The organism is Curtobacterium sp. AC273 (assembly GCF_979253735.1).
In genome coordinates, this window is the sequence record NZ_CEEDDU010000003.1 from 1 (window position 1) to 56897 (window position 56897).

General features: G+C 71.1%; 47 protein-coding genes and 23 pseudogenes (1 of these 70 running past the window's edge). 8 read left to right on the forward strand and 62 right to left on the reverse strand.

The window, feature by feature from the left end; all coding sequences use genetic code 11:
- Nucleotides 1-84: 84 nt before the first annotated feature.
- Nucleotides 85-216 carry an NAD(P)-dependent oxidoreductase gene (locus tag ACZ8AI_RS04585; protein WP_464856891.1) on the reverse strand — a complete coding sequence of 44 codons (132 nt, stop codon included), beginning with the start codon at nt 214-216 and terminating at the stop codon, nt 85-87.
- Entirely contained in the window at nt 216-863 is a 648-nt protein-coding gene (locus ACZ8AI_RS04590; RefSeq protein ID WP_464856893.1) for an NAD-binding protein, read from the reverse strand. The genes ACZ8AI_RS04585 and ACZ8AI_RS04590 overlap by 1 nt, the downstream gene beginning before the upstream one ends.
- 206 nt (nt 864-1069) lie before the next feature.
- On the opposite strand from ACZ8AI_RS04590, the gene ACZ8AI_RS04595 reads away from it, so the two are divergent.
- Together ACZ8AI_RS04595 and ACZ8AI_RS04600 are read left to right on the forward strand one after the other, a co-directional pair.
- The gene (locus ACZ8AI_RS04595; protein WP_464856895.1) at nt 1070-1297 is read left to right on the forward strand and encodes a hypothetical protein; all 228 of its coding nucleotides are present in this window, start codon (nt 1070-1072) and stop codon (nt 1295-1297) included.
- 23 nt (nt 1298-1320) lie between these two features.
- Nucleotides 1321-1611: a hypothetical protein gene (locus tag ACZ8AI_RS04600; protein ID WP_464856897.1), complete on the forward strand. Its 291-nt coding sequence runs from the start codon at nt 1321-1323 to the stop codon at nt 1609-1611.
- 320 nt (nt 1612-1931) lie between these two features.
- On the opposite strand, the gene ACZ8AI_RS04605 is transcribed toward ACZ8AI_RS04600, so the two are convergent.
- The 18 genes and pseudogenes from ACZ8AI_RS04605 to ACZ8AI_RS04690 all read right to left on the reverse strand — a co-directional run bounded on the left by ACZ8AI_RS04605 (nt 1932) and on the right by ACZ8AI_RS04690 (nt 12695).
- Nucleotides 1932-2651 carry an ATP-binding cassette domain-containing protein gene (locus ACZ8AI_RS04605; RefSeq protein ID WP_464857187.1) on the reverse strand — a complete coding sequence of 240 codons (720 nt, stop codon included), beginning with the start codon at nt 2649-2651 and terminating at the stop codon, nt 1932-1934.
- A 442-nt stretch (nt 2652-3093) separates the two neighbouring features.
- A pseudogene (locus tag ACZ8AI_RS04610) lies at nt 3094-3297 on the reverse strand (glutathione ABC transporter ATP-binding protein); the annotation flags it as partial.
- A 49-nt stretch (nt 3298-3346) separates the two neighbouring features.
- Entirely contained in the window at nt 3347-3508 is a 162-nt protein-coding gene (locus ACZ8AI_RS04615) for an ATP-binding cassette domain-containing protein (RefSeq protein WP_464856899.1), read from the reverse strand.
- Nucleotides 3509-3635: 127 nt separating this feature from the next.
- Nucleotides 3636-4629, reverse strand: a pseudogene (locus ACZ8AI_RS04620) (ABC transporter permease).
- Nucleotides 4630-4644: 15 nt separating this feature from the next.
- Nucleotides 4645-5658 (reverse strand): annotated as a pseudogene (locus ACZ8AI_RS04625) (ABC transporter permease); the annotation flags it as partial.
- Between the two features lie 289 nt (nt 5659-5947).
- Nucleotides 5948-6313 carry a hypothetical protein gene (locus ACZ8AI_RS04630; RefSeq protein ID WP_464856901.1) on the reverse strand — a complete coding sequence of 122 codons (366 nt, stop codon included), beginning with the start codon at nt 6311-6313 and terminating at the stop codon, nt 5948-5950.
- The gene (locus ACZ8AI_RS04635) at nt 6310-6972 is read right to left on the reverse strand and encodes an ABC transporter substrate-binding protein (protein WP_464856903.1); all 663 of its coding nucleotides are present in this window, start codon (nt 6970-6972) and stop codon (nt 6310-6312) included. Before ACZ8AI_RS04635 ends, ACZ8AI_RS04630 begins: the two co-directional genes overlap by 4 nt.
- A gap of 102 nt (nt 6973-7074) precedes the next feature.
- Nucleotides 7075-7398, reverse strand: coding sequence for a hypothetical protein (locus tag ACZ8AI_RS04640; RefSeq protein WP_464856905.1), 324 nt, complete (start codon nt 7396-7398; stop codon nt 7075-7077).
- A gap of 875 nt (nt 7399-8273) precedes the next feature.
- Nucleotides 8274-8693 carry a hypothetical protein gene (locus ACZ8AI_RS04645; protein WP_464856907.1) on the reverse strand — a complete coding sequence of 140 codons (420 nt, stop codon included), beginning with the start codon at nt 8691-8693 and terminating at the stop codon, nt 8274-8276.
- A 7-nt stretch (nt 8694-8700) separates the two neighbouring features.
- Nucleotides 8701-8940 carry a hypothetical protein gene (locus tag ACZ8AI_RS04650; protein WP_464856909.1) on the reverse strand — a complete coding sequence of 80 codons (240 nt, stop codon included), beginning with the start codon at nt 8938-8940 and terminating at the stop codon, nt 8701-8703.
- A 115-nt stretch (nt 8941-9055) separates the two neighbouring features.
- Complete coding sequence (locus ACZ8AI_RS04655; RefSeq protein ID WP_464856911.1) at nt 9056-9388, reverse strand: toprim domain-containing protein; 333 nt, start codon at nt 9386-9388, stop codon at nt 9056-9058.
- On the reverse strand, nt 9388-9537 hold the full coding sequence (locus tag ACZ8AI_RS04660) for a hypothetical protein (protein WP_464857189.1): 150 nt from the start codon (nt 9535-9537) through the stop codon (nt 9388-9390). Before ACZ8AI_RS04660 ends, ACZ8AI_RS04655 begins: the two co-directional genes overlap by 1 nt.
- Nucleotides 9513-9758, reverse strand: a pseudogene (locus ACZ8AI_RS04665) (hypothetical protein); the annotation flags it as partial. The pseudogene ACZ8AI_RS04665 and the gene ACZ8AI_RS04660, both read right to left, overlap by 25 nt.
- 85 nt (nt 9759-9843) lie before the next feature.
- The gene (locus tag ACZ8AI_RS04670; protein WP_464856913.1) at nt 9844-10119 is read right to left on the reverse strand and encodes a CHC2 zinc finger domain-containing protein; all 276 of its coding nucleotides are present in this window, start codon (nt 10117-10119) and stop codon (nt 9844-9846) included.
- Between the two features lie 574 nt (nt 10120-10693).
- On the reverse strand, nt 10694-11320 hold the full coding sequence (locus tag ACZ8AI_RS04675) for a hypothetical protein (protein ID WP_464856915.1): 627 nt from the start codon (nt 11318-11320) through the stop codon (nt 10694-10696).
- A 36-nt stretch (nt 11321-11356) separates the two neighbouring features.
- Nucleotides 11357-11524 carry a hypothetical protein gene (locus ACZ8AI_RS04680; RefSeq protein WP_464856917.1) on the reverse strand — a complete coding sequence of 56 codons (168 nt, stop codon included), beginning with the start codon at nt 11522-11524 and terminating at the stop codon, nt 11357-11359.
- A 98-nt stretch (nt 11525-11622) separates the two neighbouring features.
- Nucleotides 11623-12243: a tRNA-dihydrouridine synthase gene (locus tag ACZ8AI_RS04685; RefSeq protein WP_464856919.1), complete on the reverse strand. Its 621-nt coding sequence runs from the start codon at nt 12241-12243 to the stop codon at nt 11623-11625.
- A complete protein-coding gene (locus ACZ8AI_RS04690; protein ID WP_464856921.1) occupies nt 12240-12695 on the reverse strand; it encodes a tRNA-dihydrouridine synthase in 456 nt (151 codons plus the stop codon). Before ACZ8AI_RS04690 ends, ACZ8AI_RS04685 begins: the two co-directional genes overlap by 4 nt.
- Before the next feature lie 45 nt (nt 12696-12740).
- On the opposite strand from ACZ8AI_RS04690, the pseudogene ACZ8AI_RS04695 reads away from it, so the two are divergent.
- Nucleotides 12741-13221, forward strand: a pseudogene (locus ACZ8AI_RS04695) (aminoacyl-tRNA deacylase).
- Here the strand turns inward: ACZ8AI_RS04695 and ACZ8AI_RS04700 are convergent.
- The 24 genes and pseudogenes from ACZ8AI_RS04700 to hrcA all read right to left on the reverse strand — a co-directional run bounded on the left by ACZ8AI_RS04700 (nt 13218) and on the right by hrcA (nt 34776).
- On the reverse strand, nt 13218-13421 hold the full coding sequence (locus ACZ8AI_RS04700) for a hypothetical protein (protein ID WP_464856923.1): 204 nt from the start codon (nt 13419-13421) through the stop codon (nt 13218-13220). The pseudogene ACZ8AI_RS04695 and the gene ACZ8AI_RS04700 overlap by 4 nt on opposite strands.
- Nucleotides 13418-14164, reverse strand: a pseudogene (locus tag ACZ8AI_RS04705) (DsbA family oxidoreductase). The gene ACZ8AI_RS04700 and the pseudogene ACZ8AI_RS04705 overlap by 4 nt, the downstream one beginning before the upstream one ends.
- A gap of 159 nt (nt 14165-14323) precedes the next feature.
- A pseudogene (locus ACZ8AI_RS04710) lies at nt 14324-15714 on the reverse strand (glycine--tRNA ligase).
- 108 nt (nt 15715-15822) lie between these two features.
- Nucleotides 15823-16628, reverse strand: a pseudogene (locus ACZ8AI_RS04715) (isoprenyl transferase).
- Nucleotides 16625-17329, reverse strand: a complete 705-nt coding sequence (recO, locus tag ACZ8AI_RS04720; protein ID WP_464857191.1) for a DNA repair protein RecO — start codon at nt 17327-17329, stop codon at nt 16625-16627. Before recO (ACZ8AI_RS04720) ends, ACZ8AI_RS04715 begins: the two are co-directional and overlap by 4 nt.
- A pseudogene (gene recO / locus ACZ8AI_RS04725) lies at nt 17315-17706 on the reverse strand (DNA repair protein RecO); the annotation flags it as partial. The pseudogene recO (ACZ8AI_RS04725) and the gene recO (ACZ8AI_RS04720), both read right to left, overlap by 15 nt.
- A gap of 196 nt (nt 17707-17902) precedes the next feature.
- Nucleotides 17903-19674 (reverse strand): annotated as a pseudogene (leuA, locus tag ACZ8AI_RS04730) (2-isopropylmalate synthase).
- A 348-nt stretch (nt 19675-20022) separates the two neighbouring features.
- A complete protein-coding gene (locus tag ACZ8AI_RS04735) occupies nt 20023-20442 on the reverse strand; it encodes an Ig-like domain-containing protein (RefSeq protein ID WP_464856925.1) in 420 nt (139 codons plus the stop codon).
- 247 nt (nt 20443-20689) lie between these two features.
- Complete coding sequence (locus ACZ8AI_RS04740; protein ID WP_464856927.1) at nt 20690-20851, reverse strand: hypothetical protein; 162 nt, start codon at nt 20849-20851, stop codon at nt 20690-20692.
- A gap of 198 nt (nt 20852-21049) precedes the next feature.
- Nucleotides 21050-23092, reverse strand: coding sequence for an Ig-like domain-containing protein (locus tag ACZ8AI_RS04745; protein ID WP_464856929.1), 2043 nt, complete (start codon nt 23090-23092; stop codon nt 21050-21052).
- Between the two features lie 132 nt (nt 23093-23224).
- Complete coding sequence (locus ACZ8AI_RS04750; protein WP_464856931.1) at nt 23225-24622, reverse strand: ABC transporter permease; 1398 nt, start codon at nt 24620-24622, stop codon at nt 23225-23227.
- Nucleotides 24619-25368: pseudogene (locus ACZ8AI_RS04755) on the reverse strand (ABC transporter ATP-binding protein). Before ACZ8AI_RS04755 ends, ACZ8AI_RS04750 begins: the two are co-directional and overlap by 4 nt.
- Before the next feature lie 108 nt (nt 25369-25476).
- Complete coding sequence (locus ACZ8AI_RS04760; protein WP_071293008.1) at nt 25477-26151, reverse strand: response regulator; 675 nt, start codon at nt 26149-26151, stop codon at nt 25477-25479.
- 520 nt (nt 26152-26671) lie between these two features.
- Nucleotides 26672-27247, reverse strand: coding sequence for a histidine kinase (locus ACZ8AI_RS04765; protein ID WP_464857194.1), 576 nt, complete (start codon nt 27245-27247; stop codon nt 26672-26674).
- Complete coding sequence (locus ACZ8AI_RS04770) at nt 27238-27417, reverse strand: hypothetical protein (RefSeq protein WP_464856933.1); 180 nt, start codon at nt 27415-27417, stop codon at nt 27238-27240. Before ACZ8AI_RS04770 ends, ACZ8AI_RS04765 begins: the two co-directional genes overlap by 10 nt.
- A gap of 88 nt (nt 27418-27505) precedes the next feature.
- Nucleotides 27506-28440, reverse strand: a pseudogene (era, locus tag ACZ8AI_RS04775) (GTPase Era).
- A gap of 168 nt (nt 28441-28608) precedes the next feature.
- Nucleotides 28609-28887: pseudogene (locus tag ACZ8AI_RS04780) on the reverse strand (transporter associated domain-containing protein); the annotation flags it as partial.
- 107 nt (nt 28888-28994) lie between these two features.
- Nucleotides 28995-29759: pseudogene (locus tag ACZ8AI_RS04785) on the reverse strand (CNNM domain-containing protein); the annotation flags it as partial.
- A gap of 4 nt (nt 29760-29763) precedes the next feature.
- A complete protein-coding gene (ybeY, locus tag ACZ8AI_RS04790) occupies nt 29764-30225 on the reverse strand; it encodes an rRNA maturation RNase YbeY (protein WP_022907665.1) in 462 nt (153 codons plus the stop codon).
- Nucleotides 30222-31285 (reverse strand): annotated as a pseudogene (locus tag ACZ8AI_RS04795) (PhoH family protein). Before ACZ8AI_RS04795 ends, ybeY begins: the two are co-directional and overlap by 4 nt.
- Nucleotides 31286-31352: 67 nt before the next feature.
- Nucleotides 31353-31707, reverse strand: a pseudogene (locus ACZ8AI_RS04800) (histidine triad nucleotide-binding protein).
- A gap of 384 nt (nt 31708-32091) precedes the next feature.
- Nucleotides 32092-32511, reverse strand: a pseudogene (locus tag ACZ8AI_RS04805) (RsmE family RNA methyltransferase); the annotation flags it as partial.
- A pseudogene (dnaJ, locus tag ACZ8AI_RS04810) lies at nt 32511-33625 on the reverse strand (molecular chaperone DnaJ). The pseudogenes dnaJ and ACZ8AI_RS04805, both read right to left, overlap by 1 nt.
- 131 nt (nt 33626-33756) lie before the next feature.
- Nucleotides 33757-34776 (reverse strand): heat-inducible transcriptional repressor HrcA, encoded by a 1020-nt coding sequence (gene hrcA, locus ACZ8AI_RS04815; protein WP_464856936.1) that lies wholly within the window; start codon nt 34774-34776, stop codon nt 33757-33759.
- A gap of 107 nt (nt 34777-34883) precedes the next feature.
- Between hrcA and ACZ8AI_RS04820 the strand changes: the two genes are divergently transcribed.
- On the forward strand, nt 34884-35351 hold the full coding sequence (locus ACZ8AI_RS04820; RefSeq protein ID WP_254786141.1) for a DUF4870 domain-containing protein: 468 nt from the start codon (nt 34884-34886) through the stop codon (nt 35349-35351).
- 13 nt (nt 35352-35364) lie between these two features.
- Here the strand turns inward: ACZ8AI_RS04820 and hemW are convergent.
- A pseudogene (gene hemW / locus ACZ8AI_RS04825) lies at nt 35365-36583 on the reverse strand (radical SAM family heme chaperone HemW).
- On the opposite strand from hemW, the gene ACZ8AI_RS04830 reads away from it, so the two are divergent.
- Nucleotides 36582-37313 carry an HAD family hydrolase gene (locus ACZ8AI_RS04830; protein ID WP_464856938.1) on the forward strand — a complete coding sequence of 244 codons (732 nt, stop codon included), beginning with the start codon at nt 36582-36584 and terminating at the stop codon, nt 37311-37313. The pseudogene hemW and the gene ACZ8AI_RS04830 overlap by 2 nt on opposite strands.
- Before the next feature lie 19 nt (nt 37314-37332).
- On the opposite strand, the gene ACZ8AI_RS04835 is transcribed toward ACZ8AI_RS04830, so the two are convergent.
- Entirely contained in the window at nt 37333-37980 is a 648-nt protein-coding gene (locus ACZ8AI_RS04835; protein WP_071293019.1) for a DUF1990 family protein, read from the reverse strand.
- A 321-nt stretch (nt 37981-38301) separates the two neighbouring features.
- Between ACZ8AI_RS04835 and ACZ8AI_RS04840 the strand changes: the two genes are divergently transcribed.
- Entirely contained in the window at nt 38302-38616 is a 315-nt protein-coding gene (locus ACZ8AI_RS04840) for a hypothetical protein (protein WP_464856940.1), read from the forward strand.
- A 69-nt stretch (nt 38617-38685) separates the two neighbouring features.
- On the opposite strand, the gene lepA is transcribed toward ACZ8AI_RS04840, so the two are convergent.
- Entirely contained in the window at nt 38686-40533 is a 1848-nt protein-coding gene (gene lepA / locus ACZ8AI_RS04845; RefSeq protein WP_464856942.1) for a translation elongation factor 4, read from the reverse strand.
- Nucleotides 40534-40691: 158 nt separating this feature from the next.
- Nucleotides 40692-41936 (reverse strand): pyridoxal phosphate-dependent aminotransferase, encoded by a 1245-nt coding sequence (locus ACZ8AI_RS04850; RefSeq protein WP_464856944.1) that lies wholly within the window; start codon nt 41934-41936, stop codon nt 40692-40694.
- A 192-nt stretch (nt 41937-42128) separates the two neighbouring features.
- Here ACZ8AI_RS04850 and rpsT point away from each other — a divergent pair, with 192 nt between their 5' ends.
- Nucleotides 42129-42389 carry a 30S ribosomal protein S20 gene (gene rpsT, locus ACZ8AI_RS04855; RefSeq protein WP_071293023.1) on the forward strand — a complete coding sequence of 87 codons (261 nt, stop codon included), beginning with the start codon at nt 42129-42131 and terminating at the stop codon, nt 42387-42389.
- A gap of 667 nt (nt 42390-43056) precedes the next feature.
- On the opposite strand, the gene holA is transcribed toward rpsT, so the two are convergent.
- From holA to ACZ8AI_RS04870, 3 genes are all read right to left on the reverse strand, one after another.
- Nucleotides 43057-44076 (reverse strand): DNA polymerase III subunit delta, encoded by a 1020-nt coding sequence (gene holA, locus ACZ8AI_RS04860; protein WP_464856948.1) that lies wholly within the window; start codon nt 44074-44076, stop codon nt 43057-43059.
- Nucleotides 44077-44362: 286 nt separating this feature from the next.
- Nucleotides 44363-45067: an MBL fold metallo-hydrolase gene (locus ACZ8AI_RS04865; protein WP_464856950.1), complete on the reverse strand. Its 705-nt coding sequence runs from the start codon at nt 45065-45067 to the stop codon at nt 44363-44365.
- 169 nt (nt 45068-45236) lie between these two features.
- The gene (locus tag ACZ8AI_RS04870; RefSeq protein ID WP_464857196.1) at nt 45237-46196 is read right to left on the reverse strand and encodes a ComEC/Rec2 family competence protein; all 960 of its coding nucleotides are present in this window, start codon (nt 46194-46196) and stop codon (nt 45237-45239) included.
- Here ACZ8AI_RS04870 and ACZ8AI_RS04875 point away from each other — a divergent pair.
- The gene (locus ACZ8AI_RS04875; protein ID WP_464857216.1) at nt 46176-46580 is read left to right on the forward strand and encodes a hypothetical protein; all 405 of its coding nucleotides are present in this window, start codon (nt 46176-46178) and stop codon (nt 46578-46580) included. The two genes, ACZ8AI_RS04870 and ACZ8AI_RS04875, sit on opposite strands and share 21 nt — an antisense overlap.
- On the opposite strand, the gene ACZ8AI_RS04880 is transcribed toward ACZ8AI_RS04875, so the two are convergent.
- From ACZ8AI_RS04880 to ACZ8AI_RS04930, 11 genes and pseudogenes are all read right to left on the reverse strand, one after another.
- Nucleotides 46525-46662, reverse strand: coding sequence for a ComEA family DNA-binding protein (locus tag ACZ8AI_RS04880; RefSeq protein WP_464857198.1), 138 nt, complete (start codon nt 46660-46662; stop codon nt 46525-46527). The genes ACZ8AI_RS04875 and ACZ8AI_RS04880 overlap by 56 nt on opposite strands.
- Nucleotides 46663-46880: 218 nt before the next feature.
- A pseudogene (locus ACZ8AI_RS04885) lies at nt 46881-47105 on the reverse strand (SLBB domain-containing protein); the annotation flags it as partial.
- 288 nt (nt 47106-47393) lie between these two features.
- Nucleotides 47394-49926: pseudogene (gene leuS / locus ACZ8AI_RS04890) on the reverse strand (leucine--tRNA ligase); the annotation flags it as partial.
- A 73-nt stretch (nt 49927-49999) separates the two neighbouring features.
- Nucleotides 50000-50854, reverse strand: a complete 855-nt coding sequence (locus ACZ8AI_RS04895) for an ATP-binding cassette domain-containing protein (protein ID WP_464857200.1) — start codon at nt 50852-50854, stop codon at nt 50000-50002.
- A complete protein-coding gene (locus tag ACZ8AI_RS04900; protein ID WP_464856952.1) occupies nt 50784-51155 on the reverse strand; it encodes a hypothetical protein in 372 nt (123 codons plus the stop codon). Before ACZ8AI_RS04900 ends, ACZ8AI_RS04895 begins: the two co-directional genes overlap by 71 nt.
- Nucleotides 51152-51550 (reverse strand): hypothetical protein, encoded by a 399-nt coding sequence (locus ACZ8AI_RS04905; protein WP_464856954.1) that lies wholly within the window; start codon nt 51548-51550, stop codon nt 51152-51154. Before ACZ8AI_RS04905 ends, ACZ8AI_RS04900 begins: the two co-directional genes overlap by 4 nt.
- Nucleotides 51517-52809 carry an ABC transporter transmembrane domain-containing protein gene (locus tag ACZ8AI_RS04910; protein WP_464856956.1) on the reverse strand — a complete coding sequence of 431 codons (1293 nt, stop codon included), beginning with the start codon at nt 52807-52809 and terminating at the stop codon, nt 51517-51519. Before ACZ8AI_RS04910 ends, ACZ8AI_RS04905 begins: the two co-directional genes overlap by 34 nt.
- Before the next feature lie 53 nt (nt 52810-52862).
- A complete protein-coding gene (locus ACZ8AI_RS04915) occupies nt 52863-53342 on the reverse strand; it encodes a hypothetical protein (RefSeq protein WP_464856958.1) in 480 nt (159 codons plus the stop codon).
- Nucleotides 53339-54352 (reverse strand): annotated as a pseudogene (gene cydB / locus ACZ8AI_RS04920) (cytochrome d ubiquinol oxidase subunit II). The gene ACZ8AI_RS04915 and the pseudogene cydB overlap by 4 nt, the downstream one beginning before the upstream one ends.
- Nucleotide 54353: 1 nt before the next feature.
- Nucleotides 54354-55767: pseudogene (locus ACZ8AI_RS04925) on the reverse strand (cytochrome ubiquinol oxidase subunit I).
- A 102-nt stretch (nt 55768-55869) separates the two neighbouring features.
- Nucleotides 55870-56897 carry the 3' portion of an ABC transporter substrate-binding protein gene (locus tag ACZ8AI_RS04930; protein WP_464856960.1) on the reverse strand. The gene runs 91 nt beyond the window's last position, so only the last 1028 of its 1119 coding nucleotides appear in the window; its start codon lies off the right edge, out of view; it ends in the stop codon at nt 55870-55872.

A 56897-nucleotide genomic window follows, 5' to 3' on the forward strand; every position in this document is an offset into this window, starting at 1 on the left:
CGCTGGTTCGGTTACCCCTCAGATGCAGGTGTTTAACCGTTTTCGCATTTATCGTGAAACGCTTTCGCGTTTTCGTGCGCCGCTTCAAACCAGCGCATCCGTGTCGACAAACCCACCGCGGGCGATGTTCACCAGGCGCGCCGATGGCTTCATGAGCGCGAACTGGCGCGGACCGAACAGCTTGGCGGTGCCGGAGGTCATCGCCGCGGCGATCATCACGACGTCGGCGTCCGGCAGGACCTCGTCGAGCTGGTCCGTCGCACCGTCCGGTCCGCGCCCTCGACCGGGGGACGCCGAGCGACGGCCACCGTGACGGAGACCTCGAACGGCGCGAGCAGCCGGATGTACTCGAGTGCGATGCCGCCGGCGCCGATCACGACGACGTTCCGGCCGTAGAGCGAGACGCCCTCGGGCTCGGTCGCCCACGAGCGGGCGCGGGCACGCTTCTGCAACACCCGCAGTGTGCCGAGGGTCAGCGCGGGCGTGCTCGGCGACGGGCTCGGCGTACGCACCGCTTGGCGGAGGTGAACAGCACGCGGTCGCCGTGCGCCGCGATGAGGTCGGCGAAGGCGTCGACCCCGGCGAACGGCAGCTGCACCCAGCCGACGCCCGGCGTCGTGTCGAGGGCCTCCGCGAGGGCCGGATGGGTCGCGAGGTCGAGCCGAGCCGCAGATGTCCGCGTCCAGCGGGGCGACGGTCCCCCCGGCGTCGGTGACGGCCTGCACGTGCAGCTCCGCCGCGGTGGGCAGGATCGCCACCGGTCCGGCGGTCGGCGGGGCGATCGGCAGCGCCGCCCCGGCATCGGTCACGACGGCACGGTGCCCACGGGCACCCGCACCGTTCCCCACGACGGACGTGCTCACGCGTTCTCCTGACCGGTCGGTTCGGGGGCCGGTCCCGCGGGACACCGGGCGGCGGGGCGCCGATGAAGCGGCGCGGAGCGGCAGCGACCGCGGGGCGGCGCTTCACCGGACGTGCCGCGGTGGCGGCGAGCGTCTTCACGTAGGGGTCGACGGGGTTGTCGAGTACCTCGTCCAGGGTGCCGAGGCCGACGAGTCGGCTCTCGGCCATGATCGCGACCCGGTCGGCGAGGGCGCGGGCCTCGCGGAGGTCGCTCGACACGACGACGGCGGAGGAGCTTGGCAGTTCCGCTGCAGGGTCGCAGTGCCTCGAGCACCGCTGCCGGACGAGCGTCGACGCCGCGAGCGGGTTCGTCGGCGACCAGGAGCTGCGGCTCGAGCACGAGCGCCCGGGCCAGGGCGACGCGCTGTCGCTGCCGCTGGAGAATACGTGTTGAGGCGCATCACCCCCGAGCGGCAGGTGCACGGCGTCGACCAGGCGCGCGACGATGAGCCCGGCTTCCTTCCGGTCGAACCGGCAGTCGCGGGCGTAGATCAGTTCGGCGATCGCTTCGCCGACGGTGAGGTCGGGGCTGAGCCGGTCCGCGCCGTCCTGCGGCAGGTACCGATGCGGCCGGTGAGCCGCTCGGCCTTCGCGACGTCGGCCGCAGGCTCCGGGTCGCACCTGCCCGAGCACGGTCAGTTCGCCCCCGACGATGTGGCGGCGGTGGGCGCCCTCGCCCCCTCGCCGGCGACCCCGAGCTGTCCATGACGGCAGCGGCAGGCGTCGACTTGCCGGACCCGGACTCGCCGAGCACGGCGAGGATCTCCTGGCGGGCCGTCAGGCTCACGCCGTCGACGGCCCGGATCGCGTCCGTCCCCCGTCCGCTCCGGTACTCGATCGACACGTCGTCTGCGACGACCGCCCGGTCCGTTCACCGCGATCATGGGTCCCCTTCCGCGCCGCCCCCTGGCGCGGGTTCGCGACGGACCGGTGGGAACCCGTCCGTCGTGCGTGGTGCGGTGGAGGTGACCGCCTGGAGGCGCGGCGCGTCGACGGCCTGGCGCACCTCCAGAGATGGTCGCGTCGGGTCAGGACCCGGCGTTCTCCAGTTCGACCAGCGTACGCCGTCGCTCCGCCTGTTCCGCCGGGTCCGGGACCGGCAGGGAGGCCAGGAGCCGCTGCGTGTAGGGGTGCTGCGGTGCGCCGAGGACCTCGGCCGTGGTGCCGTCTCCACCAGGTCGCCGCGGTACAGCACGGCGATCGGTCGGAGAGCGCGCCCACGACGGCGAGGTCGTGGCTGATGAACAGCGACGCGAACCCGAGGTCCTGCTGGAGCTCGAGGAACAGTTCGAGCACCCGCCGCGCCTGCACGGACACGTCGAGCGCGCTCGTCGGTTCGTCGGCGATGAGGGCTTCGGACGGAGCGCCATCGAGCGCGCGAGCGAGGCGCGCTGTCGCTGGCCGCCGGAGAGTTCGTGCAGGTAGCGGTCGCCGTACGCCGCGGGCGGCTGCACCATCTCGAGCAGCTCGCCGACGCGCTTGCGGGCCGCGCGGGCTGGACGACTCGTGCGACCAGCGGCTCCGCGACGCACTCCGCGATGGTGAGCAGCGGGTTGAACGAGGTCGCCGGGTCCTGGAAGACCGAACCCGATGTCCTTGCGGTGCCGCTTGAAGTCGCGCTCCTTGTAGCCGAGCATCTCGGTGCCGAGCACCTCGAGGGAGCCCCCGGTGATCCGGGTGAGTCCGGCGATCGCGCGGCCGATGGTGGTCTTGCCCGGCCGGACTCCCCACCAGACCGAGGACCTCACCGGGGCGGATGGCGAGGTCGACGCCCTTCACGGCCTTGAACGCGTGCGCACCGAGGCGGCCCGGGTACTCGATCTCGAGGCCGGTCGCCCGGACGAGCAGTTCGACGTCCTCGGTGATCGCGGCGCGCCGGGCGGTGCCGGTCGAGGCCTCGAGCCGGGGCACGGCGGCGAGCAGGCGCTTCGTGTAGTCGGCCTGCGGCGCGAACAGCTGCGCGACCGGGGCCTCTTCGACGACCTCGCCCTGGTACATCACGGCGACGCGGTCGGCCAGGTCGGCGACCACGCCCATGTTGTGCGTGATGATCACGATCGCGGCGCCGAACTCGTCGCGGCAGCGGCGGAGCAGGTCGAGGATCTCCGCCTGCACCGTCACGTCGAGGGCCGTGGTCGGCTCGTCGGCGATGACGCTCGGCTCGAGCGCGAGGGCGCTCGCATTGACCACGCGCTGCTTCTGCCCACCGGAGAACTGGTGCAGGTAGTGGTCGACGCGGGTCTCGGGGTCGGGGATGCCGACACGACGGGTGATGATCGCCTTCGCGCGGGCTTCCTTTCGGGAGACGCCGCCGTGCGCCCGGAGGCCCTCGGCGATCTGCCACCCGACCGTGAAGACCGGGTTGAGGGCGGTGCTCGGTTCCTGGAACACCATGTGGCTCCTGCCGTGCCGCGCTGCTGCGGAGCTTCTGCGCGCCGATCGGCTAGCACGTCCGTGCCGTCGAGGTAGACGGCACCCCCGAGCGTCGCGGTCTCCGGCATGAGCCGGAGCTGCTCCGGGCCGTGACCTGGGACTTGCCGGAACCGGACTCGCCGACCAGGGCGAGGACCTCGCCCGGCCGGACGTCGAGGCTGACGCCCTTCACCGCGTCGACGGCGCCGCCGTCGGTCGCGAAGGTGACGGTCAGGTCGTCGACGACGGCGACCGGTTCGGTGGTGGTGTCGCCTGCCTGGAGGCGCGCGTGGTGGCGCCCGGCTGGCCGGTTGCGTCCGTCATGCGGTCGCCCCTTCCGTGCTGCTGGCCTGCTTGCGGGACACCAGCTGCTTCAAGCGCCGGCGAGCACGCAGACGCGGGTCCGAGATGTCGTTGAGGCTCTCGCCGATGAACGTGACACCGAGGACGAGCACCACGATCGCGACACCCGCAGTAGTACCGGTCCACCAGACACCGGACGCGACGTCGGACAGCGCGCGGCTGAGGTCGTATCCCACTCCGCACCGCTGGTCGGGCCGATGCCGAAGCCCAGGAAGCCGAGGCCCGCGAGGGTCAGGATCGCGGTCGCTCGCGTTGAGCGTCAGGATCAGCGGCAGGAGCGCGTCGAGTTCCGGCAGGACGTGGCGCGTCATGATCCGCCACGGGTTCGTGCCGAGCACGCGGGCGGACTCGACGAACGCCTCGTTCTTCAGGCGCACGGCCTCGGCACGGACGACCCGGAAGTACTGCGGGACGTACACGACCGTGATCGAGATCGCCGCGGCGATGATGCCGCCGGCGTAGCTCGAGTTGCCGCCCGAGATGACGATCGAGACGACGATCGCGAGGAGCAGCGACGGGAACGCGTAGATCGCGTCCGCGACCACGACGAGGACCCGGTCGAGCCAGCCGCCGAGGTAGCCGGACACCATGCCGAGCAGGACGCCGACGATGATCGACACGACGACGGCCACGATGACCGAGGACCGCGGTGCGGGCGCCGTAGACGACGCGGCTGAACACGTCGAAGCCACCGACCGTGGTGCCCCAGATGTGGGTCGCGCTCGGCTCGCCGGTGCGCGGGAAGCTGACGCCGTCCGCGCCCTGGAGCTGGCCGAAGCCGTACGGGGCGATGAGCGGCGCTGCCACCGCGACGATGATGTAGAGGGCGCAGATGACCACGCCGGTGATGAGCATGGCGCGCTGCCAGCCGGTGCTCCGGCGCAGCTGGACCACGACGGGCAGCCGCTTCCAGAGCGGCTCGTGGCGGTCGACGAGGGAGGTGTCAGCCATCTCTAGAACCTCACTCGGGTCGATGAGGGCGGCGACGACGTCGACGACGAAGTTCGTCACCGCGACGATGACCGCGAGCATCGCGACGATGCCCTGGACCGCGACGAAGTCGCGGGCCGACAGGTACTGGTTGAGCTCGAAGCCGAGCCCGCGCCACCCGAAGGTGGTCTCGGTGAGCACCGACCCACCCAGCAGCATGGCGATCTGCAGCCCCATCACGGTGATGATCGGGACCAGCGCCGGACGGAAGGCGTGCGTCCGGACGAGCCGCGCCTCCCGGACGCCGCGCGAGCGGGCCGCGTCCACGTACTCGGAACCGAGCGAACCGATCATGTTGGCGCGCACCAGCCGCAGGAAGATGCCGGCGGTGAGCAGACCGAGCGTCAGCGCGGGCAGCACCGCGTGCGCGAGCACGTCGGTGATGATCTCGGCGTTGCCGGTGCGGAGCGCGTCGATGATGTAGATGCCCGTCGCACCGGGGATCCGGTCGAGGACGAGCTCCACCTCGGGTGGACGCACGGTCGCCCAGCGGGAGCCAGCCGAGCCACACCGAGAAGACGAGCTTGAGCAGCAGACCGCCGAAGAACACCGGCGTCGCGTACGTCAGGATCGCGAGCGCCCGGAACAGCACGTCCGGCCACTTGTCGCGCACGTAGCGCGCGGCGAGCATGCCGAGCGGGATGCCGAGCACGAGGGCGACGATGAGCGCGTAGAACACGAGCTCGGCGGTCGCGCCGCCGTACGTGACGATGATCTCGGTGATCGGGCGGTTGTCCGTCGAGGTCGTGCCGAAGTCGCCGCGGAGGATGTTGCCGGTACTCGAGTACTGCACGAACACGGGACGGTCGTACCCGGCCGCGTGCAGGCGTTCCTGGCTGGTCCGGGGTGAGCCGGCCGCCGACCGACGCCGTGATCGGGTTCCCGATGACGCGCATCAGGAAGGCGAGCGTCACCAGGATGAAGACGGTCGGGAAGATGAGGGAGGAATAAGGCGAAGACGTACCGGCCGAGTCCGCCGCCGCTGCTCTTGGCACTGCGTTGTACTGTGGCTTGGTCGGATCGGCGCGATTCACGTCCTGCGTCGCCTCAGGGGTGCTGAGGTCACGGTGTGGGGTGCCTTTCGAGAGGACGTGGCCAGGGGGCGTTCTTCGTGAGAACGCCCTGGCTCCTCCGTTCGGTGTGTGGTGCTGCTGACTACTTCGAGAGCGTGGCGTACCGGAACTTGAACGAGGCGTCGAGCTTCAGGCCCTTGACGTCCTTGTTCGCGGCCGCGACCGACTTGCCCTGCAGGAGCGGCAGGGTCGAGATCTGCTCGGCCTCACGCTGCTGGGCCTGCTCGATGAAGATCAGCGCGCTTGTCGAAGGTCCGACTCCGCCTGCTCCTTGGCGATGAAGTCCTGGATGACCGCGTCGTCGTAGTGGTTCTGCACGAAGTTCTCCTTCGTGAAGAACGGCGACAGGTAGTTGTCGGCGTCGAGAAGTCCGGGAACCAGCCGAGCTGGTACTCGGAGTAGGCGTCCTTCGTGCGCTCCTGGGCGTAGGTCGTGTAGACCGTCGACTGGATGTTCACGGTGAACAGGCCCGACTTCTCGAGCTGCGTCTTCAGCAGTGCGTACTCGTCGGCCAGCGCCGAACCGTAGTGGTCCGGGGCGTACTGGATGTTGAGCTCGATCTTGCCCGTCACGCCGGCGTCGGCGGTCTTCTTCGCCTTGTCGAGGTCCGGGGCGCCGTCACCGTCGCCGTAGAGCGACTTGAACGGCGTCGCGGCACCATTGAGCCGTCCAGCACCATCGAGTACAGCGGCGTGAAGGTGTCGTTGTAGACCTCCTTCGCGAGTGCGTCACGGTCGACGACGTCCGCGACCACCTGGCGCACCGCGAGGGCCTTCGCCGTGTCGGCGTCGGACTTGCCGGTGCCGGCCGGCTGCATCTTGAAGTTGAAGACGACGTAGCGGATCTCGCCGCCGGGGCCGTCCGTCACGTTCAGGGAGTCGTCCTTGCGGAGGTCGATGTCCGTCGGCGTCAGCGAGCGGTACGCCACGTCGACGTCGCCCTTCTGCACGGCGAGCTTGAGGTCGGTCATCGCCGTTACGCCCAGTAATTCATAGTCGCATAGATCCCGGTCTTCGCCTTGCCGAGGAGCCCGTCGTGCTTCTTGTTCACCTTGGATGAGCTGGTTCTCCTTGTACGAGGTGATCTCGTACTGCCCGGCGAACGCCTTGCCCTTGACGATGTCGTCGGCGCTGGGCTTGTCGGCGCTGAAGACGTCCTCGTCGACGATCGGACCGGCGGGGCTCGAGAGCACCTGCAGCCAGGTCTGGTCGGCGTGGTCGAGGTTGAACACGACGGTGAGGGTGATGGTCGGCGTGTCGTGCTCTTGAGGTTGGCGAGCAACGACTGCGGGCCGTTCTCGTTGTTGATCTTGAGCTCGCGCTCGAACGAGGCTTCACGTCGCTCGGCGGCAGGCAGGTTCCGTTCGCGAGCTCAGGCCCTTCTTGAGCGTCACCGTGTAGGTGGTGTCGTTCGTGAACTCGCCCTTGGTCGCGATGTCCGGCTTGACGTCCGGACTGCCGACGGGGGTGTTCATCGGGAACGGGAACACCTGGTTCTGCACGGCGAAGGAGCCGTTGTCGTACGAGCCGGCCAGGTCGGCGACCGCGACCTTGTCCGTCGTCCCGATGCTCAGGCCGTTCAGGTCGGTGTCGCTCACGCTGCCGCCCGCGCAGCCGGTGAACACCAACGCCGTCGCTGCTGCCCCGGCGCCGAGCACGATGCCGCGCTGGCTAACATGTGCTTCTTGAACACGGATGCCATGTTCGATGCCTCTCTCGGTGGTGAATGCAAGGGCCCCGGCCGAGTGAGGATCGTCTGTGTGCCCGGCCAAGAACGCTCATTGCTACCACCCTGTCACGGAATGCAACAAACCCGGCGCGATTTGTTTACACCGCTGTAATGCACGAGTGCGTCGTGTGGCGCATCATCGTGCGGTTCGGCGGCGCGTCGCGCACGATTGTTGCGTGGTGCAACCTGGGTGGCCCCTGGGGCGTGGGCCGGGGCCGCCGGCCGCAGGCGCGGCCAGGCGGAGCAGGCCGGGCAGGGCGCGGGTCGGGCACGGACACGTGCGGGCGTGCGCGCGGGTGGGGGCGCGGGCGCGGGCGGGTTCGGGCGTGCGGGGGCGGGCACGTGCAGGCGTGCGGGCGCAGGTCCGGGCGCGGGCACGGGCACGTGCAGGCGTGCAGACGCAGGGCGCGGGGCGCGGGCGCAGTGCAGATCGCACTTCGACAGGGTTCGGCACCGGCGATCGGCGCCGAGAACTGCGATCTCGGCAGCGCTGAGCGCGCCCGAGCAGGCCCAGTCCGTCACGCTCGGCGCCCTCCGGCAGGCGCCCGACGGCGTGTTCCGCCCACTCGACGCCGTGCCGATGGCGGTGTCGTGCGAGATGCTGAGGTTCCCGATCGCTGGCGCGAGATCGCACTTCGGCGAGTTGGAGCCGGCGATCGGCGCGATGAGATCCGCTTCGACGAAGGGTTCGGCACAGGCGATGGGCGCCAGGTGCGATCTCGGCGGCGGGCAGAGCCGGGCGCGCCGGGCGCGCGAGCTAGGCCCGCGAGCCGAGGCGCCCATTGCGCCCGAGCAGGTCTGCCCCTAGGAAGCGGCCTCGGCGTCGGCGCGGAGCCGCATCCGCTGGGCATCGATGTCGACGAGCTGCCGCTGGATCTCGGCGACGAGTCGGCCTGCTCGTTCGGGTCCGCCCGCTGCAACTGCCCGAGCAACGAGGCCTTCCGGGCCAGCAGGTCCCGTTCCACGAGCGCGACGACAATGCTCCGCGCGTAGAGCGCCAGGTCCTCGTCGGTGCGGGCCGGGATCGGTGCGACGCGAGCTCCTGCACCGAGCCACGGAACGGCGTCGGCACGTCCAGCAGCAGGCGGTCAGGCAGTCCCCCGCACCGACGGCGTCGACGTTCGCCACGACCGCGTCGCGCACGACCGAGAGCATCGGTGCCGAGAACGTGGCCGACGCGGCGAGGCCGAGGAGCAGGACCCCGACGTGCCCCGGCTGCTGCACATCGCCATCACGGCGTCGCGCTCCATGCGGGTGATCGGGTCGTTCGGCAGGGCAGGGCCGCGATCGGCTCTTCTGGAGGGGCAGCCAGCTCGCCACCGGGGCCGGCCTGCCCGACGGGCACCAGGCCTTGCTGTTCGGCCAGGCTCGTCGTGCCGCCCCCCGCAGCGCCGGCGCGCTGCCGGGCGTTCTCGACCGCGCGACGGACGTCGGGGATGTCCATGCCGAGCCAGCCGGCGAGTTCGCGCACGGCCTTCCTGGGTGGGCAGGCGGTCGCGGATGCCGGCGAGGACAGGTGCGGCAGCGCGCAGCGCGCTGGCCGACCTCGACGGTCTCGAGGTCGTGGCCGTCGAGCGTCCGGCGGATCATGAACTCGAGCATCGAGGCGCTTGTTCGTGACGAAGGCAGATGGCGTCGTCGCCCCCGAGCTTGAAGCCGAGGTCGCACGGGTCGAGTCCGCCGGCGCAGCCGCGACGGCACGTCTGGGCGGCGAACCGCTGTTCCTCGGCGAACGCGCGCGAGGCGGCGCGCTGGCCGGCGATCTCCGGGTCGAAGGTGAAGACGACCTCGCCGTTGGCGTTCGGGTCGGCCCGGCCAGGCTCGCCGAGCATCGGGCGCAGCACCTTGATGTGGTCGACGCCGAAGGAGGTGCCGCACGTGGCCACCGCCGTGGTGATGCCCGCGAGGTGACAGGCCATCACGTCGGTGTAGCCCTCGACGATGACGACCTGCTTCTGCTTCGAGATGTCGCGCAGGGCGAGGTCGAGCCGTAGAGCACCTGGCTCTTGTGGTAGATCAGGGTCTCCGGCGTGTTGAGGTACTTCAGGCCCTTGTCGTCGTCGAGCAGACGACGCGCGCCAGGCCGATGGTCGCCCCGGTGACGTCGCGGATCCGGCCCATCAGCCGCCCGCGGAACCGGTCGTAGGGCGACCGGTCGCCCTGCCAGCAGGCCGCGGCGGGATCTCGTCCATCGAGAACCCGCGGCCGCGGGTGCTCGCGCGTGGCGTCGGCCGACTGCGGCGCGAAGCCCACGCCGAAGTGCTGCGCCGCCGCGGGGTCGAACCCGCGCTCCCGAGGAACTGGCGGGCGGGCTCGGCCGCGGCGGTGGTGAAGCTGCGCCTGGTAGAAGGCGAGGCTGCCTCGTTCACGGCGATCAACCGCGCACGCTGGTTGTAGTCGGTGCGGGGACCGTCGCCCTCTTCGTAGTGGAGGTGAAGCCGATCTTCGCGGCCATCCGCTCGACCGCTTCTTGGAAGGTCGTGTGGTCCTGCTTGATGATGAACTCGAAGACGTCGCCGTCCTCGCCGCACCCGAAGCAGTGGTACCGGCCGACCTGTGGTCGCACGTGGAACGACGACCGCTCGTCGTGGAAGAACTGGTACCCAGGTGAACCGACCCCGGCGGACTTCAGGGTGACGTAGTCGCCCACGATGTCGGCGATGTTGACGCGCGCGCGGACCTCGTCGATGTCGTTCCGCGCGATCCTGCCAGCCACCCCCTCGATCTAGTTCGTGCAGTGACAGCGGCTGACCGAGCCGGACCCGGTCGAAGACCGCGATGTGGACGGCCTCGTGGTCGCCCACGACGAGGCGCTTGTGCCAGGCGAGTGCCCCCTGGTCGGTCAGGCTCGCGACCTGGTCCACCACGGCACGCCGTCCGGCGTCGTCGGACGCCGCACGCCAGTCGGCCACGAAGCCCGGCTCGAGGTCGGCGCTCCCGCTCGCGGCGAGGACGTCGAGCAGCTCGGTCAGGGATCACCAGCTGGTCCTCGTACACGGGCTGCCGGTCGCCCTGCGTCATGACGAACGCCGCGACGATGCCCTTGAGCACCGCGATCTCGCCGATGATCTCGGGCGGCGTGTCGACCGACGCGGCGAACCGGACGAGCGACCCGGACGCGTAGGACTCCCGCGTCGCGGTGGTGGCCGTCCGTGCGAAGCGCCCGATGAGCTGCGAGGTGAGGTTCTTCAGCCGCGCGGCGTGCAGGGAGCCGTCGTACGAGGTCATCCACAGCGGCAGGGACCGCAGCCGGTCGAAGGCCTCGAGCAGCTCGTCGCGGGAGAGGTCGGCCCGACCCAGGCGTGCATGGCGGACGATGTCGTTCTCGCCGACCCGGTCCCCCAGCGCGCGGCCACGTCGATGAAGCCCGCGACGACGGCGTCCTCGAAGTCGTGCACCGAGTACGCGATGTCGTCAGAGAGGTCCATGACCTGCGCCTCGATGCAGCGCTGCCGCCGGGGGGCGCCGGCGCGGAGCCACTCGAACGCGTCGTGGTCGTCGTCGTAGAAGCCGAACTTCGTGCGTCGGACGATGCCTCGGAGACGCCCTGCGCCGCCGGCCACGGGTACTTGCGGCTGGCGTCGAGGAAGGGCACGCGTGAGGTTCAGCCCGTAGGGACGGTCGCCGGATGCCCGGACCGCTGGCCGATGGCCCAGGCTCGAGCCGGAGGTGAGGAGCCGCAGCGTCTGCGCGTTCCCCTCGAACCCGCCGATGTCAGCCGCCCAGGCGTTCACGGCGGTCTCGCCGTTGTGCCGAACGGCGGGTGGCCGATGTCGTGCGCCAGGCGGGCGGTGTCGACGACGTCGGGGTCGAGCCCCCAGGGAGTCGGCGAGCTCGCGGCCGACCTGCACGTCCTCGAGCGAGTGCGTCGAGCAGTTCCGCGCCGATCAGAGCGCGTCGTCGGATTGCACCTGCGTCTTCGCGGCCAGGCGGCGGAGCGCGCTGGAGTGCAGCAGCCGGGCACGGTCGCGGGCGAAGTCGGAGCGGCGGTTGCCGTGCGTCTCGGGCAGCCAGCGCTCGGCGTCGGCGGGCCCGTACAGGCTCGTGGCGCTCATCCGCCGCTTGTGGTGCAGCTCGGCGGCGGCGAGGACCTTGCGGAACTCGCCGTCGACGTCGCAGGACTCGAGCCAGCGGTCGGGCAGCGCGGTGCGCTTCAGGTGCCCCGCACGGCCGCGGGGGCCCTCGTCGGCGCGGGTACGGCGCGTCGTGGTCGAGCTGCGCGAGCAGGTCGTCGATCTCCTGCAGGCTCGACGCCATCGCGAGCCCAGGACCGGACGTCGCTGCCGATCGGGTACCCCTTGAAGTACCACGCCACGTGCTTCCGGATGTCGCGGCAGCCGTGCTCCTCCGAGCCGAAGAACTCGACGAGCAGTTCGGCGTGCCGGCGGAAGCCGTCGGCGACCTCGCCGAGGGACGGCATGTAGCGGAGGCCCTCGCCCCGGAACGCCGCCGCGAGGTCGCCGAAGAGCCACGGCCGGCCGAGGGCACCCGCGCCCGGCGACGACGCCGTCCGCGCCGGTCTCGTCGACCATGCAGCGCGTCGGCGGCGGACCAGGATGTCGCCGTTGCCGAGGATCGGGATGTGGTGACGGTCTCCTCGGTCAGGGTGGCGATCGCCGACCAGTCGGCGTGCCCGGTGTAGTGCTCGTTCGCGGTAGGCGTGCAGCGAGACCGCCGCGACGCCGGCGTCACGCGCGATGCGGGCGGCGTCGGGGTAGGTGAGGTGGTCGCTGTCGATGCCCTTGCGCATCTTCACCGTGACCAGGGACGTCACCGGCGGCGCGCACTGGTCTTCGTGACGAGCTCCTTGAAGAGGTCGAGCTTCCAGGGCAGGGCGGCTCCCCCGCCCTTGCGCGCGTCACCTTCGGCTACCGGGCACCCGAAGTTCAGGTCGATGTGGTCGGCACGGTCCTCGCCGACCAGGATCGTCGCGGCCTCGGCCACCGTGTTCGGCTCGACGCCGTACAGCTGGATCGACCGCGGGTTCTCGGACTCGTGGTGCTGGATGAGCTGCATCGACACGGGCGTCCGTTCGACGAGCGCGCGCGAGGTGATCATCTCGCACACGTACAGGCCGGCGCCGTACTCGCGGCAGAGCCGGCGGTAGGCCATGTTCGTGATGCCCGCCATCGGCGCGAGACGACCGGCACGTCGACCTCGATGGGGCCGATGCGCAGGGGCTTCGCCGGACGGGTCGCCGTCCCGGGGTGCGTCAGTGATCGTCATACGTCTCCCATTCTCCCACGTCGGTGCTCGCCGGTGGTTCTCCCCATGACCATCGACGCCAGCACCAGGTTCGACGCCGACGCGACCGCTCGCGGGCTCCGGGTCGAGGTCGTCGCGCGGCCAGCAGCGGACTCCTGCACGGGGCCGCCGCGCTGCTCGGCATCGACCCCGGCGACATCGTGAAGACCCTGGTCGTCAAGCGGCACGACGGCGGCTTCCTGCTCGCACTGGTGCCCGGTGGCCGCAGCATCGCGTGGAAGAAGCTCCGCACCGTCGTCGGCGTCAACAAGCTCTCGATGCCCGACGCCGCCACCGCACTCAAGCCTCGGGCTACGAACGCGGCACGATCACGCCGATCGGTGTGACGGGCGACCTGCCGGTCTACGCCGACGAACGCATCACCGGTCGCCGCATCGCCCTCGGCGCCGGTCGACAGGGCGCCAGCGCGTTCGTCGACGCCGACGACCTCGTCGCCGCGTACGGCGCGACGGTCGCCGACATCACCGACGAGGAACCGGCCCGCTAGCACGGACCCCGTCGGCGCGGGTCGGCTCGGTCGGGGACCTCGCTCCAGTCGCCCTCCGCGCCGGGCACGAAGCACGAGTCACCGTCACAGACCGGCGCACCGCCGGGCGTGACGAGCGTGAGCAGGGCGGGGCGCACCTCCAGGGCGGTGTCGGACTGGAGGCGCGGCTCGGTCTGGCCGGCCAGGCGGACGTCCGTCATCGGGTCGCCTCCGCGTCGGCTGCCGCATCCTCGGCGGCACGCTGCTCGGCGTCCGCGACGTCCGACGGGGTCGTCTCGCGCAACGCGACCACCTGCGTGAGCACCTGCTCGAACGCCGAGGTCCTGCGCGCCGGAGACGCCGTACTTGCCGTCGATCACGAAGAACGGGACGCCGTTGATGCCGTACGCCTGCGCCTGGGCCTGGTCGTCGCGGACCGCCGCGAGCTGGGAGTCGTCGCGCAGCGTCGCGAGGACCTCGTCGCGGTCGAGGCCGACCTCGGCGGCGAGGTCCGCGAGCGACTCGTCCTGGCCGACGTGCTCGCCACGCTCGAAGTAGGCGGCGAAGAGCCGCTCGACCATCGCGAGCTGCTTGCCCTGCTGCTTGGCGAGGTGGATGACCTGGTGCGCCTTCACCGTGTTGGTGGTGCATCGACTCGAAGTCGTAGTCGAGGTCGACCGACGCGGCGATGGCGGTGACCTGGTCGAGCATCTGCTGCGCCTGGTCGACGGGCATGCCCTTGTGGCCGGAGAGGAACTCGGCCCTCGGTGCCCTCGAAGTCGACGGGGGTGTCCGGGCTCAGCTCGAAGGAGTGGTACTCGACCTGGACGGGGCGGGCGCTGTCCGTGGCGGCGAAGGCGGCGACGCCGGCCTCGAACTTCCGCTTGCCGATGTAGCACCAGGGGCAGGCGATGTCGGACCAGACATCGACCTTCACGGCGTCGTTGAGAGCACTGTCGTTCATGCTCGGTGCAACGCGCGTGTTGCGTGCCTATTCCGCCCGGTACGGTGCCGGCGCCGACCGCCGGCCGCCGGAGCCCGTATCGAACCAGAGAACCGACATCGAACCGGGCCTGCGCCCTGGTTCGATGTCGGTTCCGTGGTTCGAAGCGACCCTGCGCGCCTACGCGCCGAGCAGCCTCGCCGCCGAGTACCCCTGCAACTGGTCGAGCGCCACGCGCTCCTGCGACATCGTGTCGCGCTCGCGCACCGTGACGGCCTTGTCCTCGAGCGTGTCGAAGTCGACCGTGATGCAGAACGGCGTGCCGATCTCGTCGTGGCGACGGTAGCGACGGCCGATCGCACCGGCGTCGTCGAAGTCGACGTTCCAGTGCTTCCGCAGGTCGTCGGCGAGACCGCGGGCGACGGGCGAGAGCTGCTCGTTCCGCGACAGCGGCAGGACCGCGGCCTTGACCGGGGCCAGGCGTGGGTCGAGCCGCAGCACGGTGCGCTTGTCGACGCCGCCCTTCGCGTTGAGGGCCTCGTCCTCGTGGTAGGCGTCGAGCAGGAACGCCATGAGCGCACGCGTCAGGCCGAACGACGGCTCGGATCACGTACGGCACGTACTTCTCGTTCGCGGCCTGGTCGAAGTAGCGGAGGTCCTTGCCGGACGAGTCGATGTGGTTGTTGAGGTCGAAGTCGGTGCGGTTCGCGACCCCCATGAGCTCGCCCCACTCGGTGCCCGCGAAGCCGAAGCGGTACTCGATGTCGGCGGTGGCATCGGAGTAGTGCGCGCGCTCCCCGTCCGGCACGTCGAAGCGTCGCAGGTTCTCCGGGTCGATGCCGAGGTCGGTGAAGAATGCCACCGAGTCGGCGATCCACTGCTCGTAGTGCTCCTGCGCGGTGGCCGGCGGGACGAAGTACTCGATCTCCATCTGCTCGAACTCGCGGGTGCGGAAGATGAAGTTGCCGGGCGTGATCTCGTTGCGGAACGCCTTGCCGACCTGGCCGATGCCGAACAGGGGCTTCATGCGGCTGGTCGTGACGACCTGCGCGAAGTCGACGAAGATGCCCTGCGCGGTCTCGGGGCGGAGGAAGTTCAGGCCCTCCTCCGACTCGACCGGGCCGAGGTAGGTCTTGAGCATGCCGGAGAACTCGCGCGGCTCGGTCCACCGCCTGCGGGTGCCGCAGTTGGGGCAGGCGATCTCGGCCATGCCACCCTCGGGCGCGCGGTTCTTCTTCGCCTCGAACGCCCCGATGAGGTGGTCCTCGCGGAAGCGGTGGTGGCAGTGCAGGCACTCGACGAGCGGGTCGGTGAAGGTCGCGACGTGACCCGAGGCCTCCACACACCTTGCGGGGCAGGATCACGGCGGAGTCGAGGCCGACCTTCATGTCACCGCGGCCGCGGACGAACCGCTGCCACCACTGGCGCTTGATGTTCTCCTTGAGCTCCACACCGAGGGGCCTGTAGTCCCACGCGGAGCGGGATCCGCCGTAGATCTCCCCCGACTGGAAGACGAAGCCGCGGCCCTTGGCCAGGGCGATGACGCTGTCGAGACGGGAGGACTGTGCCAAGAGGAGCTCCAGAGATCGCCGAGCTGGGTGCTCGGTGCGGAAACGTACCGGGCAAGACTAGCGGGCATCGGCCTGGAGGCGCGGCTCGCCGCCGTCGGGCCGCCCGCCTCAGGCGGTGGGCGCGTCCACCGCCCCGCCGAACCGTCGGTCGCGGCGTGCGTACTGCTCGATCGCTCCCCACAGGTCGGTGCGACGGAAGTCCGGCCAGAGCCGGTCGAGGAACACCATCTCGGCGTACGCCGACTGCCACAGCATGAAGTTCGGACGTGCGCTGCTCCCCCGAGCTCCGCAGGAACAGGTCCACGTCGGGCAGCTCCGGCACGTACAGCCGCTTCGCCAGGGCCCTCTCGGTCACCTGGTTCGGCTTCAGGCGCCCCGCTGCCACGTCCTCGGCCACCTCCCGCACGGCGTCGACGATCTCGTTCCGGCCGCCGTAGTTGACGCACATCGTCAGCGTGCAGACGTCGTTGTCGGCGGTCATCCGCTCCGCGGTCTGCAGTTCGTCGATGACGCTCCGCCAGAGTCGTGGGCGGCGCCCGGCCCACCGGATCCGCGCCCCAGGCGTTCAGCTGGTCGCGGCGGCGGTGCAGGACCTCGCGGTTGAAGCCCATCAGGAAGCGGACCTCGTCGGGTGAGCGCTTCCAGTTCTCGGTGGAGAACGCGTACGCCGACACGTGCTTCACGCCGATCTGCACGGCCCCGGCGACGACGTCGAGCAACGAGGCCTCGCCCGCGCGGTGCCCCTCGACCCGGGTGAGCCCACGCTGGTTCGCCCACCGGCCGTTGCCGTCCATCACGATCGCGACGTGCTCGGGCACGAACTGCAGCGGGATCGCTGGCGGCTGCTCCCCCGTCCAGTCGACGGGCCGGAGCGGCTCGGACTCGGCGTACCGACGGGAGGCGCGCGGGCTCATGGCGGGGTTCCTTCGGACTCGGACGGGGCCTCGGTCGGCACCGACTCGGACGGGTCGGGCGCCGGCACGGCAGGGGCGGGGGTCGCTGCGACCGCGGCCGGGACGCCGCCGGGCGTCGGTGCGACGGTGGCGGGGTGCTCGGAGCGGTCGACGTGCGGCAACGACCGGAGTGATCGTTCCAGGTGCCACTGGGCGTACGCCGCCACCACGCCCGAGGCGCGTGAACGCGTCCGTTCGTCGGCGGCGTCGACCACGCGCCAGTCCCCGGCGAGGAGCGACCCGAGCAGGTGCAGCGTGTCCGGGTCGAGGCGCGGCGTTCCGGGGGGCGCGGCCCGGTCGGCGACCACCCCGCCGAGCTGCACGACGAACGCGGAGTGCGGCCCGGGGTCCCCGGTCACCGCGCAGTCACTGAAGGAGGGCGCCCACCCGGCGATGCTCATGGCGCGGAGCAGGTACGAGTCGAGCGTGGCGCTCGACACGTGCTCGCCGCGGGACAGGGACCGGAGCGCGCCGACGAGCAGCAGGTACTGCTGGAGCCCGGCGTCCGCTTCGCTCAGGCGGTCGGCGGTCTCGACCATCGCGCTGGCGGCGGTGTACGCCCCGTAGTCGGCGACGATCTGGGCGCCGTACGAGCCGAGCGACTCGGCCTGCGTGACGATGTCGAGCGAGCGCCCCTCGTAGAACTGGGCGTCGACGACCATGAAGGGCTCCAGCCGGGAGCCGAACTTCGACGCGGTCCGCCGCACACCTTCGCGACCGCCCGGATCTTGCCGTGCTGCCGGCTGAGCATGGTGACGATGCGGTCCGCTTCCCCGAGCTTGTGGGTGCGCAACACGACGCACTCGTCCCGGTACAGCGGCATCCCCCCAGTATCCCCCTCCGCACCGACACCCCGCGCCGCCCCGCCCCACGCGCCCGCCTGGTGGTTCCGGGCGTACTCGGTCGTTCCAGGCGTACTCGGTCGTTCCGGGCGTACTCGGTCGTTCCGGGCGTACTCGGTCGTTCCGGGCGTACTCGGTCGTTCCGGGCGTACTCGGTCGATTCTTCCCACCACGTACGCCCCGATTCCACCACCCATCGCACCCGTTCTGGGAAGGAACGGGCACGGACGCGACGCGACCAGGCCGGGAGGCGCGGTGCGCGTCCGACCCGCACCGCGCCTCCAGGCCGTGGACGCGTCCAGTGCACGCGATCGCACCCCCACACGAACATCGCGCCCCCTGGTGAGGGGGCGCGATGTCTCCAGGCAGGGTGCGACCGGAGCCGCGCGGCGCCTAGGCCGAGACGAGCTCCGGCGCACCGGACGCCGCGCCCGCGCGCACCGCGCGGTTGACGGCCGAGACGATCGCCTTGAGCGACGCCGTCGCTGATGTCGGCGTCGATCCCGACGCCCCAGAGGCGCACGCCGTCGACGTCCAACTCGACGTACGAGGCGGCCTTGGCGTCACCGGAGGCGCTCATCGTGTGCTCCATGTAGTCGTACAGCGTGACGTCGACGCCCTGCTCCCGCATCACGGTCAGGAACGCGTCGATCGGACCGGTGCCGACGGCGTCCGCCTCGACCGAGCCCTCGTCGACGCGCATCGCGACCGACAGCTTGGTCGTGCCGTCGAAGTCGCTCGACGTCGCGGTCTTGGTGATCTCGTACCGGCCCCACTTGTCGGACTCGTCGTCCGCGGGGAGGTACTCGTCGCGGAACAGGTCCCAGATGCGCTCGGACGAGAACTCGCCGCCCTCGGCGTCGGTGCGCTGCTGCACGACCCCGGAGAACTCGATCTGCAGCTTCCGGGGCAGGTCGATGGCGTGGTCGGTCTTGAGCAGGTACGCCACGCCGCCCTTGCCGGACTGCGAGTTCACGCGGATGACGGCCTCGTACGAGCGGCCGATGTCCTTCGGGTCGACGGGCAGGTACGGCACCGCCCACTCGATCTCGTCGATCGTCTTGCCCGCTGCGTCGGCCTTGGCCCGCATGGCGTCGAAGCCCTTGTTGATGGCGTCCTGGTGGGAGCCGCTGAACGCCGTGTAGACGAGGTCGCCCGCCCACGGCTGCCGCTCCGGCACGGGCAGCTGGTTGCAGTACTCGACGGTGCGCTTGATCTGGTCGATGTCCGAGAAGTCGATCTCGGGGTCGATGCCCTGCGTGAACAGGTTCATGCCGAGGGCGACCAGGTCGACGTTGCCGGTGCGCTCCCCGTTGCCGAACAGGCAGCCCTCGATGCGGTCGGCGCCGGCCATGTACCCGAGCTCCGCGGCGGCCACGGCGGTGCCGCGGTCGTTGTGCGGGTGCAGGGACAGGATGACGTCCTGGCGGTGCGCGAGGTGACGCGACATCCACTCGATCGAGTCGGCGTAGACGTTCGGCGTCGCCATCTCGACCGTGGCGGGCAGGTTGATGATGACCTTGCGGTCCGGGGTGGGCTCGAAGACCTCGAGCACGGCGTTGCAGATCTCGACCGCGACCTCGAGCTCGGTGCCCGTGTAGGACTCCGGCGAGTACTCGTAGAACACCGTCGTGTCGTGCTGCAGCGTCGCCTCGGGCAGCCTTGCAGAGCTTCGCGCCGGACACCGCGATGTCGACGACGCCCTGCACATCGGTGCGGAAGACGACCTCGCGCTGGACGATCGACGTCGAGTTGTAGAGGTGGACGATGGCCTGCTTCGCGCCGTCGATCGCCTCGTACGTCCGGTTGATGAGGTGCTCGCGTGCCTGGGTCAGGACCTGGATCGTGACGTCGTCCGGGATCGCGCCCTCGTCGATGAGCGAGCGGACGAAGTCGAAGTCGGTCTGCGAGGCGCTCGGGAACCCGACCTCGATCTCCTTGTAGCCCATCCGGACGAGCAGGTCGAACATGGCGCGCTTGCGCTCGGCGTCCATCGGGTCGATGAGGGCCTGGTTGCCGTCACGCAGGTCGACGGCGCACCAGCGCGGGGCCTGCTCGATGCGCTTCGTCGGCCAGGTGCGGTCCGGGAGCTCGACTCGGATCTGCTCGTGGAACGGGACGTACTTGTGGATCGGCATCCCGGAGGGGCGCTGCGTGTTCTGCATGGTGTCGCACTTTTCGTCGTGTGGTGGGGTGTGCGGCCACGACGGACTCCGCGACGAGGTGGGCCGGTGTGTCAGGCCTCGTCGCGGCAGCGAAGGAGAAGCAGCGCAGCGTGCATTTGACGACCACCGTAGCACTGGGCGACGGGGCCTCGCGTGCTCGTCGTGTGATCGAGGCGGAGGCGACGGGGCCCCGGTGACGGGAACGGAAGGCCCGGGCGGCGGCCCGAGGCGTTTCTGCCAGGCAGACGGACCAGAAGGTCCGGGGCCTGCCCTGGCTCCCGCGCGCAAGCCACCGGCGCGCCTGCTCGTCCCGATCCGTCCCGTCCCGCGTCACCACGGGTCCGCTGGTCAGCGCTCGACGGTCACGTTCACCGCAGTGAAGTGGAGCTTGCCGCCCTTCGTCCGCGCGGTCGCCCAGAACTGGTACGCGCCGGAAGGGAGGTCGACACCCGCCGTCACCGTCCAACGACCGCCCGACACCACGGCCTCCCCGAAGACGCTGTCCGTCGCGAAGTCCGTCCCCGTCACCCGGATCGACGAGTCGTCGGACGCGGAGCCGGTGAAGGTCAGTGCCCCGTCGCCGCGCACGATCGACCCGTCCGACGGCGTCTGGAAGGCGAACTCCCCCGCGTCGCCGTAGTCGAGGGTCACCGGTGTGCCGGGCGACTCCGTTCCCTCGAGGCTCTGCGAGACGGTGAGGCGCACGAGTCCCGAGCCGACCCGCGTCGGGTCGATTCCGATGTTGAACGTCCCGGACGGGTCAGCCACCCGGGTCGAGCCGACGACACACCGTCCGCGTCCTTCGCGATGACGGTGGCTCCGACCCTGCCGAGGCCACCGATGCCCGCCCACTCATCGATGCGCTCGGGGAAGTACCCCCCGGCGCGGGGCGCGGGGAGGTCCGACGACGGGGCGACGATGACGTTGATGCCGGCGACCTCGATCTTCCCGCCCTTCGTCCGCTGTGCAGCCCACAGCTGGTACGGCCCTTCCGGAAGTCGGAGCGAGGTGTTCGTCACCGTCCACCGCCGTCGACGACCCGGGCGCTCCCGATGGCGGTGTCCTGCGAGAAGTCCGTCCCGTTGAGCTGGACGAGCCCGCCGCTGACACCCGATCCGCTCAGGCTCAGGCCGTCGCCACTGATCGTCGCGCCGTCCTCGGTCCCCGTGAACGCCACCGAGTCGTCTCCGTAGGCCGTGAGCCGGACCTCGGTCGGCTCGGACGTCGCTCCGCCCGGGACGTCGAGGTCAGCGATGAGGCTCGTCCAGCCCGCTCCTTGACCTTGGTCGGGTCGACAGCTGACCTCGTACGCGCCGTCCTTCGCCGTGGCGACCGTGGACCTCGACGACCTGGGTTCCGTCGGCGTCGCGCACGGTCACGGTCGCGGCGTGCTGAGCGACGCCGATGACGCTGGCCCACTCGGCGACGTCAGCGGGGAAGATCCCGCTCGCGGTCGGCGCGGACCGGACCCTGCTGCCGCACGGTGACGTTGACCCCCTGAGAACGCCACCTTTCCACCCTTCGTCCGCTGACTGACCCAGAGCTGGTAGGGGCCAGACGGCAGCACGACCCCTGCTGCCGTGTCCACCGACCACCGGAGGTCGTCGTCGACCGAGGTGCTCCCCAGACCGAGATCGTTCGAGAAGTCCGTGCCGGACACGGAGATCACGCCGCCACGATTCCCCGTACCGCGGAGGCTCAGCTCTGAGAAGAGCACCGTACTGCCCTCGGTCGGGAACGAGAACCTCGGCGTGTTCTGTCCGTAGGAGAGACGAACCCCCGTCGCCGTGGAGACGTCTTCCCCGACGGTTTGCGTCACGAGGAGATCGACGTCACCGGCACCGACCTTCGACGGGTCGATGGCGAGTTCGTAGGAGCCATCGGCGTTCGACACCTGGGTCGAGGCGATCTGCGTTCCCTCGGGCGTCCGCGCCACGACGGTCGCACCGACGTCGGCGGTGCCGATGATCTCCGCCCACTTCGTGACGTCCGTCGGGAACACTCCCGTCGCTGCCGGCGCTCCGGACAGCGGCCGCGGACGGGATGGCCACCGCGGAGGTGGTGTCGATCGCGAACGCGCCGTGCTCGGTGTCACCACGGAACGCTCCGCGCAGGGCGACCGCCGCACCGGAGCGCCAGCGTCGACCCGGAGCTCAGGCAGGACGCGGAGGAGCGCACCGGCCTCGAGATCGATGTTCCCCACGGAACGGAAGTGCGCCGTCAAGGTCGATCCGTCGGCGCTGACCTCGACGTCTTCGGGGTGGGGCCCGAGCTGCCAGCCCGACGCGTCTGGTCGGTACCCGACGGGAACCGATTGACCGCGGGTGAAGGACGTACCCTCCGGCGCCGTGAACTCGAACTCCCCCGTCAGCGACGTGACCTGTGCCTGCACCTCCACCATCGCGGGCACCCGGACCGGGGATGCTCGGTCCAGCTGAGGTGGTCGGGACCGTGGACGCGGCGAGGCCTCCGTTGTCGACCTCGGCGCCGGCACCCTCGGCGACGGAGGCGACGCCCGGTGCCGCAGTCGCACCCCACGACATGCGAGAGGTCGAGTCCGCTGTACCTGCAGGTAGACGGAAGCGTCCGGGCGATCGGGTGCTCGGCCGTCGAACACCGCATCCGCGACGCGCTGATCGATCCGTCGTCCCCCATCCGCCACGTCCGCTGTCTCTGCCGTCGCCGCGTCACAGGGGAAGAAGAAGAGGTGGCCGTACGGGGTCCAGGAACTGGCGGAGCTCCGCCACACGAGCCCTTCGCCGATGAGGCACTCACCGTCGAAGGTGATCCGGCCCGCCGTTCCGCGCGCCGGGAAGGTCCACGCGTCGACACCGTCGGCAATGGCTGCCGACGCGGCTTGCTGCGCGGACGTGAAGTCGCGACCGGTGAGTTCGCGGCGTCCCTCGTCGTCGATCGCCGTCGTCCCGTCGAAGAGGACGAACCGATCGTCGGCGACGTGCTGGATGAAGGCCGAGCCGGGCTGCGATCGCGCCGGGTCGGTGGATTCGGCGGCGTCAGCGGCGGCGTCGGGGACCGAGAGTCCGGCGGCGACGACGATCAGGAGCCCACCTCCGGCGACGAGGCCCCTGCGGACACGGTGAGAACAACTGGTATTCAACATATCACCAAGACTATCGCGACCAGCCGCAGCGGCGACCATTCCCGAGCCCTGGTCGGACGACCACGAATCGCTGCAGTCCACCGCGAGCGCCTGCGTCGGCGGCACCCGCACCGCCGACACCACCGCGAGCACCAACGCCCCGACGACGCCGATCGTCAGCGGCGGCAGCACCGGCGTCACCGGGGCGCCGAGCGAACCGAGCAGCGTCTGCCCGCCGATCCACCCGTGGACCATGCCGAGCACGAGCCCGGTCAGGACAGGCGCGACGACGATCTGCACGGCGTCGCTCGCGATCATCCGTCGGGCCTGCGCCCCGGTGAGTACAAGCGCGTCGTGCGATCGCCCGCGCGCAGACGGCGACGGCCTGGAGGCGCGGTGCCAGCTGGCACCGCGCCTCCAGGCCGTCAGGGGTCGCGACCAGGGCGCCGGTCAGTCGACCGCGAGCGCCTCCGTCGGCGGGACGCGCATCGCGCGGCGGACGGGCGCGACGGTCGCCACGACCGCGAGGGCCAGGGCGCCGACCACCACCACGACGATCGTCCCGGGCGGCATCACCGGCACGATCGGGCTGCCGAGCGAACCGAGCAGCGTCTGCCCGCCGATCCACCCGTAGACCACACCGAGCACGAGCCCGGTCAGGACCGCCGCGATGACCATCTGCACGGCCTCGGTCACGATCATCCGTCGGACCTGCGCCCCGGTGAGCCCGAGGACCCGCAGCAGCCCGAGCTCACGGCGTCGCTGCAGGACGCCGAGCGCGAGGGCGTTCACGACCCCGACGGCGGCGATCACGGCGGAGAACCCGACGATGACGCTCACGACGGCGTTGAGCTTGCTGAAGAAGTCCTGCAGCGAGCGGAGCTGCTCCGGCCGCCGCCCTTGAACTGCGCGTTGAGCTGCGTCTCGAGGACGTGCTGCGTGATGCCGAGCGTCACCGCGAAGGTGACGAGCAGCGTGACCCCGATGACGAGGCCGATGGTCGCACGCGAGGACCGGCCCGGCGCCCGCATGGCGTTCCGACCGGCGAGCAGCACGACCGGGTCGCGTGAGCCGATCCGGCCGATGAGCTGCGGAGGAGGGGGGCATCACGATCGTGGCACCCACGGCGATCCCGGCGAAGGAGACGAAGCCCCCGAGGGCCGCGGGCAGCACGGCGACGGGCGATGCGGAGCTCCCGACGAGTCCGACCCCCATGAGGACCGCCCCGACGACGATGAGGACGACGGCCAGGACCGTCCGGCCTCGCCCGGAGCGGACGTCGTCGTGGCTGGGCTCGACGCTCGAGGACAGCGCCTGCAGCGGCGTGACCGTGAGCACCCGGCGCGACCCCACGCCGAACGCGCCCCAGGTGGCGAGGACGACGGCGGCGATCGGCAGCACGAGCTGCCACGGCAGCATCGTGTAGCTGGTGTCGGGCAGGAAGCCGTTGCCGCGGAGGATCACCACGAACAACGCGGTGAGGCCGGTGCCCGCGACGGCACCGATGAGGCCCCCGAGGACTCCCACGACCAGACCGGTCCGGGTGATCCGTCCGCGCAGCGACGCCCGGTGGCGCCCACAAGGCGCTGCAGCGCGATGATGCGGGTCTGGCCGGCGATGAGCGTCGCACAGGTGTTCGCGGTGACGATCGCGCCGACGTAGAGGGCGACGCCGAGGGCCAACCGCGCCGATGACGGAGAGGATCGCCTCGACGGATCGCAGTTCGGCGAAGCCGGTGGCGGACAGCGCCTCGGTCACGATCCCGGGGGCGATGACGAGGGCCGAGCCGAACGTGGTGCCGAGTGCCGCGACCAGGACGGTCGGCGCGAAGGCGCGGACGCCGTTCATGCTGCTGCCTCCATCCCGAGCATCGTGGCGGAGATCTCGGCGGGGTCCATCGCGGGGCGGTCGGCGACGACGCGGCCGTCCGCCAGGAACAGGATGCGGTCGGCGTTGGCCGCGGCGATCGGGTCGTGGGTGACCATGACCACGCTCTGCCCCCAGTCGTTACGGCCCCGCGCAGGATCTGCAGGACGTCACGACCGGTCCGCGAATCGAGCGCACCGGTCGGTTCGTCCGCCACGACGACGGCCGGCCTGGAGGCCAGGGCGCGTGCGATCGCCACGCGCTGCTGCTGCCCGCCGGACAGCTGGTGCGGACGGTGCGTCAGACGGTTGCCCAGCCCGAGCATCCCGACGAGCTGGTCGATCCAGGCGGACTCCTCGCGTGAGGGCTTGTGGCCGCCGAGCAGGAACGGCAGCCGGATGTTTTCGCTGACGTCGAGCGTCGGCACCAGGTTGAACGACTGGAAGACGAACCCGAGCCGGCGCCGCCGGAGTTCGGTGAGGTCCTTGTCGCCCAGCCCCGTGATGTCGACGCCGTCGATCGTGATCCGGCCGTCCGTCACCGCATCCAGTCCGGCAGCGACGTGCATGAGCGTGGACTTGCCCGAGCCCGACGGCCCCATCACGGCGGTGAACTCGCCCGCGCCGATGTCGACGCTGACGTCGTCGAGCGCCGTCACCCTGGGCGCCGTCGCCGTAGTGCTTGGACACGTGGTCGAGTCGGATGATCGGTGCGTGGCTGGTGGTCATGGAACCACCATGGCGGCCGGGAGGCACGCCCCGCGTCGGTCGGTCGGCTCCTGTGGATGATCCGCTCGGCTTGCTTCCCTGTGGGGAAGTCATCCGAGCGGATGACCGTCAGTCTGCCTTCGTGACCAGGCCGTGCTCGTGCGCGAAGACCACGAGCCGCACCCGGTCGCGCAGCTCGAGCTTCGTGAGCACCCGCGAGATGTGGGTCTTCACGGTCGCCTCGCTGACGTACTCGTGCTGCGCGATCTCGCTGTTGCTGAACCCCCGCGCCGCGAGGTCGAAGATCTCGCGCTCCCGCGGAGTGAGGTCGGCGAACGCGGCCGGCACGTTCGCCGCCTGCTGCGTCGTGTCGTCGTAGCGACGCAGGAGCTCCCGCGTGGCCGATGCCGCGAACACCGCGGTGCCGGCGTGGACGGTGCGGATGGCCGCGAGCAGGAACTCCGGGTCGGCGTCCTTCAGCACGAAGCCGCTCGCCCCGGCCCGGATGGCCTTCGCTGCCGCCTCGTCGAAGTCGAACGTGGTCAGGACCAGGACCTTCGCGCCGTCCGCGCCGCTGTCCTCCACGATCTTCGACGTGGCGGTGATGCCGTCCATCACCGGCATCCGGACGTCCATGAGCACGACGTCCGGGCGGCCACGACGGACGAGTTCCACACCCTCGGCGCCGTCCCCGGCCTCGCCGACGAACCGCAGGTCGGGCTGGGAGTCGATGAGCATCCGGATGCCGGTTCGGAAGAGCGCCTGGTCGTCGACGAGTGCGACGCGGATCGGAGTGTCGTTCATCAGGCGGGTCGCTCCTGGGGCGTCGAGGTGAGTGGTGCTGTGCTGGGCGTCCCGGTCGGGACGAGTCCACGTGGCATCTGGCCGCTGGCGGGCACGGCCGGCATCCGGACGGAGACCGCGAAGTCGTCGCCACGCGCGCCGGCCGTCATCGTGCCGCCGGTCATGGCGGCGACGTTCGCGCATGCCGACCAGGCCGTGACCGGTGCCGTGGCCGCGGGTGCCGTCGTCTGCGCGGCGGTTCACGACGCTGATCTCGACGGTGTCGGGGCGGTAGGTCAGGGCTGCGTGCACGGGCGTGCCGGGCTCGCCGTGCTTCCACGCGTTCGTCGGGCTCTCCTGCACGATCCGGTACACGGCGAGCTGCGTGGCCGTCGGCAGGCCGGCGGGATCGCCCTCGCGCTCGACGCGGACGTCGAGCCCCACCTCGCGCATCTCGCGCACGAGCCGGTCGATGTCGTCGAGGTCCGGGGTCGGCGCGGTGCCCTGCTCGTGGCGGAGTGCGCCGAGGAGCTCCCGGACGTCACCGAGCGCACGACGGGCGGTCGTCGAGATCGTGCCGAGGGCCTCGTCGGCGATCGCGGGGTCGGCCTTCAGCGTACCGTGCCCCGTCTGCCTGGGCGATCACGACCGCCAGGGAGTGGGCGACGATGTCGTGCATGTCCCGGGCGATGCGGACGCGCTCCTGCTCGACGGCGACGGCGCGGTCGGCGCGGGCGGCGTCGCGCTCGGCGAGGAGCTGGGCCTCGCGGCTCATGCTCGCGGACCGCCGGGTCCGGCCGATCACGCCGGCGAGCCACGGCAGGAGCAGGAGCAGGAGCACGACGGCGAAGTACGTGACCGCGACCCGGAAGGACTCCTCCTGCGGGGTCGTCGCGGTGACGATGTCCCGCCGGTGGGAGTAGTCCTCGAGCCCGAAGTAGAGAGCGGCGACGACCGGGCCGATGATCGCCGAGACCAGTCCGGCGATGCGGACGCGCCGGCTGCCGTACCGACTGGTCGTGTAGACGACACCCGAGATGAACACGTTCGCGATGCCGGGGGTCTGCGGGGCGATCAGCTCGAACAGGGCGACGACCCACGCGGCGGTCAGCGCCAGCCCCGGTGGAGAGGCGGCGGAGCGCCAGCGCCACCTTGAGCCCGGCGAGGGTGACGTACTCGAGCGGCGTGTCGCATGCCGCCGGCGGTGGTGACGAGCACGAGCGCACCGAGCACGACGGCGATGACGACGTCGGTGGTGATCTGCACGCGCAGCGTGGGACGGAACACCACCCCACGGTACGTCGCGGAGACCGAGCGCGCGTCCGTCCCGCGGATGACCCGGGACGGCGAGCCGCGGCGGGTCACCAGCAGCGGGTCAGAAGCCGAGCCGCCCGAGCTGCTTCGGGTCGCGCTGCCACTCCTTCGCGACCTTCACCCGGATGTTCAGGTACACGTGCCGACCGCCGAGCAGCGACTCGATCTCGACGCGGGCACGGGAGCCGACGTCCTTCAGACGCTCGCCCTTGTGCCCGATGACGATCGCCTTCTGGCTGTCGCGCTCCACGAACAGGTTCGCCGAAGATGCGCAGCGGATCGTCGGCGTCGTCGTCCTCGTCCGGTTCGACGATGTCCTCGATGACGACGGCGAGCGAGGTGCGGCAGTTCGTCGCGGACGCCCTCGAGCGCTGCTTCACGGATGAGCTCACCGATGCGCTCCTCGTCGGTCTCCTCGGTGACGGTCGACGCGTCGTACAGCTGCGGGGACTCGGGCAGGAGCTGCGTGATCTCCTCGAGCAGCACCTCGAGCTGCAGCCCTTCGTGCCCGACGTCGGGGATGATCGAGTCCCACTCGCGGAGCTTCGACACCGCCAGCAGTTGCGCGCCGACGGCGTCCTTCGAGGTGCGGTCGATCTTCGTCACGATCGCGACCTTCTTGGCGCGCGGGTACTGGTCGAGCGTGTCGTTGATGAACTTGTCGCCCGGCCCGATCGGCTCGTTCGCCGGCACGCAGAACCCGATCACGTCGACGTCGCCGAGGGTGGACTGCACGAGGTCGTTGAGCCGTTCGCCGAGCAGGGTGCGCGGACGGTGCACACCCGGGGTGTCGACGATGATGACCTGCCCGTTCGGCCGGTGCACCACGCCGCGGATGGCCCGGCGGGTGGTCTGCGGCTTCGAGGACGTGATGGCGACCTTCTCGCCGACGAGCGCGTTCGTCAGCGTCGACTTGCCGACGTTCGGACGGCCGACGAAGGAGACGAAGCCGGCGCGGTAGGGCTCGCCGGTGGTGGGGGTGGTGGTGTCGGTCATGCGTGCGGGGTTCCCGTCGTGGTGGGTGTCGCGTCGTCGAAGGCGTCCTCGACGCCGGCGAGTTCCGGGGTGCGCTCGGCGAGCACGGTGATGAGGTGGCGGCGCTTGCTCCTCGACCCGGTCGGCGGTGAGCACCAGACCGGACACGGTGACGGTGTCTCCGCGGACGGCCAGGTGTCCGAGTTCCTTGGTGAGCAGACCGCCGGCGGTGTCGACGTCGTCGTCCTCGAGCTCGATGCCGAACAGGTCGCCGAGCTCGTCGATGGGCAGGCGTGCCGAGATGCGCCAGGTGCCGGGCTCGACCTCGACGCGGTCGACCACGGCGCGGTCGTACTCGTCGGAGATGTCCCCGACGAGCTCCTCGATGAGGTCCTCCATCGTGACGAGCCCGGCGACCCCGCCGTACTCGTCGACGACGAGCACGAGGTGGTTCTTCGCGACCTGCATGTGGCGCAGGGTGTCGTCGGCCGCCTTCGACTCGGTACGAACTCGGCCGGTCGCAGGATGGTGGTGACGCGCTGAGCCCCGGACCCCGGACGCTCGTACAGCGCGCGGGAGACGTCGCGCAGGTACAGCACACCGAGCACGTCGTCGCTGTCCTTGCCCGTGACCGGCATGCGGGACACCCCGGCGGCGAGGAACTGCTCCATCGCCGCGCCCAGGGTGTCCGAGCCGTCCACGGTGGTCATGTCGGTGCGCGGCACCATGACCTCGCGCACCAGGGTGTCGCTGAACTCGAACACCGAGTGGATGAGCTCGCGGTCGTCCTGCTCGAGGACGTTGCTCTCGGTGGCCTCGTCGACGAGCGAGAGCAGCTGCTCCTCGCTCGACACCGTGGACGCGCTCCGCCCACGACCCGGAGTGACCCGGTCGCCGATCACGACGAGCAGCCCGGCGAGCGGACCCAGCACGATGCGGATTCCCCGGACGATGCCCCCGGTCGACCCGATCAGCCGCTCGGCGTGGGCGCGCCCGACGCTCCGGGGGCTCGACCCCACCAGCACGAACGAGACCGCGGTCATGATCGCCGCGGCGACGATCAGCGCGACCCACCAGGTGTCGAACACCATGACGAGCGCGATGGTGACGAGCACGGCCGCGGCGGTCTCGGCGAGCACGCGGAAGAAGTTGAGGGCGTTGACGTGCGCGCCGACGTCGTCGCCGATCGCCTCGATCGCACGGCGGTGCTTGCTCCCGCGGGCGATCTCGTCGAGGTCAGCGCGGGACACCACCGAGAGCGCGGCGTCGGAGGCGGCGAGCAGGCCGCCGAGGACGACGAGCACGAACGCCACCGCGAGCAGCCCGGTGACGAGCAGCATCAGGTCACCGTCCTCGGCGCTGGGCGGCGAAGGCGGTGAGGATCTCACCCTGCAGACCGAACATCTCGGCCTTCTCCTCCGGCTCGGCGTGGTCGAACCCGAGCAGGTGGAGGATCCCGTGGCAGGTGAGGAGGAGCATCTCGTCGGTGCTCGAGTGGCCGGCGGTCTTCGCCTGTTCCTCGGCCACCTGGGGGCAGAGCACGATGTCGCCGAGCAGCCCGGCGGGCGTCGGCTCGTCCTCGGTGCCCGGACGGAGTTCGTCCATCGGGAAGCTCAGCACGTCGGTGGGGCCGGGCTCGTCCATCCACCGCACGTGCAGCTGCTCCATCGCCCCCTCGTCCACCAGCACGATGGCGAGCTCCGCGTCGGCGTGGACGTGCAGCGCGTCGAGCGCGAAGGCGGCGAGGCGCTGGATGGCTGCCTCGTCGACCTCGACACCGGACTCGTTGTTGAGCTCGATGCTCACCGGTTGCCTCCTCGGGCGTCGTTCTGGGGGTACGGGGAGCCCTGGCGGTCCTGCGGCGGACGCCCCCGTCGCTCGGCACGGTTCGCACCGGCGGGGTCGCCGACGGGCGCGGTGCCGCGGCCGCCCGGGCGGTGCCCGGACTGCTCGGCGAGGCGCTCCTCGTCGTAGACGGTGTAGGCGTCGACGATGCGGCCGACGAGCGTGTGGCGGACGACGTCCTCGCTGCCGAGCCGGGCGAAGTGGATGTCGTCGACCTGGTCGAGGATGCGCGTCACGAGCCGGAGACCGGACAGGTTGCCCGGCAGGTCGACCTGGGTGATGTCACCCGTGACGACCATCTTCGACCCGAACCCGAGCCGGGTCAGGAACATCTTCATCTGCTCGGGCGTGGTGTTCTGGGCCTCGTCGAGGATCACGAACGAGTCGTTGAGCGTCCGACCGCGCATGTACGCGAGCGGTGCCACCTCGACCGTGCCCGCGGCCAGGAGCTTCGGGACCAGCTCGGGGTCCATCATCTCGTTGAGCGCGTCGTACAGCGGGCGCAGGTACGGGTCGATCTTGTCGGTCAGCGTGCCGGGCAGGAACCCGAGCCGCTCGCCCGCCTCGACCGCGGGGCGCGTCAGGATGATCCGGCTCACCTCGCGCCGCTTGCAGTGCCTGCACGGCCTTCGCCATCGCCAGGTAGGTCTTGCCGGTACCGGCGGGGCCGATGCCGAACGTGATGGTGTGCTCGTCGATGGCGTCGACGTAGGCGCGCTGCCCGTCGGTCTTCGGGCGCACGGACTTGCCGCGGCTCGACACGATCGGGGGTGCCGAACGTGTCCGACGGCTTGCGGTCCTCGTCGAGGAGCCGCGCGGAGACGGGGATGTCCGACGGGCCGATGTCCTGCCCGCGCTTGACCATGCCGACGAGCTCGTCGACGAGGGCGTGGGCACGGGTGACGTCCCGCTCGGGTCCGGACAGCGAGACCTCGTTGCCGCGGACGAGCACCCGCACACCGGGGTACTGCCGCTCGACGGTCTTGAGCAGTCGGTCCTGGGGTCCGAGCAGCTGCACCATCGCGATGCCGTCGACCTGGATCTCGACGGTGACGTCCGTCGGCTCGGTCGGGGAGGGTGCTGGTTCGTTAGCCGGCAATGTTGCCTTCCTGCAGGTCACCTGCGAGTAGCGTGCGCGTGCACGTGGAACACGGTCTGACCGGCGGCTTCGCCGGTGTTGAAGACGAGACGGAACTGGCCGCCGGCACGCTCGTCGGCGATGCGCTGGGCGGTGGCGACCACGTGGGCGAGCAGGTCCGGGTCGCCTGCGGCGAGCTCGGCGACGTTCGCGTACTGCTGGGTCTTGGGGACGACGAGCACGTGGACGGGAGCCTTCGGCGCGATGTCCTCGATCGCGATCACGCGGTCGTCCTCGGCGACGACGGTCGCCGGGATCTCGCGCGCGATGATCTTCGTGAAGACGCTGGGCGTGCTGGTGCTCATGGCTCCATCGTAGAACGCGGGGCTGACGCCCGGCCTTCCCGATCCGGCTACCAGCGTCCGAGCCGCGTCTGGAGGACTGCCAACGCGGCCGGTCCGGCGGTCGAGGTCCGCAGCACGGTGTCGCCCAGACGGACCCGCACGGCCCCGGCGTCGACCAGCCGGTCGAACTCGGAACCGTCGATCCCGCCCTCCGGCCCGACGACCAGGACGATCTCGTCGACGTCGGCGGGTGGTTCCCACGCCGAGAGCCGGACGTCGCCGACCGGGTCGAGCACCAGGACCGGCACGCGGAGCACCAGCAGCTGCACCACCACCGGCGAGAGCCGCCAGCGCCGCCGTCGTCACCGGCGCCTCGACCACGGGGACCCACGACCGGATCGCCTGCTTCGAGGCCTCGTGCGCGATCGCTTCCCAGCGCGCTCGGCCCTTCTCGACCTTCGCGCCGTCCCACCGGGAGACGCTGCGCGCGGCCGACCACGGCAGGATGCGGTCGACGCCGATCTCGGTCGCCGCCTGCACCGCCATCTCGTCGCGGCCGCCCTTCGCCAGCGCCTGCACCAGCGTGAGCGACGGACGCTGGGCCGGGGCGAACTCGACCGCGGCCACGAGGACCTCGAGCGTGTCACGCCCCAGCGTGGACACCGCGCCGGTCACGACGGTGCCGCGACCGTCCGAGAGGCGCAGGGTCTCCCCCACGCGGACCCGGGCCACGGCGACCGCGTGCCGACCCTCTGCCCCGTCGAGCAGGACCGAGTCGCCGACCGCGACGCCGTCGAGCGACCCGACGAGGTAGAGCGACGCCATCAGAAGTTGAAGAAGCGGTCGCGGAGCTTGCCGAACATGCCCTGCTGGAACCGGGCGAGCTGCGGCTTCGCGGCCTTGTGCGACTTCGCGAGCTGCTCGACGAGCTGGCGTTCCTTGTGCGAGAGCTTCATCGGCGTCACGACCTGCACGCCGACCCGGAGGTCGCCACGGCCGTTGCCGCGCAGCTTCGTGATCCCGCGGTCCTTGATGACGAGCACGTCGGCGCTCTGCACGCCGGGTCGGAGCTCGAGCTGGACCGGACCGTCGAGCCCGTCGATCGTCGTCGTGGTGCCGAGGATCGCGTCGGTCATCTGGACCTCGAGCGTGGCGAGGAGGTCGTCGCCCTCTCTGCTGAAGACGTCGTGGTGGCGCACCCGGATCTCGAGGTAGAGGTCGCCCGACGGTCCCCCCGCCGGCCCGACCTCGCCCTGACCGGGCATCTGCAGCCGCAGCCCCGAGTCGACACCCGCGGGCACGTCGACCGGCACGGTGCGACGGGCGCGGACACGACCCTGGCCCTGGCAGGTGGGGCACGGGTTCGGGATGACGGTGCCGTAGCCGCGGCAGGTGCCGCAGGGCGCGCTCGTCACGACGTTGCCGAGGAGCGAGCGGACCTGGCGCTGGATGTGCCCGGTGCCGCCACAGATGTCGCAGGTCTGCGGGTGGGTGCCGGGGCCGCGCACGAACCGCCGCACGTCTCGCAGAGCACGGCCGTGTCGACCTCGACGTCCTTGTGGGTGCCGAAGACGACCTCGTCGAGGTCGACCTCGATCCGGAGGAGGGCGTCCTGCCCGCGCTCGGCCCGGCTGCGCGGGCCGTTGCCTCGGCCGCCGCCGCCGGCGCCGCCGCCGAAGAACGCGTCGAAGATGTCGCTGAAGCCGCCGGCGCCGCCGCCGAACGGGCTGTCCGCCTGGGGCCCCGCGTCGTAGCGTCGGCGCTGCTCGGGGTCGCTCAGCACGTCGTACGCGTGCGTCACGTCCTTGAAGCGTTCGGCGGCGTCCGGGCTCGGGTTCACGTCCGGGTGCAGTACGCGCGCCAGTCGGCGGTACGCCTTCTTGATGTCGGCATCGGAGGCGTCCGGCTGGACGCCGAGGACGTCGTAGTGGTCTGCCACGTATCCCTCAGTCGGTTCGGTTCGGTGCGGCGGTCGCCGCTGATCAGGTGGTTGCTGGTGGGCCGGGAGGCGCGGATCGCCTCAGCGGGTCGCCCCGCGTCCGGCGTGCGATCGGCTCCAGTTCGGTCCGGTCAATGTTCGCCCAGGAGTTTGGACAGGTACCGTGCGACGGCACGGACGGCGGCCATGTTCGTGCCGTAGTCCATCCGTGTGGGTCCGAGGACGCCCAGCCGGGCGACCTCGCCACGGGCGAGGTAGCCGCCGGCCACGATGCTCGTCGCGTCGAGCCCGTACTCGGCGTTCTCGACGCCGATCCGGGCCGCCACGGCGACGTCGTCGATCTGCATCTCGCCGAACAGGCGGAGCAGGGTGACCTGTTCCTCGATCGCCTCGAGCACGGGGAAGAGCCCACCGGAGAAGTCCTGCTCGCTCTTCGCGAGGTTGGCGGCGCCGGCCATGACCAGGCGGTCCTGCCGGTTGGCGGCGACCTGCTCGATCAACGTGGCCACGACGACCCCGGCGAGCGGCTGGGCGTCCGGCCGGATCTGCTGCGGCACCGCGCGGAGCGCCGTCGCGACGTCCTGCAGCAGGAGCCCGACGGTCGCACCGTTCACGACGGCGCGGAGTTCGGTGAGCCCGGCCTCGTCGAGCATGACGTCGGTCTCGACGACGCGCTGCTCGACCCGGGCGGTGTCGGTGATGAGCACGACCATCAGGCGGTCGTCGCCGAGGCGCACGAGCTCGATGTGCTGCACCCGGGCGCGCACCATCGAGGGGTACTGCACCAGGGCGACCTGGTTGGTGAGCTGGCTGAGGAGCCGGACGGTGCGACCGAGGACCTCGTCGAGGTCGTTCGGCGCGCCGAGGAAGGTCTCGATCGCGTGGCGCTGGGCGCTCGTCAGCGGGCGGGCGCCGGCGAGGTGGTCGACGAACACCCGGTAGCCCTTGTCGGTCGGGACCCGGCCGGAGGAGGTGTGCGGAGCGGCGATGAGCTGCTCGTCCTCGAGCTGGGCCATGTCGTTGCGGATCGTCGCGGCGCTGACCCCGAAGGCGTGCCGCTCGACGATCGTCTTCGACCCCACCGGTTCACGCGAGGCGACGTAGTCCCGCACGATGGCCTTGAGGACCTCGAGGGAGCGTTCGCTGACCACCCGGACCCCTTCCACTCGTTCTGGCACTCGGACGTGTCGACTGCTGATCCTACGCCCGACCACCGACGGACCGGGACTTCTCCACAGCCTGCCGATACGCTTCCGCCATGAGCTACGGACAGCAGCCCGGCGGACCCTACGGACAGCAGCCCGGACAGCCCGGAGGACCGGGCTGGACCGGCGGACCCGGTGGCCCCCAGAACCCCGGTGGCCCGCAGTACCCCGGGGGCTACACGCCGCCGCAGCCGATGTCCCCGGAGGACCAGCGCCTCTGGGCCACCCTCACCCACATCGGCGGCATCTTCTTCAACTTCATCGCACCGCTCATCGCGTACCTCGTGCTCCGCGACCGCGGCGGGTTCATCCGCGAGCACACCCGCGTCGCGCTCAACTTCCACATCACGATGGCGATCGCGTACGTCGTCGCCGGGATCCTGACGATCGTGCTGATCGGCGCCATCCTGATCCCGGTCATCGGAGTCGTCACGATCATCTTCGGGATCATGGCCGCCGTCGCCGCGAACCGGGGCGAGTTCTACCGCTACCCGCTCTCGATCGAGTTCGTCAAGCCGTAACGGCGACGCCCGCTCAGTCGAGCAGCTCGCGGACCACCGCGTCCGCGAGCAGGCGACCCTGCAGTGTCAGGTCGATGCGTCCCCGCACCGCGGCCGACCCGTCCACGAGACCACGTGCGATGAGGCCGGCGACGCGACCACGGGCCTCCCGGTCCAGCTCCGACGTCGCGAGCTCCCCGCGGACCCGCGCCGCGAGCAGCACGCGCTCGACGTACCGGGTCTCGTCGTCGAGGGTCTCGCGACCGGCGGCGGGCGACTCCCCCGACAGCACCCGGTTCGCGTACGCGGCCGGGTGCTTCACGTTCCACCAGCGGGGTGCCGGCGACCGCGGAGTGCGCGCCCGGGCCGACGCCCCACCAGTCGTGACCCTTCCAGTAGGACAGGTTGTGGCGGCTGGTGTGCTCCGCGCCCCGGGCCCAGTTCGAGACCTCGTACCAGGAGTACCCGGCGTCGCCGAGCACCTGGTCGGCGAGCTCGTACATGTCGGCGGCCAGGTCGTCGTCCGGCGCCGGGAGCTCGCCGCGGGCGACCATGCGGCCCATCGCGGTGCCGTCCTCGACGATGAGCGAGTACGCCGACACGTGGTCGGGCTCGCAGGCGATCGCGGCGTCGAGCGAGGTGCGCCAGTCGGCGAGGGACTCCCCGGCGTCGAGTAGATGAGGTCGAGCGAGACGTCGAGTCCCTGCTGCTTCGCGAGGTCGACGACGACGGGGACCCGGAGCGGGTCGTGCGTGCGGTCGAGCGTGGCGAGCACGTGCGGCACGGCCGACTGCATGCCGTAGCTGACCCGGTTGAACCCGCCGGCCCGCAGGGTCTCGAGGTGACGCGGCGTCCACCGAGTCGGGGTTCGCCTCGGTCGTGACCTCGGCACCGGGCAGGATGCCCCACGTGTCGTCGATCGCACGGAGGATCATCACCAGGTCGGACGCGGGCAGCATCGTCGGGGTGCCGCCACCGAAGAACACCGTGGACACCGGACGCCGCGGGACCCCCGAGCGGTCGAGGACCTGGGCGGCCCACTCGATCTCGCGCACCGCGTGCCCGGCGTAGTCGTCGCGACGGACGCCACGGAGCTCGGACGCGGTGTAGGTGTTGAAGTCGCAGTAGCCACAGCGCACCCGGCAGAACGGCACGTGCACGTACACGCCGAACGGGACGTCGCCGGCGCCGGAGGCCGGGGTGATCAGGCCGTCCGCGGGGGCGGGATCGGCGATCGGGAGAGCACTCGGCATGGACTCCATTGTCCGCCATGATGGAGGCATGGAGCACCACCCCGTCCCCACCACGGTGCTGTGGGACATCGACGGCACCCTCGTGATGAACGCCTCGTCGCCGGGCAACCTCTACCACCTCGCGCTCGAGCGGGCGGTGGGCCGCGACCTCGTCCTGCGCGTCGGACACCAGCACGGCCGGACCGACGCCGGCCTCATCGCGGAGCACGTCCGCGCGCACCAGTTCGACGACGCCCTCATCCCCACGGTCACCCGGCACCTGCGCGACCTCACCGAGGAACGCCACCGCTCCGGTGACCACCGCAGCCCCGCTCCGGGCACCATCGCCCTCGTCGCACGCTTCGCCGAGCTCGGCTGGCGGAACGGGCTGCTCACGGGCAACTCCGAGTACCGCGCCCGGGTCAAGCTCGAAGGCGCCGGCTTCGACCCCGACGCGTTCGACTGGGACCACTCGTTCTTCGGCGACGCCGAGGTCGAACGCACCGGGGTCACCGCCCGCGCGGCGTCGGCGTTGGCCGGGACCCGTGCCGTGATCGTCGGGGACACCCCGCGCGACGGTGAGGCCGCGAACGCCGTCGGCATCCCGTTCCTGGCGGTCGCCACCGGGGTCTACGACGTCGAGTCGCTCCGGGCCACGGGTGCCGTGACGATCGCGCGGAACTGCGTCGACGACGCGCAGCTCATCGAGGACGCCATCGCCGCCCTGCCGCCGCTGCGGCCCGTCTCGTGACCCCGCGGCTGACGCACGCCTAGTCGCCGCGGAGCGCGGCCAGGTACTTCTCCGCCATCACCTTCTGCTGGCGACGGAGCAGCGGGGCGACGAACTGCCACCGCCGGCTCGACGGCTGCGAGAACTGCCGGATCTGCAGCCACACCGAGCCGTCCGGCGTCCGCTCGACCACGAACGACTCCTCGCCCGAGAGCGGATGCCCCTCGAGCGTGCCGTACGCGAAGCCCTTGCGGTCGTTCTCGTCGATGATCGACACGACCCGCACCGGCGCGTGCACCGTCCGGCCGAACGCGTGCATCGTCAGCGTCGCGCTCGTCCCCGCCGTCACGAGGGGCGTGCCGTCCGGTGCGAACTTCTCGACGCGAGGTGTCCCGATCGAGGCGGGTGCGATCGGCACGCCGGCCTCGTCGAAGGTCACCGGGTTGTAGCGGACCTCGTCGTCGTCCGGCTGCTCCTCGACCTGTACACCCATGCCGCTGCGCTGCTGGATCTGCCACGTCAGGGCCTGCGTCACCGCGGTCTCGAACCGCTGGTCGCCGTGACCGATGCGGGCCCGGGACTCGGAGGGGGTGAACCCCTCCGGCGGGTACGTCATGAGGTCCGGCGCCTGGGTCGCGCCCACGGCTCCGTACGTCAGGGCGGTCCGGTAGCTCCCGCGGGTACTCATGCACGCAATCGTACCGGGGCGGTTCACCCGAGGACGAACCGGCGCGGGCCGCCGGGGGGCCACCTGCGCAGTGCGCCGTCCGGTTTCCGCACGAGCCCCGAACTGGAGGCCCGACACCCGCCCGCCACGCCCCTATCGTTGGGCCGTGCCCCGCTCCACCCCTGCCCGCCCCCGGTCCGTCGACCGCATGACGGCTGCGTTCGCCGTGCTGACGCTCGCGGCGTTCGGGCTCGCCACGAGCGCACGCGCCGCGGTCGAGTGGGCGACGGCCGGCCTCGGGGCCCCGGCACGTACGTGTCAGCGCCGCCGAGCGACTGGGACGTGTTCGACACCGCGAACGCCATCGCCGCGTTCGGTGCGTGCAGCGCGGAGCGGGCGTGCTGCTGTTCGGAGCGACCCTGGTGCTGGCGGTGCGGCGGCTACTGCGCACGAACGCTTCCGACGGTGCTCGGGATCGGCACGCTGGCGATGGTGATCGGCGCCGTGGTGGCGGGGTTCGCCGCGGCGGCGCAGCCGGACTACGACGCGGCCGCCGGACTGGTCATCCTGCGGACCGCACTGGCGGGACTGGCCGCGGCGAGCCTCCCGGCCCTCGCACTGGCCGCCTACCGGGCCCGCGCCGCGCGCACGTCCTGACGGGCGCGTCCTGACGGGCACGACGCCGCAACGCGAAAGCCCTGACGGGCCGGACGCGTCAGGCGCGACCTACTTCTTCTTCTCTTCCACGTCGCCGGAGAGCGCGGCGATGAAGGCTTCCTGCGGCACCTCGACGCGACCCACCATCTTCATGCGCTTCTTGCCCTCCTTCTGCTTCTCGAGCAGCTTGCGCTTGCGGGTGATGTCACCGCCGTAGCACTTCGCGAGGACGTCCTTGCGCATCGCCCGGATGCTCTCGCGGGCGATGATGCGGGCGCCGATGGCTGCCTGGATCGGCACCTCGAACTGCTGGCGCGGGATGAGCTTGCGGAGCCGCTCGGTCATGAGCGTGCCGTACGCGTAGGCCTTGTCGCGGTGCACGATCGCGCTGAACGCGTCGACCTGCTCGCCCTGCAGCAGGATGTCGACCTTCACGAGGTCGGCCGCCTGGTCGCCGGTGGGCTCGTAGTCGAGCGACGCGTAGCCCTGCGTCTTGCTCTTCAGCTGGTCGAAGAAGTCGAACACGATCTCGCCGAGGAGCATCTCGTAGCGGATCTCGACGCGGTCCTCGCCGAGGTACTCCATGCCGAGCAGCGACCCGCGCCGCGACTGGCAGAGCTCCATGATCGCGCCGACGTAGTCCTTCGGCGCGAGGATCGCCGCGCGCACCATCGGCTCGCGCACCTCGACGATGCGGCCGCCGGGGAACTCGGACGGGTTCGTGACCTCGGTCGTGGTGTTGTCCTCGTTGGTGACCTCGTAGATCACGCTCGGGGCGGTGGTGATGAGGTCGAGGCCGAACTCGCGGCTGAGACGCTCGGTGATGATCTCGAGGTGTAGCAGGCCGAGGAAGCCGCAGCGGAACCCGAAGCCGAGCGCGACCGAGGTCTCGGGTTCGTACACGAGCGCGGCGTCGGACAGCTTGAGCTTGTCGAGCGCTTCGCGGAGGTCCGGGTAGTCCGAGCCGTCGATCGGGTACAGGCCCGAGAAGACCATCGGCTTCGGGTCGGTGTAGCCGGGCAGCGCTTCGGTCGCGGGCTTCTGTGCCGTCGTGACCGTGTCGCCGACCTTCGACTGACGGACGTCCTTCACGCCGGTGATGAGGTAGCCGACCTCGCCGACCGACAGGCCCTTCGTGGGCTTCGGCTCCGGCGAGGACACCCCGATCTCGAGGATCTCGTGCGTCGACTTGGTCGACATCATCTGGACCTTCTCGCGCGGGTGGATCGTGCCGTCGATCATGCGCACGTAGGTCACCACGCCGCGGTAGCTGTCGTAGACCGAGTCGAAGATCATCGCGCGGGGCGACGCGTCGACGTCGCCGACCGGGTTCGGCACGGTGCGGACGACACGGTCGAGGAGCTCCGGCACGCCGACACCGGTCTTGCCCGAGACGCGCAGGACGTCCTCCGGCTTGCCACCGATCAGCTGCGCGAGCTCGGCCGCGTACTTGTCCGGATCAGCCGCCGGCAGGTCGATCTTGTTGAGCACCGGGATGATCTCGAGGTCGTTCTCGAGCGCCAGGTACAGGTTCGCGAGCGTCTGGGCCTCGATGCCCTGCGCGGCGTCGACGAGCAGGATCGCGCCCTCGCACGCGGCCAGGCTGCGCGAGACCTCGTACGAGAAGTCGACGTGACCGGGCGTGTCGATCATGTTGAGCGCGAAGGTCTTGCCGTCGAGCTCCCACGGCATCCGGACCGCCTGCGACTTGATCGTGATGCCGCGCTCGCGCTCGATGTCCATGCGGTCGAGGTACTGCGCACGCATCGCGCGGTCCTCGACGATGCCGGTGATCTGCAGCATGCGGTCGGCCAGCGTCGACTTGCCGTGGTCGATGTGCGCGATGATGCAGAAGTTGCGGATCGACTCGGCCGGAGTCGCGGCGGGCTCGAGCGGGGTGGCTGCTTGTGGGCTCACGGTTCCTCAGGTGGGTCGGACGGTCGGACGATTCTCCCACGGTTGCGCGGCGGCGGCGCGCAGGCCGCGCGCGACCTGTGGATCGCACCCGCCGGTCTGGAGCCTGTGGAGGACGCAACTGGAGGCGCGGTGCCGGCCCGCCCCGCGCCTCCAGTCCGTCAGACGGTCGCGCCGACGGGCGCGGGCAACGCGCCCAGGCCCCGCCGGAGGTCCGCGGGGGTCGCCGCGAGGCTCACGCGGATCCAGCCCTCGCCGGTGCGGCCGAAGGCGCTGCCGGGCGCGACCGCCACCCGCTCGCGCTGCAGGAAGGCGAGCGCCCACTCGGCGACGTCGCCCTGCGACGCGTGCGACACGTCGATCCACAGGTAGAAGGCACCACGGGGGTCGAGGTAGCGGATGCCGGCCGCGTCGAGGACCTCCTTCGCGACGCCGAGGTTCGCGCGGTAGTGCTCCCGCGCGTCCTGCACCGCGGAGTGGTCCCCCACGATCGCCGCGAGGGCGGCCCACTGGTCCGGCTCGGCGACGCAGCTGATCATCGCCTCCTGCGTGGTGCGCATCGTCGCGCCGAGGCCCTTCGGCGTCACCAGGTAGCCGACCCGCACCCCGGTCATCGCGTACGTCTTGCTCAGCGAGAACGCGGTGAACACCCGGTCGTCCTCGTCGAGGCTCGCCAGGCTGACGTGCCGGGTGCCGTGGGTGAGGTACTCGTAGACCTCGTCGCTGATCACCCAGAGGTCGTGGCGCTTCGCGAGGGCGAGCAGGTCACGGAGGGTCTGCTCGCCGAACACCGAGCCGAGCGGGTTCGACGGGGAGTTCACCACGAGGGCCCGGGTCCGCTCGGTGATGCTCGCCTCGAGTGCCTGGAGGTCCGGCTCGAACCCGTGCTGCGGTTCCAGCCGGTACGGCACCGGGGTGGCGCCGAGGATGTGGGCGTTCATCGTGAAGGTCGTGTAGCCGGGGTCCGGCACGAGGACCTCGTCGCCCGGGGACAGCACGAGGGTCATCGCCTGGAACAGGGCCTGCGTCGCGCCGATGGTCAGCCAGACCTGTTCGACGTCGACCTCCATGCGGTTCTCGCGGCGGAGCTTCTCGCGGATCGCTTCCCGCAGCGGGGCGATGCCGCCGTTCGGGGTGTAGTCGGTGCGGTCCTCGGACCAGGCGCGGCGTGCGGCCTCGCCGATGTGCGGGGCGACGGGGACGTCGGGTTCGCCGATGACGAGCATGGCGACGTCGGGGGTGCCGTCGGGGGTGCCGGGGGTGCCGGGGATGCCGTCTGGGGTGCCGGGGGTGCCGTCGGGCCTTCCGTCCTTCGCGGCCGTTTCGCGGAGCAGTGCCGCTTGCTCGAAGACCCGTCGGATGCCGGAGGCGGGCACGGTCTCGATCCGCGGTGCGAGGGATGGCATGCTCGTCACGGTAGCGAACGCGTGTTGCGGTGCCGTTTCGGCGCGGCGGTGCTTTGGCTGACGGGCCTCGGGCTGGTAACGTGGCTTGCTGGACTTCCGCGTTCCCCGCCCACGGGTGGAACGCGATGCGACCAAGGGCCCCCTCTACCCAGCGGTCGCGACCACCCGTAGAGACGACAAGGAGCAACACCCATGGCGAACATCAAGTCGCAGATGAAGCGGATCAAGACCAACCTCAAGGCCCAGGAGCGCAACAAGGCGTACCGGTCCGAGCTCAAGACGGTCATCCGTCACACGAACGAGGCCGTCGTCTCCGGCGACAAGGACAAGGCCGTCGCAGCCCTGACCCTCGCCTCGAAGAAGCTCGACAAGGCCGTGAGCAAGGGCGTCATCCACAAGAACCAGGCCGCGAACCGCAAGTCGGCCATCGCGAAGAAGGTCTCGGCGCTCTGATCTCCTGAGTGCTGCACGAAGGCCCCCCACCGTTTCGGTGTGGGGCCTTCGTCGTTGTGGGGGCGGGCTCGGTGCGCGTGCGTCTTCGGTGGTCGCGGCGCCGAGATCGCACTTTGTGCCGCTCTCGGAAGGCGCCGGCGGCACGAAGTGTGACCTCAGCGGACGTGAGCGGCGCGTCGTGCGACCTCCGGGACCGGGGCCGGCGTCTGGCTCACTCACGCTCACGCCCCGAGGCCCGGGCGCCGAGATCGCGTTATGTGCCGCTGTCGGACGGCGCCGGCGGCACGAAGTGCGACCTCAGCGGACGTGAGCGGCGCGTCTAGCGACCTCGGGACCGGGGCCGGCGTCTGGCTCACTTACGCTCACGCCCCCAGGCCCGGGCGCCGACATCGCGTTATGTGCCGCTCTCGGAAGGTGCCGGCGGCACGAAGTGCGACCTCGGCGGAGGTGAGCGGCGCGTCGTGCGACCTCGGGACCGGGGCCGGCGTCTGGCTCACTCACGCTCACGCCCCGAGGCCCGGGCGCCGAGATCGCGTTATGTGCCGCTGTCGGACGGCGCCGGCGGCACGAAGTGCGACCTCAGCGGACGTGAGCGGCGCGTCGTGCGACTCCGACCCCGACCTCGACCTCGGGCGGCGCCGGGCGCGACGGGGACGGAAGCGCCGGGTCAGCGGGGCTCGCCGCGGCGGGCGATCGTGCGCACCATGACCTCGAGCGCGTAGTGGGCGTCGCGCGAACCACCCTTCACCGCGGTGTCCGCCTCGGCGATGCTCGTGATCGCGTTCGCCAGCCCGGCCTCGGTCCACGAGGCCACGTCGCGCTGCGCCCGCTGCACCTGCCACGGCGCCATGCCGAGGGCCGACGCAGCCTGCCCGCTCGGCCCGCGGAAGGCACTGACCTTCGCCATCGTGCGGATCTTGCTCGCGAACGCGGCGACGATCGGCACCGGGGCCTCGCCCGTCGACAGGGCGTGTCGCAGCTCGACGATCGCCGGGGCCGAGCGGCCGGCGAGGGCGATGTCGGCGACCTTGAACGCGTTCGTCTCGACACGGCCGCCGTAGTACTTGTCGACGACCTTGTCGGTGATCTCCTGCGCCTCGTCGGCGAGGAGCTGTCGGCACGCCGCGGCGAGTTCCGCCAGGTCGTCGGCGAACGCCGAGACGAGGGTGCGCACCGCCGACGGCGCGATCTTCCGTCGAGCGGCCCGGAACTCCGCCTGGACGAAGTCGATCCGGTCGGTCTCGCGCTTGAGCTCGTCGCACTGCACCTCGATCCCACCGCCGACGCCGCTCCGGATCGTGTCGAGCAGCTTCTTGCCACGCACGCCACCACCGTGCCGGAGCACGAGTGTGACGTCGTCCGCCGGAGCACCGAGGTATGAGATGGTCTCGGTGATGAACGCGTCGGTGCACTTCTCGACGTTGGTGACCCGGACCAGTCGGGGTTCGCCGAAGAGGGACGGACTGGCGAGGGTGGCGAGGAGGCCGGGCGCGTACTGGTCGGCTTCGAGGTCGTGCACCTCGAGCGCCGGGTCCTCGCCCACGAGCAGGTCGCGGAGGACACTGCTGGCACGCTCGGCCAGGAAGGTCTCGGGCCCGGTGACGAGCACCACGGGCGCCGGTCGGATCCCCGACCACGGCACCTGGTCGATCTTCGCCGCGGCGCGGACGGGCTTCTTGGCGGCCATGCCTCGATCCTACGGGCGACCGCCGACCCCGACCGCTCCGTCCACACCCGCAGGCCGTCCGGAGCGTCCGGAGCGTCCGGACCATCGGAGCCGGCACGACCGACGACGACCGTGCCGTGCAGGTCGGTCCGGTACGCCACCGTCCCCGCGCTCTGGAGCATCGACAGCGCCGACCGGGTCGGGTGCCCGTACGTGTTGTCCGCACCGACGCCGATCAGCCCGACCGCCGCCGCGGCCTGCCGGTACAGCAGCGGGTCCTGGTCAGCGGAGCCGTGGTGCGCGACCTTCACCACGTCGACCGGATTGATGCCGGTGGCACGGAGCCGTCGCTGCGCGGTCTCCCCCAGGTCGCCGAGGAACAGCCCGGACACGCACGTCGGGCAGTCCGGACCGGGTTCGGTGCGCAGCACGAGGCTCGCGTCGTTGCCGGCGTCCCGGGCCCCCGCGCGCGGCCACAGCACGCGCCACCGGAGCGCGCCGAGGGTGCCGGCCGACGTGTCGTCGGCCCGCCGCACGTCCGCACCGGCCCGCTGCAGGATCGGACCACCCGCTCGTCGGCTGGACGTCCGACCGGTCCGACGAGCGCGGTCCGGACCCGGTGCGCCACGGAGTCGACCGCGCCGACGTGGTCGCGGTCGAAGTGGGTCAGCACCAGCAGGTCGATCCGGTCGATGCCGAGCAGGTCGAGGCACGCCTCCAGACGGTCCGGGTCGTCCCCGGTGTCGACGAGTGCGACCGCATCCGTACCCGCACCGTCAGCGCCGGTCCGGTCGACTCCCCCGCGGAGGAGCACGGCGTCGCCCTGGCCCACGTCGCACGCCGCCGTCGACCAGCTCGACGGCAGACCCGAGCGCACGACGATGCGGGGAACGGCGACGACCGCCATCCCGATGACCGTGACCGCGCCGGCGAGCAGGAGGAGCCGGAAGCGCACCGGGCGCGGCACGAGGACGGCGACCGCGACACTCGCGCTGACCGCGCCTGCGGCCATCACCCCCGCGACGCCGCCCGGCCACGGCGCCGATGCATGCGGCAGCCGCCGCCGCAGCGTGGGCGATCCCCCCGATGGCGCTCGCGGGGACCCAGGCGACCGCGGCCAGGACCGTCCCGCCCCACGGCCACACCGCCGCGACCAGGCAACGACCCGAGCCCCACCACGGTCACGATCGGCGCGAGGGGTTCGGTGAGCGAGGTTCGCCGGCACCGCGGTAGGTGGGGAGCGCCGCGGACAGCGGGATCGTCACCGGCCAGCACGCGAGTTGCGCGGCGATCGGCACGGCCAGTGCCGCGGCCGCCGGGGTCCGGAGTCGACGAGCGAGGAGTTCGGTGAGCGGTGGTCCGAGCACCACGATCCCACTCGTCGCGAGCACGGACAGGACGAACGCGAAGGACCGGGCGTACCAGGGGTCGACGACGAGCATCCCGACGACGGCGAGGGCGATGAGCGGGACCCCGCGGACGGGACGACCGGTCAGGTGCACCACGAGCACGAGGATCGCCATGACCGTCGCCCGCACGATCGACGGGTCGGGCCGGACGAGCACGACGAACGCCAGCAGGAGCACCACGGCGACGGCCGCGCGAGCGGACCGGGGCAATCTCAGCGCTCGGCCGAGCACGACGACGAGCCCGACGACCACCGCGCAGTTCGCCCCGGACACGGCGGTGAGGTGTGTCAGCGCCGAGGTCTCCATCGCCGACTCGGTCGCGGGGTCGAGCCCGCTCCGGTCCCCGATCGCGAGGCCGCGCAGGAGCGAGGCGCCCGGCTCGGGCAGTGGCTCGGTGACGGCGACGAACGCCTGACGCGCTCGGTCGGTGGCGGCGAGGATCCCGGTCGGCGTACGCGTCGAGGCGGTGCCGCGCAGGAACACCACGGCAGCCGTCGTCGCTCCGGGCGCATCGGGCTCGACCGAGGCCGACGACCGGAGCAGGGTGCCGGCTGCCAGGTGCACCGGCCCCCTGTCGTCGTCGCGGGCCGGGACCACCCGCACCGGCACCCGCAGTCCGGCGAGGTCGTCGACCCGTTCGAGCGTACCGACCACGGATCGGTCGCCGGGCGCGAGGTCACGGGACAGGACGACCTCGACGGCGACGGTCCCGTGTCCGCGGTCGTCGAGCACCGCGGACTCCGCCGCGCCTCGCCGACCAACACCGCCACGGCGAGCAACGAGCACAGCGACGCCGTCGTCACGGCAAGGCCGGCCAGGCCAGCCAGGCCAGCCGGGCCAGCCGGGCCGGCCGGGCCGGCGAGAGCACCCAGCCGCCGCCGAGCCGGAACAGCCGCGACCCCGAACACGACGCAGACGCCGATGCCGACGCCGACGACCAGTACCCAGCCCGCCGCTGCCGGCACCCCCACCATCACCGCCGCACCGATCCACGCCACCGCCACCGGCACCGCGATCCGGAGGTCGGCCACCCGGGGCGCGAGGTCCACCGCCACGGCCGTCAGACCCGGACGCGGTCTTGGAGGTCGGCGAACCGACCGTCCCCGATCCCGCTGACGTCGAGCAGGTCCTCCACCGCCGAGAACCGCCCGTGCTCGTCCCGCCACGCGAGGATCCGCTGGGCCAGGGACGGCCCGATGCCCGCGGCAGGGTCTCGAGCGCCGCCTGATCGGCGGTGTTGAGGTCGACGACCTCGACCTCGACGCCGGGACTCTCAACCCCTCCGGGCACAGCGGCGCCACCCGCTCCCGGCGCCTCGTCGAGCGCAGGAGGGATGTCCGTCTCCCCCACCTTCGGCACGTAGAGCCGCTCCCCGTCCGCCACCACCCGTGCGAGGTTCAGTCGCGCCAGGTCCGCGTCGGCCGTCGCGCCCCCGGCACGGTCCATGGCGGCCGACACCCGGCTGCCCGGACCGAGCGTCACGACGCCCGGACGGACCACCGCCCCGACGACGTGCACCACCACGGCACCCGCCGACGACGACGCAACCCCGGCCGAAGACGACGAAAACGAAGACCCAGGCCCAGACGCCGAAGACTGACGCTGGCGAGGACCCTGCCGACGCCCCCACCGACGGCGCACCGGTCACGGTCACGGCGCCGGGCCCATCCGCACTACCAGGGCCGGACACCCCCCCGACCGTGACCCGACCAGCACCACCACCACGGCGATCACGACGATCACCGCCGCCAGCACCACAGCGGACCGGGGCGACAACGCGAGCGCAGCGAGACGCGGTGGAGGGGAAGACATGCCGGAACGCTAGGGAGCCCCGCCGATCGGCGAGGCTCCCCAGGGCGTTTCAGTGGATGACGGGTGGACATCCCCCACTGGGGAGGAACACCCGGAGCACCTACCCCTTGATCGCGATGTCACGAGCTTCGGCGCCCGCACGATCACCTTCACGATCTCGCGGTCCTCGATGTACCGCTGCACGTTCGCCGACGCCCGCGCCATGGCCTCGAGCTCGGCGGGGTCGATCGACTTCGACACCCTCGAACGAGTCACGGACCTTCCCGTTCACCTGCACGACCGCGGTCAGGGTGTCCTGCACGAGCAGCGTCGGGTCGGCCTTCCGCCAGCCGTAGGTGGCGACGGTGGCCTCGTAGCCCAACTTCTCCCACATCTCCTCGCCGGTGTACGGCGCGAAGACGCTCAGGCCGAGCGCGATGGTCTCGACGGCCTCGCGCACGGCGGGGTCACCGGCACCGGGGCCGCTGTCGATCGCCTTGCGGGTGACGTTCACCAGGTCCATCAGACGGGCGATCACGACGTTGAACTTGAACGACTCCATCATCCCGGGCGCATCGGCCAGGAAGCGGTGCGTGACCTGGCGGAGCGCACGGTCGCCCTCGGCCCAGACGACGTCCGGCGCCGAGGTGACGTCGAGCGCCAGGCGGTACGCACGGGCGAGGAACCGGGCCGAGGCGGACGGCGAGACGTCCTCCCAGTTGATGTCGTCCTCCGGCGGGCCGGCGAAGCCCATCACCAGGCGGATCGCGTCGACGCCGTTCGCGTCGAGCTCGTCGCCGAGGGAGACGCCGCCCTTCGACTTCGACATCTTCGACCCGCCGGACAGCACCATGCCCTGGTTGAGCAGCGCCGAGAACGGCTCGGTGAAGTCGAGGTAGCCGAGGTCGAACAGGACCTTCGTGACGAAGCGGGCGTAGAGCAGGTGCAGGATCGCGTGCTCGATGCCGCCGATGTACTGGTCGACCGGCGCCCACTTGCGGGCGATGGCCGGGTCGAACGCCTGCGTGTCGTCGTTGGCGGCGAGGAACCGCAGGAAGTACCACGACGAGTCGACGAAGGTGTCCATCGTGTCGGTGTCGCGGAGCGCCGGCGAGCCGTCGACCGGGTTCGGGACGTTCACCCACTCGGTCGCGCCGCCGAGCGGCGAGGTGCCCTTCGGCTTGAGGTCGAGGCCCTCGGTGTCCGGCAGCACGATGGGCAGCTGGTCCTCCGGCACCGGGTACTCGGTGCCGTCCGCGCCGTGGATGATCGGGATCGGGGTGCCCCAGAAGCGCTGGCGCGAGATGAGCCAGTCGCGCAGGCGGTAGGTCTTCGGCGGCGCGGCCGGTGCCGCGCTCCTCGAGCAGACGGATCGCCGCGCTGATGGCGTGCTGCTTCGACATGCCGTCGAGCGGTCCGGAGTTGATCATCCGGCCCTGCCCGGTCAGCGCCTCCCCGGTCGACACGGGATCGAGCGACGGCAGGTCATCAGGCGACATCGACGGGTCGATCACCGGGATCGCCCCGGTCACCGTCGCGTTGGTGTCCACCACGACGCGAACCGGCAGGTCGAACGCCCGCGCGAAGTCGAGGTCGCGCTGGTCGTGCGCCGGCACGGCCATGACGGCACCGTGGCCGTAGTCGGCGAGGACGTAGTCGGCGGCCCAGATCGGCAGGCGTTCCCCGGTCAGCGGGTGGATCGCGAAGCGGCCGAGCGGCACACCGGTCTTCGGCCGGTCGGCGTTCTGCCGGTCGATCTCCGAGGTCTTCTGGGTGGCGACCAGGTACGAATCGAACGCAGCACGGACGTCGTCCGGAGCCGACGACACGAGCTCAGCCGCCAGGTCGGAGTCCGGAGCGACGACCAGGAACGTCGCCCCGTGGATCGTGTCCGGACGCGTGGTGAAGACGGTGACGGGCTCGTCGCGGCCCTCGATGACGAAGTCGACGTCGGCACCGACCGAGCGGCCGATCCAGTTGCGCTGCTGCGCGATGACCTTCGCCGGCCAGCGGCCCTCGAGCTGGTTCAGGTCGTCGAGCAGCCGGTCGGCGTACTCGGTGATCTTGAAGTACCACTGCGTGAGCTTCTTCTTGACGACGACGGCGCCGGAGCGGTCCGAGGTGCCGTCGGGCAGGACCTGCTCGTTGGCGAGCACGGTCTGGTCCACCGGGTCCCAGTTGACCCAGCTGTCCTTGCGGTACGCCAGCCCCTTCTCGTACATCTTGAGGAACAGCCACTGGTTCCACTTGTAGTACTCGGGGTCCGAGGTGTGGATCTCGGTGGTCCAGTCGAACGACGGCGCGTAGCGCTTGAAGGACGCCTTCTGCTGCTCGATGTTCGCGTAGGTCCAGTCCTTCGGGTCCACCCCGCGCTTGATCGCCGCGTTCTCGGCGGGCAGCCCGAACGAGTCCCAGCCGATCGGGTGCAGCACGTTGAAGCCCTGCTGCCGCCAGTACCGCGCCACGAAGTCGCCGAGCGCCCAGTTCTCGGCGTGCCCCATGTGCAGGTCGCCGGAGGGGTACGGGAACATCTCGAGGATGTACTTGCGCGGACGGGTGTCGTCGAGGTCCGTGGTGAAGAGACCGAGCTCCTCCAGCGGGGCTGCCACTTCTCCTGGAGACGACGGAAGTCGTAGGCGTTCGGGTCGTCGACAGTCTGCTCGCTGGTCACGGTCAACAAGATTACAAGGCCTGGAGGCGCGGGTCGCCGCACCCGGTGCGCCCTCGACCGCGGCCGGTCGCGTTCACGACCCCACCAAGCGCCCGTCGCGCATCCGCAGGGTGCGGTCGACGAGGTCGGCCGCGACCGGCACGTGCGACACGATCACGACCGTGCGGCCCTCGGCGCGGGCTGCGCCGACGAGGTCGCGCAGGACCGCGTCGCCGAGGTCGGGGTCGATGTCGGCGGTCGGCTCGTCGAGCACGAGCACCGGGAAGGCGTGCAGCAGCGCGCGCGCGAGGGCGAGCCGGTGCGCCTGACCGCCCGAGACGAGCTGGCCGCGCCCCCACGCCAGCGTCGAGGCCGCCCCCGAGCGGTGACCCACGAGCCGAGCCCGACACGATCGAGCACGGCGAGCAGGTCGTCGTCGGTGGCGGTCTCCCGCGCGAAGAGCAGGTTCTGCCGCACGGACTGGTCGAACACGAACGGGTCCTGCTCGATGAGTCCGACGCGGGCCCGGACGGCGTCGGGGTGCATGTCCCTCGCCTCGACCCCGTCGAGCGTGTACGCAACCCCGGTGGTCGACGAACCGGACGAGCGCGTCGACGAGGGTGGACTTGCCGGCGCCGCTCGGCCCTCGAGCACGACCACCTCGCCGGGACGGAGGTCGAGCGACACCCCGTCGACCGCGGCGACGTCGGCTCCGGGCCAGCGCACCGTCAGGTCGCGGAGGGACACGGCGACCGGCCCGTCGACCACGAGCGACGCGGGGTCGGCCTCGGCGTCCGGCTCGGGCACGATGCCGGCGGGCACCTCGGCCGGGACGACCCGTTCGACCCGATCGGCCGCTGCCCGCACCCGGCGGAGCGTCAGGACGGCGAGCGGGACCCCGCCGACGACCTCGAACAGGGCCAGCGGCACGAAGACCGCGAGGGCCCAGAGCGGACCGTCGAGCGCACCGGACACCACCGCGGGTGCCCCCGACGGCGAGGATGCCGACGACCGCACCGCCGCCGACCAGGCCGACGAGGGCGCGCGACGAGCGACTCCACGGTGCCCCGCCGTCGGACGGCCGTGGTCACCCGGGCGTCGAGCCGCGCGATGTGCGCCAGCCGCTCGTCGAGGGTGCCGTAGGCCGTGAAGACGTCGAGCGTGCGGACGGTGTCGAGCACGAGGTCGGCCACCCGCCCGCGCTCGGCCGCGGTCTGCTCGTCGGAACGCCGGGCGATCGCGAGCGTCACGACCGAGCCGAGAGCACGGCCGCCACCGCGAGGGCCACCAGCAGCACGAGCGCTGCCGGGACCGACACCAGCGCGACGGCCACGAGCGACAGGACGGCGACGATCCCGGCGGACACGAGCGGCCCCACGACCCGGATCGGCAGGTCCTGCAGGCGGTCGGTGTCCGTCACGAGCCGGGTGAGCAGGTCACCGCGGCCGGTGGAGCCGAGTCCGGCCGGTGCGACGGACGACAGCCGGCGGTACATCTCCGTGCGGACCACCGCGAGCTGCCGGAACGACGCGTCGTGCCCGGCCAGACGGTCGACGTACCGCAGTGCCGCACGCCCGAGGGCGAACGCGCGGACCCCGACCATCACGAGCGTCAGGTACAGGATCGGCGGGGTGCTCCGCCGCACGCGTGATGAGGTAGCCGCTCGCGGCGAGGAGCGCGACCGCGCAGACCGCACTGAGCGCACCGGCGGCGACCGCCTTCGCCCAACCCGACCCGTGGGGCATGGCGAGCCGCAGGACGGAGCCGCGCTGGGCCTCCCGGCTCATGCTCGCGCTCCGTCCACCTGGGTGACGACGACCGTGCCGCCCGGGCGCACGTCGACGCGGACGTCGGCCGCGGCGAGCGACCGCCGGTCGGTGGCTGGCGACGACGACCACGGCGCCGTCGTCGGCGAGTCGGCGGACCGTCGCGACGACGTGGGCCTCGGCCTCGGCGTCGAGGGCCGAGGTCGGCTCGTCGAGCAGGACGAGCGGGGTCGCCGCGCGGTGCGCGCGGTACAGCGCGCGGGCGACGCCGACGCGTTGCGCCTGGCCGCCGGAGAGTCCGCTCCCGCCGGATCCGACCGGGAGGCGCGGGTCGAGGTCCCAGCCCCGCCGCACCCAGGGCGGCCCGCACGTCGGAGTCGTCGGGGGTCGCGCTGAGCGCGACGTTCTCGGCGATCGTCCCGCGCACGAGTCGGGGACGCTGGTCGGCCCAGGTGGTGCGTTCCGCCGGGGTCGAGCCAGCCGTCCCGGGGACGGTCACGGTGCCGTCGTGGGGCAGCACGCCGCGGATCGCCGCGATCAGACTGGACTTGCCGGAGCCGCTGGGACCGGCGAGCACGACGACGGTCCCCGGGGCCGCGCGGAGGTGCACCGGACCGATCACGACGTCCGGTCGGTGGACGGTCAGGCCGTCGAGCACGAGCTCCGCGGCGGCCGGTGCGCCGACGGGCGGCGCGGGCGGGGCCGCGGTGTCGTCGAGCACGTCGAGCACGGCGGTGGAGGCCTCGACGCCGTCCTGCGCGGCGTGGAAGTCGGCGCCGACCTGCCGGATCGGCGCGAAGGCCTCGGGTGCGAGGACGAGCACGAACATCGCGGCGCCGAGGCCGAGCGAACCGTCGACGAGCCGGACCCCGATCGAGACGGCGACGAGCGCCACCGACAGGCTCGCCGCGAGTTCGAGGGCGAAGCCGCTCACGAACGACAGCCGGAGCACCCCGAGCGTGCCGCGGCGGTACTCGTCGGTGACGGTGCCGATCCGGGTGACCTGGCGACGGGCGCGCCCGAACACCTTGAGCGTCGCGAGTCCCTCGACGGCCTCGGTGAAGGCGGTGCCGAGCCGAGCGAGCGCATCCGCCTGTCCCCGTTGCAGCGCCTGGGTCGCGAGCCCGATGAGGATCATCGAAGACCGGGATCACCGGGAGCGCGCAGAGCACGATGACCGCGCTGGTCAGGTCACCGAACCCGATGGCGACCAGCAGCACGGGCGTGGCGATCGCCGTGAGCGCCAGCTGCGGCAGGTACCGGCCGAAGTAGGCGTCGAGCGCGTCGAGCCCGGGACCGAGCGTGGTGGCGAACCCGGCGCTCGAGCGTCCGGCGAACCAGGACGGCCCGCGCTCGGCCGCCCAGGCCAGGACGGTCGCGCGGAGCTCGCTCTTCACCCGGGCGGCCGCACGCGCTGCGGAGGTCGTCGGTGGCCCGCGCCGCGACGGCACGGAGCACGAACGCCCCGCCGAGCAGCCCGAGGGTCGGTGCGATCGCGGCCGGCACGCTGCTCTGCCGGACGGCGTCGACCCCGAGCGTGACGGCCGCGGCGATCCCCGACGCGATCCCGATGGTGGCGAGGGTGCGGAGGAGGCCGGTGCCGGCGGCCGCGACGATGAAGCCGCGCGCCGTGCGGGACAGGCGCAGGAGTCGCGGGTCGAGCGGCTTCATCGTCCGTGCCTAGTGCGCGGCCTGCAGACCTGGGACCGCGAGACGCGCTTGCGGAACACCCAGTAGGTCCAGGCCTGGTAGGCGAACACGAGGGCACGAAGATCAGTGCCACCCAGCTCATCACCGTCAGCGTGTACGACCCGCTCGACGCGTTGTACACGGTCAGGCTGTTGGCCGGGTTGACCGAGTCCGGCATCACGTTCGGGAAGATGGCGGTGAACATCGCCAGGACGATCGCGGCGATGCTCACGGCCATGAGCGTGAACGCGCGGCCGTCCTTGCCCCAGACGTTGCGGAGCACCGCGAGCACGAGCGCCAGCGCGGCCACGACCGACAGGACGAGCGACGCCGGGGTCGCCCGGACGAACGCCATGGACACCAGGAACACCGCTCCCACGACGATCGTGAGGATGCCGGCCCGGGTCGCCAGGCGCTTCGCACGCTCGCGGATCTCGCCCTCGGTCTTCAGCGCGACGAACACGACGCCGTGCGTGAAGAACACGAGCAGGGTGGCGGCGCCGGCGAGCAGGGCGAACGGGTTGAGCAGGTCGAACAGCGTGCCGGTGTAGTTGTGGCCGGCGTCCATCGGGATCCCGCGGACGACGTTGCCGAGCGACGCCCCAGAGGAACGACGGGACCGCGCTGCCGACGATGATCATGAGGTCGAGCGGCGCTTCCATCGAGGTGCTTGTTCTGGTGCCGGTACTCGAACGACACACCGCGGGCGATGAGGGCGGCGAGGATGAGCAGCAGCGCCAGGTAGAACCCGGAGAATATCGTGGCGTACCACTCCGGGAACGCCGCGAAGAGGCGGGCACCGGCGACGATGACCCACGTCTCGTTGAGGTCCCAGACCGGGCCGATCGTGTTGATCAGGACGCGACGGTCGGTGTCGTCCTTGCCGAGGAACGGCAGCGACATGCCGACGCCGAAGTCGAAGCCGTCGAGGACGAAGTAGCCGACGAAGTGAAGACGCCGACGATCGCGAACCAGAGAACCGGGAGATCCATCTCAGTACACCGTCACTTCGTGCTTGACCTCGCCGGTCTCCTCGTCGACCTCCGCCGGGGCGGCGGGGCCCTCCTGTGCGACCTTCTTGATGAGCTTGAACTCGACGACGGCCAGCGAGCCGTAGATGAGCGTGAACACGACCAGGGAGATGAGGACCTCGAGCCCGGTCACGTTCGGCGAGACGCCGTCGCTGGTCTTGAGCAGCCCGAACACCAGCCAGGGCTGGCGGCCCATCTCGGTGAAGATCCAGCCAACGATCATCGCCGCCATCGGCAGCGGGACCGTCCAGGTCGCGATCCGCCAGACCCACCGCTTCGTCGGGAAGCGGCCCTTGCGGGTCAGCCAGAGCCCGGCGAGCGACACCATGACCGCGCCGACGCCGAGGGCGATCATCCAGCGGAACGACCAGTAGGTGACCCAGATGATCGGCTTGTAGTCGCCGGGTCCGTAGACCTGCGAGTACTGCGCCTGCAGGTCGTTGATGCCCTCGACCGTGCCGTTGAAGGTGTGCGTCGACAGGAACGAGAGCAGGTAGGGCACCCGGATCGAGAACAGCTCGTGCACGCCGTCCGGGGTACCGAGGGTGAAGATCGAGAACGAGGCGTCCTTGCCGGTGGCGGTGTTGTGCCAGCGCCTCGGCGGCGGCCATCTTCATCGGCTGCGTGTCGACCATGGTGAGGCCGAGCTGGTCGCCGGTGAGCACCGTGAGGGCACCGGCGGCGAGCATCGTCCACATGCCGAACTTCAGCGCCGGCATCATCGTCTCGAGGTTCTGGTTCCGCGCGAGGTGGTACGAGGCGACCGAGATGATGACGGCCGCGGCGACCATGAAGCACGCGAACAGGGTGTGCGGGAAGGCGGCCAGGGCGACCTTGTTGCCGAGCACGGCCCAGATGTCCGTGAGCTCCGCGCGCCCCTTGGCGGCGTTGATGGCGTACCCGACCGGGTGCTGCATGAACGCGTTCGCGGCGATGATGAAGTACGCCGACATGATCGTGCCCGCGCTGACGCACCACATCGTGGCGAGGTGGACGCCCTTCGGCAGGCGGTCCCACCCGAAGATCCACAACCCGATGAAGGCCGCCTCGAAGAAGAAGGCGAGGATCCCCTCGAGCGCGAGCGGAGCGCCGAACACGTCACCGACGAACCGGGAGTAGTTCGACCAGTTCATGCCGAACTGGAACTCCTGCACGATCCCGGTCACGACGCCCATGGCGAAGTTGATGAGGAAGATGCGCCCGAAGAACCGGGTCAGCTGGAGGTAGTGCGCCCGCCCCGTGCGGTACCAGGCCGTCTGGAACACGGCCACGACGACGGCCATGCCGATCGTCAACGGGACGAAGAGGAAGTGGTAGATCGTCGTCAGACCGAACTGCCACCGCGACAGGATGAGCGGATCGAGGATGTCGTTCATGCGGCGTGTCCGTGCCGGGTCGCCGCGCGCTGTTGGTGCACGTCAGTTGCTTCCTGTGGAGGGGGAACTTCTGGTGTCACTGGCCGTTGGGACACCTCCACGTTACCGCGCGGACACCTCACTCGACAACTTGTAGAACCCTCGGTTGCACGAACGTGCACAGGCAGTGCACGGCACAACCGTGCGGAACCGACGTGCTGCACGACTGCCCGGCGAACGACGACAGGTGCCGGGCGATTGCCCGACACCTGTCGTTTTACTATCGCTGGTCGTCCAGCCGTCCGCTAGAGCAGGTCGTTGTCCTGCAGGAACGACTTGGCCACGGAGGACGCCGACTTCTGCTCGACCGAGTTCTGTCAGGTTGAGCTCGATGAGCACGTCGGTCGTGAGGAGCTTGTTCACCTTCTCGATGGCGTCGGCCGCCTTCGAGTCGAGGCTCTTCGACACGATCGGCGTGACGTTGTTCGCCGGCACGAGGTGCTTCGGGTCCTCGAGGGTGACGAGCTTCTCGGTCTTGATCGAGGCGCTGGCGGAGTAGATGTCGGCGACCTGCGAGTCGCCGTCCTGGATCGCCTTGATCGTCAGCGGGCCGCCGGAGTCGTTCTGCTGGTTGACCTCGCCGGTGATGCCGTACTTCTCCTTGAGGCCCTTCGGACCGTAGGCGGCAGTCGCGAACTCCGGGTTGGCGGCGATCGAGATGGTGCCACCGATCTTCGACAGGTCCGCGATCGACTTGAGGTCGTACTTGTCGGCGGTCGCCTGGGTCACCGTGTAGGTGTCGGCGTCGGACGCGTCGGCCGAGGGCAGCGCCTTGACGTCGGACGGCAGCGCGTCCTTGAGGGCGGTGTTGATGCCGTCCGTCGTCGTCTCGGTGGTGGTGTCCTTGCCGTCCGCCTGGAGCAGGTAGTTCAGCAGGTTGCCGTTGTACTCGGGGAAGACGTTGATGCTCCCCTTCTCGACCTCGGGCCAGTACGCCTTGCGCTGGCCGATGTTGAGCTGCTTCTTGACGGTGAAGCCCTCGTGCTCGAGCTCCTGCGCGTACAGCTCGGCGATGATCTCGTTCGACGGGTACGCCTGCGAGCCGACGACGATGGTCTTGGAGTCCCTCCGCCGGGAGCCGGAGGAGAGCG

What these genes read in the sequence shown, in the direction of transcription:
- ACZ8AI_RS04585 (WP_464856891.1), bottom strand. Translation starts at nt 216, where the DNA reads ATGATCGCCGCGGCGATGACCTCCGGCACCGCCAAGCTGTTCGGTCCG.
- ACZ8AI_RS04595 (WP_464856895.1), top strand. Translation starts at nt 1,070, where the DNA reads ATGATCGCGACCCGGTCGGCGAGGGCGCGGGCCTCGCGGAGGTCGCTC.
- ACZ8AI_RS04655 (WP_464856911.1), bottom strand. Translation starts at nt 9,388, where the DNA reads ATGGCCTGTCACCTCGCGGGCATCACCACGGCGGTGGCCACGTGCGGC.
- ACZ8AI_RS04680 (WP_464856917.1), bottom strand. Translation starts at nt 11,524, where the DNA reads ATGAGCGCCACGAGCCTGTACGGGCCCGCCGACGCCGAGCGCTGGCTG.
- ACZ8AI_RS04690 (WP_464856921.1), bottom strand. Translation starts at nt 12,695, where the DNA reads ATGACGATCACTGACGCACCCCGGGACGGCGACCCGTCCGGCGAAGCC.
- ACZ8AI_RS04700 (WP_464856923.1), bottom strand. Translation starts at nt 13,421, where the DNA reads ATGACGGACGTCCGCCTGGCCGGCCAGACCGAGCCGCGCCTCCAGTCC.
- recO (WP_464857191.1), bottom strand. Translation starts at nt 17,329, where the DNA reads ATGGTCGTCGACGCCCAGTTCTACGAGGGGCGCTCGCTCGACATCGTC.
- ACZ8AI_RS04745 (WP_464856929.1), bottom strand. Translation starts at nt 23,092, where the DNA reads ATGATCGCGAGCGACGCCGTGCAGATCGTCGTCGCGCCTGTCCTGACC.
- ACZ8AI_RS04750 (WP_464856931.1), bottom strand. Translation starts at nt 24,622, where the DNA reads ATGAACGGCGTCCGCGCCTTCGCGCCGACCGTCCTGGTCGCGGCACTC.
- ACZ8AI_RS04760 (WP_071293008.1), bottom strand. Translation starts at nt 26,151, where the DNA reads ATGAACGACACTCCGATCCGCGTCGCACTCGTCGACGACCAGGCGCTC.
- ACZ8AI_RS04820 (WP_254786141.1), top strand. Translation starts at nt 34,884, where the DNA reads ATGAGCTACGGACAGCAGCCCGGCGGACCCTACGGACAGCAGCCCGGA.
- ACZ8AI_RS04830 (WP_464856938.1), top strand. Translation starts at nt 36,582, where the DNA reads ATGGACTCCATTGTCCGCCATGATGGAGGCATGGAGCACCACCCCGTC.
- ACZ8AI_RS04835 (WP_071293019.1), bottom strand. Translation starts at nt 37,980, where the DNA reads ATGAGTACCCGCGGGAGCTACCGGACCGCCCTGACGTACGGAGCCGTG.
- ACZ8AI_RS04850 (WP_464856944.1), bottom strand. Translation starts at nt 41,936, where the DNA reads ATGCCATCCCTCGCACCGCGGATCGAGACCGTGCCCGCCTCCGGCATC.
- rpsT (WP_071293023.1), top strand. Translation starts at nt 42,129, where the DNA reads ATGGCGAACATCAAGTCGCAGATGAAGCGGATCAAGACCAACCTCAAG.
- holA (WP_464856948.1), bottom strand. Translation starts at nt 44,076, where the DNA reads ATGGCCGCCAAGAAGCCCGTCCGCGCCGCGGCGAAGATCGACCAGGTG.
- ACZ8AI_RS04865 (WP_464856950.1), bottom strand. Translation starts at nt 45,067, where the DNA reads ATGGCCGCAGGCGCGGTCAGCGCGAGTGTCGCGGTCGCCGTCCTCGTG.
- ACZ8AI_RS04910 (WP_464856956.1), bottom strand. Translation starts at nt 52,809, where the DNA reads ATGATCCTCATCGGGCTCGCGACCCAGGCGCTGCAACGGGGACAGGCG.
- ACZ8AI_RS04915 (WP_464856958.1), bottom strand. Translation starts at nt 53,342, where the DNA reads ATGAAGCCGCTCGACCCGCGACTCCTGCGCCTGTCCCGCACGGCGCGC.